The sequence below is a fragment of the Photobacterium chitinilyticum genome, from assembly GCF_004104355.1.
In the GTDB taxonomy this organism is placed as follows: domain Bacteria; phylum Pseudomonadota; class Gammaproteobacteria; order Enterobacterales; family Vibrionaceae; genus Photobacterium; species Photobacterium chitinilyticum.
In genome coordinates, this window is the sequence record NZ_RJLM01000002.1 from 634,387 (window position 1) to 692,057 (window position 57,671).

At 45.2% G+C, this 57,671-nt stretch carries 43 protein-coding genes, 1 tRNA gene and 1 pseudogene (1 of these 45 running past the window's edge); 27 read left to right on the top strand and 18 right to left on the bottom strand.

The window, feature by feature from the left end; all coding sequences use genetic code 11:
• Positions 1–53: 53 nt before the first annotated feature.
• The 5 genes from EDI28_RS08860 to betI form a co-directional block, all read right to left on the bottom strand.
• Positions 54–1,871, bottom strand: coding sequence for a choline/carnitine O-acyltransferase (locus tag EDI28_RS08860; protein WP_233353322.1), 1,818 nt, complete (start codon positions 1,869–1,871; stop codon positions 54–56).
• A 424-nt stretch (positions 1,872–2,295) separates the two neighbouring features.
• Positions 2,296–3,498, bottom strand: a complete 1,203-nt coding sequence (gene choV / locus EDI28_RS08865; RefSeq protein ID WP_128783476.1) for a choline ABC transporter ATP-binding protein — start codon at positions 3,496–3,498, stop codon at positions 2,296–2,298.
• Positions 3,499–3,500: 2 nt separating this feature from the next.
• On the bottom strand, positions 3,501–4,349 hold the full coding sequence (gene choW, locus EDI28_RS08870; protein WP_128783477.1) for a choline ABC transporter permease subunit: 849 nt from the start codon (positions 4,347–4,349) through the stop codon (positions 3,501–3,503).
• Positions 4,350–4,507: 158 nt separating this feature from the next.
• Positions 4,508–5,464 carry a choline ABC transporter substrate-binding protein gene (locus EDI28_RS08875; protein ID WP_128783478.1) on the bottom strand — a complete coding sequence of 319 codons (957 nt, stop codon included), beginning with the start codon at positions 5,462–5,464 and terminating at the stop codon, positions 4,508–4,510.
• Between the two features lie 24 nt (positions 5,465–5,488).
• The gene (gene betI / locus EDI28_RS08880) at positions 5,489–6,088 is read right to left on the bottom strand and encodes a transcriptional regulator BetI (protein ID WP_128783479.1); all 600 of its coding nucleotides are present in this window, start codon (positions 6,086–6,088) and stop codon (positions 5,489–5,491) included.
• 478 nt (positions 6,089–6,566) lie between these two features.
• Between betI and EDI28_RS08885 the strand changes: the two genes are divergently transcribed.
• On the top strand, positions 6,567–7,115 hold the full coding sequence (locus EDI28_RS08885; RefSeq protein ID WP_128783480.1) for a hypothetical protein: 549 nt from the start codon (positions 6,567–6,569) through the stop codon (positions 7,113–7,115).
• A gap of 134 nt (positions 7,116–7,249) precedes the next feature.
• On the opposite strand, the gene EDI28_RS08890 is transcribed toward EDI28_RS08885, so the two are convergent.
• Together EDI28_RS08890 and EDI28_RS08895 are read right to left on the bottom strand one after the other, a co-directional pair.
• Positions 7,250–8,359 (bottom strand): AAA family ATPase, encoded by a 1,110-nt coding sequence (locus EDI28_RS08890; RefSeq protein ID WP_128783481.1) that lies wholly within the window; start codon positions 8,357–8,359, stop codon positions 7,250–7,252.
• A gap of 23 nt (positions 8,360–8,382) precedes the next feature.
• Positions 8,383–9,618, bottom strand: a complete 1,236-nt coding sequence (locus EDI28_RS08895; protein ID WP_128783482.1) for a vWA domain-containing protein — start codon at positions 9,616–9,618, stop codon at positions 8,383–8,385.
• A gap of 136 nt (positions 9,619–9,754) precedes the next feature.
• On the opposite strand from EDI28_RS08895, the gene EDI28_RS08900 reads away from it, so the two are divergent.
• Both EDI28_RS08900 and EDI28_RS08905 read left to right on the top strand, forming a co-directional pair.
• Complete coding sequence (locus tag EDI28_RS08900; protein ID WP_128783483.1) at positions 9,755–12,562, top strand: leucine-rich repeat domain-containing protein; 2,808 nt, start codon at positions 9,755–9,757, stop codon at positions 12,560–12,562.
• Between the two features lie 74 nt (positions 12,563–12,636).
• Positions 12,637–15,489 carry a BRCT domain-containing protein gene (locus tag EDI28_RS08905; protein WP_128783484.1) on the top strand — a complete coding sequence of 951 codons (2,853 nt, stop codon included), beginning with the start codon at positions 12,637–12,639 and terminating at the stop codon, positions 15,487–15,489.
• Positions 15,490–15,521: 32 nt separating this feature from the next.
• Here EDI28_RS08905 and EDI28_RS08910 read toward each other — a convergent pair whose 3' ends face one another.
• On the bottom strand, positions 15,522–15,944 hold the full coding sequence (locus tag EDI28_RS08910; RefSeq protein WP_128783485.1) for a GNAT family N-acetyltransferase: 423 nt from the start codon (positions 15,942–15,944) through the stop codon (positions 15,522–15,524).
• Positions 15,945–16,439: 495 nt separating this feature from the next.
• On the opposite strand from EDI28_RS08910, the gene EDI28_RS08915 reads away from it, so the two are divergent.
• Both EDI28_RS08915 and EDI28_RS08920 read left to right on the top strand, forming a co-directional pair.
• Positions 16,440–17,528 (top strand): DUF871 domain-containing protein, encoded by a 1,089-nt coding sequence (locus EDI28_RS08915; protein WP_128783486.1) that lies wholly within the window; start codon positions 16,440–16,442, stop codon positions 17,526–17,528.
• A 380-nt stretch (positions 17,529–17,908) separates the two neighbouring features.
• Positions 17,909–19,981 (top strand): methyl-accepting chemotaxis protein, encoded by a 2,073-nt coding sequence (locus tag EDI28_RS08920; RefSeq protein ID WP_128783487.1) that lies wholly within the window; start codon positions 17,909–17,911, stop codon positions 19,979–19,981.
• A 57-nt stretch (positions 19,982–20,038) separates the two neighbouring features.
• On the opposite strand, the pseudogene EDI28_RS27310 reads toward EDI28_RS08920, so the two are convergent.
• Positions 20,039–20,202, bottom strand: a pseudogene (locus tag EDI28_RS27310) (IS3 family transposase).
• 39 nt (positions 20,203–20,241) lie between these two features.
• Positions 20,242–20,778 (bottom strand): hypothetical protein, encoded by a 537-nt coding sequence (locus tag EDI28_RS08930; RefSeq protein ID WP_128783489.1) that lies wholly within the window; start codon positions 20,776–20,778, stop codon positions 20,242–20,244.
• A gap of 227 nt (positions 20,779–21,005) precedes the next feature.
• Between EDI28_RS08930 and EDI28_RS08935 the strand changes: the two genes are divergently transcribed.
• Together EDI28_RS08935 and EDI28_RS08940 are read left to right on the top strand one after the other, a co-directional pair.
• The gene (locus EDI28_RS08935) at positions 21,006–21,431 is read left to right on the top strand and encodes a MarR family winged helix-turn-helix transcriptional regulator (protein WP_128783490.1); all 426 of its coding nucleotides are present in this window, start codon (positions 21,006–21,008) and stop codon (positions 21,429–21,431) included.
• Positions 21,432–21,439: 8 nt separating this feature from the next.
• The gene (locus EDI28_RS08940; protein ID WP_128783491.1) at positions 21,440–21,988 is read left to right on the top strand and encodes a hypothetical protein; all 549 of its coding nucleotides are present in this window, start codon (positions 21,440–21,442) and stop codon (positions 21,986–21,988) included.
• Positions 21,989–22,313: 325 nt separating this feature from the next.
• Here the strand turns inward: EDI28_RS08940 and EDI28_RS08945 are convergent, their stop codons facing one another.
• Positions 22,314–23,201 carry a LysR family transcriptional regulator gene (locus EDI28_RS08945; protein WP_128783492.1) on the bottom strand — a complete coding sequence of 296 codons (888 nt, stop codon included), beginning with the start codon at positions 23,199–23,201 and terminating at the stop codon, positions 22,314–22,316.
• Positions 23,202–23,380: 179 nt separating this feature from the next.
• Here EDI28_RS08945 and EDI28_RS08950 point away from each other — a divergent pair, with 179 nt between their 5' ends.
• Positions 23,381–24,637 (top strand): adenylosuccinate synthase, encoded by a 1,257-nt coding sequence (locus tag EDI28_RS08950; RefSeq protein WP_128783493.1) that lies wholly within the window; start codon positions 23,381–23,383, stop codon positions 24,635–24,637.
• Between the two features lie 84 nt (positions 24,638–24,721).
• Here EDI28_RS08950 and EDI28_RS27535 read toward each other — a convergent pair whose 3' ends face one another.
• On the bottom strand, positions 24,722–24,844 hold the full coding sequence (locus EDI28_RS27535) for a carboxypeptidase family protein (protein WP_164918513.1): 123 nt from the start codon (positions 24,842–24,844) through the stop codon (positions 24,722–24,724).
• Positions 24,845–25,108: 264 nt separating this feature from the next.
• Between EDI28_RS27535 and EDI28_RS08955 the strand changes: the two genes are divergently transcribed.
• Together EDI28_RS08955 and EDI28_RS08960 are read left to right on the top strand one after the other, a co-directional pair.
• Positions 25,109–25,199, top strand: a tRNA-Ser gene (locus EDI28_RS08955).
• Between the two features lie 430 nt (positions 25,200–25,629).
• Positions 25,630–26,103: a hypothetical protein gene (locus tag EDI28_RS08960; protein ID WP_128783494.1), complete on the top strand. Its 474-nt coding sequence runs from the start codon at positions 25,630–25,632 to the stop codon at positions 26,101–26,103.
• A gap of 162 nt (positions 26,104–26,265) precedes the next feature.
• Here the strand turns inward: EDI28_RS08960 and EDI28_RS08965 are convergent, their stop codons facing one another.
• Positions 26,266–26,727, bottom strand: coding sequence for a TetR/AcrR family transcriptional regulator (locus EDI28_RS08965; RefSeq protein WP_128783495.1), 462 nt, complete (start codon positions 26,725–26,727; stop codon positions 26,266–26,268).
• A 585-nt stretch (positions 26,728–27,312) separates the two neighbouring features.
• On the opposite strand from EDI28_RS08965, the gene pulA reads away from it, so the two are divergent.
• Positions 27,313–33,483 carry a pullulanase-type alpha-1,6-glucosidase gene (gene pulA / locus EDI28_RS08970; RefSeq protein ID WP_128783496.1) on the top strand — a complete coding sequence of 2,057 codons (6,171 nt, stop codon included), beginning with the start codon at positions 27,313–27,315 and terminating at the stop codon, positions 33,481–33,483.
• Positions 33,484–33,696: 213 nt separating this feature from the next.
• On the top strand, positions 33,697–34,539 hold the full coding sequence (locus EDI28_RS08975) for a dienelactone hydrolase family protein (RefSeq protein WP_128783497.1): 843 nt from the start codon (positions 33,697–33,699) through the stop codon (positions 34,537–34,539).
• Positions 34,540–34,631: 92 nt separating this feature from the next.
• Here EDI28_RS08975 and EDI28_RS08980 read toward each other — a convergent pair whose 3' ends face one another.
• Both EDI28_RS08980 and EDI28_RS08985 read right to left on the bottom strand, forming a co-directional pair.
• On the bottom strand, positions 34,632–36,467 hold the full coding sequence (locus EDI28_RS08980) for a methyl-accepting chemotaxis protein (RefSeq protein WP_164918514.1): 1,836 nt from the start codon (positions 36,465–36,467) through the stop codon (positions 34,632–34,634).
• 533 nt (positions 36,468–37,000) lie between these two features.
• On the bottom strand, positions 37,001–38,113 hold the full coding sequence (locus EDI28_RS08985; protein WP_128783499.1) for an NADH:flavin oxidoreductase: 1,113 nt from the start codon (positions 38,111–38,113) through the stop codon (positions 37,001–37,003).
• 370 nt (positions 38,114–38,483) lie between these two features.
• On the opposite strand from EDI28_RS08985, the gene EDI28_RS08990 reads away from it, so the two are divergent.
• Entirely contained in the window at positions 38,484–39,146 is a 663-nt protein-coding gene (locus EDI28_RS08990) for a CatA-like O-acetyltransferase (RefSeq protein WP_128783500.1), read from the top strand.
• Positions 39,147–39,213: 67 nt separating this feature from the next.
• Here EDI28_RS08990 and creD read toward each other — a convergent pair whose 3' ends face one another.
• The 3 genes from creD to EDI28_RS09005 all read right to left on the bottom strand — a co-directional run bounded on the left by creD (position 39,214) and on the right by EDI28_RS09005 (position 42,766).
• Positions 39,214–40,539 carry a cell envelope integrity protein CreD gene (creD, locus tag EDI28_RS08995; protein WP_128783501.1) on the bottom strand — a complete coding sequence of 442 codons (1,326 nt, stop codon included), beginning with the start codon at positions 40,537–40,539 and terminating at the stop codon, positions 39,214–39,216.
• A 77-nt stretch (positions 40,540–40,616) separates the two neighbouring features.
• Positions 40,617–42,059 (bottom strand): two-component system sensor histidine kinase CreC, encoded by a 1,443-nt coding sequence (creC, locus tag EDI28_RS09000; RefSeq protein WP_128783502.1) that lies wholly within the window; start codon positions 42,057–42,059, stop codon positions 40,617–40,619.
• Complete coding sequence (locus EDI28_RS09005) at positions 42,056–42,766, bottom strand: response regulator (protein ID WP_128783503.1); 711 nt, start codon at positions 42,764–42,766, stop codon at positions 42,056–42,058. The genes creC and EDI28_RS09005 overlap by 4 nt, the downstream gene beginning before the upstream one ends.
• A 319-nt stretch (positions 42,767–43,085) precedes the next feature.
• Between EDI28_RS09005 and EDI28_RS09010 the strand changes: the two genes are divergently transcribed.
• The 14 genes from EDI28_RS09010 to EDI28_RS09080 form a co-directional block, all read left to right on the top strand.
• Positions 43,086–44,339, top strand: coding sequence for an SGNH/GDSL hydrolase family protein (locus EDI28_RS09010; RefSeq protein WP_128783504.1), 1,254 nt, complete (start codon positions 43,086–43,088; stop codon positions 44,337–44,339).
• 239 nt (positions 44,340–44,578) lie between these two features.
• Entirely contained in the window at positions 44,579–45,022 is a 444-nt protein-coding gene (locus tag EDI28_RS09015; protein WP_128783505.1) for a type III secretion system chaperone, read from the top strand.
• Positions 45,023–45,031: 9 nt separating this feature from the next.
• Entirely contained in the window at positions 45,032–46,465 is a 1,434-nt protein-coding gene (locus tag EDI28_RS09020) for a hypothetical protein (protein WP_128783506.1), read from the top strand.
• Positions 46,466–46,671: 206 nt separating this feature from the next.
• Positions 46,672–47,133 (top strand): hypothetical protein, encoded by a 462-nt coding sequence (locus tag EDI28_RS09025; RefSeq protein ID WP_128783507.1) that lies wholly within the window; start codon positions 46,672–46,674, stop codon positions 47,131–47,133.
• A gap of 119 nt (positions 47,134–47,252) precedes the next feature.
• Complete coding sequence (gene sctC, locus EDI28_RS09030; RefSeq protein WP_164918515.1) at positions 47,253–48,779, top strand: type III secretion system outer membrane ring subunit SctC; 1,527 nt, start codon at positions 47,253–47,255, stop codon at positions 48,777–48,779.
• A gap of 5 nt (positions 48,780–48,784) precedes the next feature.
• A complete protein-coding gene (sctD, locus tag EDI28_RS09035) occupies positions 48,785–49,978 on the top strand; it encodes a type III secretion system inner membrane ring subunit SctD (RefSeq protein ID WP_128783509.1) in 1,194 nt (397 codons plus the stop codon).
• Complete coding sequence (locus EDI28_RS27880; protein WP_438942785.1) at positions 49,979–50,782, top strand: hypothetical protein; 804 nt, start codon at positions 49,979–49,981, stop codon at positions 50,780–50,782. It abuts the gene before it with no gap.
• A complete protein-coding gene (gene sctI, locus EDI28_RS09050) occupies positions 50,775–51,110 on the top strand; it encodes a type III secretion system inner rod subunit SctI (protein ID WP_128783511.1) in 336 nt (111 codons plus the stop codon). Before EDI28_RS27880 ends, sctI begins: the two co-directional genes overlap by 8 nt.
• 2 nt (positions 51,111–51,112) lie before the next feature.
• Entirely contained in the window at positions 51,113–51,889 is a 777-nt protein-coding gene (gene sctJ, locus EDI28_RS09055; protein WP_128783512.1) for a type III secretion system inner membrane ring lipoprotein SctJ, read from the top strand.
• The gene (locus EDI28_RS09060; protein ID WP_128783513.1) at positions 51,870–52,748 is read left to right on the top strand and encodes a hypothetical protein; all 879 of its coding nucleotides are present in this window, start codon (positions 51,870–51,872) and stop codon (positions 52,746–52,748) included. Before sctJ ends, EDI28_RS09060 begins: the two co-directional genes overlap by 20 nt.
• The gene (locus tag EDI28_RS09065) at positions 52,715–53,296 is read left to right on the top strand and encodes an HrpE/YscL family type III secretion apparatus protein (RefSeq protein ID WP_128783514.1); all 582 of its coding nucleotides are present in this window, start codon (positions 52,715–52,717) and stop codon (positions 53,294–53,296) included. Before EDI28_RS09060 ends, EDI28_RS09065 begins: the two co-directional genes overlap by 34 nt.
• 25 nt (positions 53,297–53,321) lie before the next feature.
• Positions 53,322–53,753, top strand: coding sequence for a type III secretion system chaperone (locus tag EDI28_RS09070; RefSeq protein ID WP_128783515.1), 432 nt, complete (start codon positions 53,322–53,324; stop codon positions 53,751–53,753).
• 12 nt (positions 53,754–53,765) lie between these two features.
• Positions 53,766–56,549 carry a hypothetical protein gene (locus tag EDI28_RS09075; RefSeq protein WP_128783516.1) on the top strand — a complete coding sequence of 928 codons (2,784 nt, stop codon included), beginning with the start codon at positions 53,766–53,768 and terminating at the stop codon, positions 56,547–56,549.
• A 362-nt stretch (positions 56,550–56,911) separates the two neighbouring features.
• Positions 56,912–57,671, top strand: partial view of an AAA family ATPase gene (locus EDI28_RS09080; protein ID WP_128783517.1) — the 5' portion only. 1,814 nt of this gene lie beyond the right edge of the window; the window shows 760 of its 2,574 coding nt (coding positions 1–760); it begins with the start codon at positions 56,912–56,914; its stop codon lies beyond the right edge, outside the window.

Below are 57,671 nucleotides of genomic sequence, written 5' to 3' on the forward strand. Positions count from 1 at the left end.
CAGCTTGGTTTAATGGGTGTTCAGTTTTGATGCGATACTATTTTAGGGGACAGCTATCGGCTTCGCATCAAATCCGCCATTTCTAGCAGCGATTGTTTGATATAGGCTCGCATCTGCTCAAGCTTGTCCTGCATGTCGGTTCGGCTTGTCATATTGAAGCAGATGGAATCATCTCGCTTAAAGTACCTGATTCCGTAGCCATCATCGACAATCGGCCCGTAACCTGCCAGTTCTACACCGTATTCTGACGTGGTACTGGTACAAACCACACTGTGAGTCAGGGCTTGGTATCCTTTATCGGTAAATATTTCTGGAAGGGTATCAATGCCGATGTCACGGCCAACCGCTTTATAGTGGTATTTAAGTGCGAGTAAATGGGTGTAAACCCCATGGCCAAACCTACATTCGTTTGCCCTTTCGACATGTACTCGTGTTGCCTTAATGAGTGAATCGATCTTGGTCTGATTGCTACAATCGGGATCGCGCATGTTACGAATAAACGCCATCGACTCAGGCGAAACTGTATACAAGACATCGAGCCGCCCGTCGAGAAACGTTCTGGTCATCACTGCTTCATAGGCACTGTAGCACTTTCCATAAAGCTTATGTTCAGCCAATTGTAACGCCACCTGAACGAACGCATCGGGACTCACGCCAAACTGCTTGATCTGATTTTTGCCAAACTGAGTAAAATTCAAAACCTTGGTTTGAGTATTGGCTTTGTGTTGACAAAATGCATCCGCTGCTGCGCGGATCGTCTGCGCCAATGCATCATCTAAATCAAACTCAATCTCTTTAACTTCAGGAGTCAGTAGTTTCTTGGCCTTGGCAGAAGAGCACTTTTCATCCCAAGAGCCCTTTTCATCAAAGCAAACCTTTTTATCAAAAGAGACCTTGTCAATCGTGTCATAGAGATATCCAATCAGGCGCAACATAACAGAGCCATCTACCCCGGTATGCTCGAAATTGACGCCGGTCTTGCCATTTTTGAAGACGATAAATTGCAGCGACTTGTCGAAAAAACGATCCTGTCCATCGCCATGAAGTAACTGTTTTGATACCTCGGTTATCTCTTCCGGGGTGTTTTCATCAAGGCACAAGGCAAAGGCAGCGTCTTCGATTGCTGTCATCGCTTCTCTATTATTAGCTGATACCTGAAGCAAATCTGCCCTGCTTTCTGCCCAGTCATCTCGCTGCATAGTGGTGAGTACACCGATGTTTTGCCCTTTTCCCGAGATAGAAAGAATGCAATCAAGATCGGATTCAATTGCTGATGGCGATCTGATACTTCCTTTTTCATCAAGAATATTGATTTTGTATATACGCTGATTATGAATTGCCACAATATGCTTTCTGGACGATGTAACGTTGAGCTCATCCGTCCCCAGTTGCGCTATTCTTGTTGAGGAAAAAAGGTTGCAGTATTGATTCATGCAAAGCGGCATATCTTTTTGCATGTCAACCGAGAGCTCTTTTCTATCAAGCAAAGAGATAAAATTATAAACGCTGACAATAAGCGCGGCGGCGATATTTGCCTGTGAACAGGCCTTTTCGTCAAGCTTACTTTTCAGGTAATAAAATACGTTGCTGTTAATCACCAGAGAGTCTCGGGATTCCAGATAAAGCGCTCGCCAGACGGGTGCCGACCAGTTAGAGTGGGTGTGTTGATTCGCCCATTCAGTCAGCTCATTTTGTAAGACTTCTCCCGTCCCTCCTGGCTGTAAAAAGTGCTCAACTACTTTTTTAGTTTTGGTTAGCTCTTCTTTCGTTAATAACGGCCCAGCCCAATCAACAAGTTTATGACATGTATTATTTAAGCTTGGCACCGGCATTAGCGGTAACTCTTTTTGACAACTAAATGTGTTTCCCATTGTTTTTTAATTCCTTGGGGATCTGTCTATTTTTAGAATGAGTCTTGTTGAGCGCTATTATTACCACGGCTGGTATTTGGTAACGCGCAGGGTAAACCTCAGCTCTATGTATTGAAGGCTGTTAATGGTCTATACCCAAGCAACCTCAAGATGCTCGTTTCAGCGAGAATTACTTGGCTTGTAGGCTAGGCACCGATTTGAAAATCTAGTGGCTCTAAATTGATAATCGGTAACAAGGCATATAAGCCAAGTAAGCTCGCCCTTTGGGAGTGAGTCAGCGTGCCCATTTCTGTGTCAAATAACGTTGAAAGGGATGACCATTCCTACCGTTATTTTCCTTGAACTGAACACGCTGGTCTCACTCTGAATCCTGCATCTTGAGGTAGTTTGGGTATACACTGCGCTTACGAGTGAAGAAGCCGGATTATGTGCTGACTTCGGTTTCTAGTGAAAAATGTTTCCCTAACAGGGCATGGTAGAAATCATTGTCCGCCAGTACGCCGACCAGCGGCCCATCCTCGGCCAGCAGAACAGGTTGTCCGGTACGATAGCGGATCTCCAATCCTTCCCGCATTGAGATGTCCGGACTGGTTATCACCAGGCTGTCTTGTTTTAAGCTCTCAAGATCGTCTCCTACCTGCCACGAATGCAATGGTAGTGGCTTTCCTTGACGGGTCACCGAAGTAACATGCCCTTGATGATCGGTTTCGGCATAGGTCTGATCATGGAGGCTTAGCACCAGTTTATTATCCTGCAGTTGCAATGCTGCTGCATCTGTCATCAAGGAACGACCACATAACACATTCAACGGGTTGGTGTGAGCCACAAACTCCTCGACGTACGCTGTATTCGGGTTGAGTACGATATCCTCCGGTTTACCGTGCTGGATCAAACGGCCCGACTCCATAATGGCAATTTTATTACCCAGTTTCAGTGCTTCATCCAAATCGTGGCTCACGAAGACGATGGTTTTATTCAGCTGACGCTGAAGCTCAAGCAGCTCATCCTGAAGCTGACTTCTAATCAGGGGATCAAGTGCAGAAAACGGCTCATCCATCAGTAAAATATCGCTATCCATGGTAAACGCCCGTGCCAGCCCCACTCGCTGCTGCATGCCGCCCGACAGTTCGTGAGGAAAGTTAGTTTTCCATTCGGCCAAGCCAACCATTTCCAATTTTTCTTCTGCCCGACGGCGACGCTCATCTTTCGATACACCTTGCATCTCAAGGCCAAAAGCGACGTTATCCAGAACGGTTAACCAAGGCATTAATGCGAATTTTTGAAAGACCATCGAAATGCGGTTTGTGCGCAGGTGGCGCAGTGTACGACAGTCACAATTTGCCAGGTTAATGGTGTTGTCACCGTCACGGACGTTTAGTTCGCCCCGGGAAACAGGATTAAGACCATTGATCGCCCGCAACAGGCTAGACTTACCCGAGCCAGATAATCCCATGAGAACGCAGATATCGCCTTCTTTGATCTCTAGGCTGACATTATGCACACCAACGACATCGCCTGTGATATCAATTATTTCCTGACGACTCTTTCCTTCATCCAGTAATGCCAGCGATTTAGCGATCTTGTCACCGAAAATGACATCCAGATTCTTAATATTGATTGCAACCATGATTAATGACCTCCGTTACGATATGCCGGAGTTTTACACAGCCGATCTAAAATAATCGCGACTAAAACAATTGCCAGCCCTGCTTCGAACCCCTGAGCAATATTCACGGTATTAAGTGCACGGATAACTGGCTTGCCAAGGCCGTCAGCTCCAACGAGAGCAGCAATCACCACCATAGAAAGTGACAACATAATGCATTGAGTAATGCCCGCCATGATGTTTGGCATTGCCGCCGGAAGTTCAACTTTAAACAGTAATTTCATTCGATTGGCACCGAATGCTTTTCCTGCTTCCACTAATTCTTCTGGAACACCGATAATTCCCAGATAAGTTAAACGAATTGGAGCAGCAATGGCAAAAATAATGGTGGATATCAGGCCGGGAACAACCCCTAAACCAAATAAAACCAGCGTTGGAATTAAATAGACAAAGGTTGGAATAGTTTGCATCAAATCCAGTATTGGTCGCAAAATGGCGTAACACCAGGGACGGTGAGCTGCCATGACACCAATCGGAACACCAACCAGAACGGAAAAGAGTGTCGCGGTTAACACTAAAACAAAAGTTTCCAGCATCTCATGCCAGTATCCCAGATTCAGGATCAACAAAAATGCAGCGACGACAAATACCATTAAAGATAAATTGCGGTGAAGAAACCAGGTAAATAGCGCGACAAGGGCGATCAGCCCCATGGGAGGGAACCACTTAACGCCATCTACGAAGAACATAATTAATGATTCAAGACCATAGGATAAAGAATCGAAAAATCCTGCCGCATTGTAAGTGAGCCAATCCACGAAGTCAGCCATCCAACTGCCGACAGGAATTTTATGCTCAATGATAAAGTTCACTTTTACTCCTTGTTTATTTATAAAGATTCATTGTGATCACTGTAATATCAGTCTGAATTACAACTAACATAGTCTAATAACAAATTTCATAACGTAGTTATGAGTTATTTAAATTAGCAAAAATGATCCAACAATTATGTAGATTGGTATAACGATAGTTATATTTGTAAATAATGCCTCAACGATATTTTTGCATTACTGCCATTACGAGCCGAAACTTGCTTTAACCATTTATTCAATACTTCGGGGTTTTCTTTTAACCAATTATTCGCCGCGTCGGAAGGTTTTGCGTTTTCATTTAAAATGGCATTCATCAGCTCATTTTCCATTGGCAGGCTAAATGAGAGGTTCTTTAATAGCTGACCGATATTAGGGCAGGTTTCTAAATAGTTTTTACGTACGTTGGTATAAACACTGGCACCACCGTAGTTAGGACCAAAGTAATCGTCGCCACCATCTAGATACGCGATGTCGAAATTATTATTCATCGGGTGAGGAGCCCAGCCGAGAAACACGACCCACTGCTGACGGTCAATAGCGCGCTTAACCTGAGACACCATACCGGCCTCACTAGACTCAACCAGACGGAACTTTTCCAGATCAAATGCATTGTCATCGATCATCGACTGAATAAGTCGGTTGCCGTCATTCCCCGCTTCTATGCCATAGATCCGTCCGCGGAATTTACTTTTAAACTTAACGAGATCAGCAAAGCTACGCACACCCGCATCAAATACGTACTGAGGAACCGCAAGTGTATATTTCGCTCCTTGCAAGTTTGCACGAACCGTTTCAACCGTGCCTGCTTCATGATAATTGGCAATGTCACCTTCCATGGTAGGCATCCAGTTACCGAGAAAAACATCGATATCTTTGTTAGCCATGGAAGAATAAGTCACAGGTACAGAAAGCAGCTGCGTTGATGTTTCGTAACCAAGCCCTTTAAGTACTTCGCTGGTGATGGCGGTTGTCGCGGTAATATCTGTCCAACCTACGTCAGAGAAGCGAACCACTTCACACTGAGAATCTGACGCAAAGGCTGGCATCGTATTCAGGCTCACTATTAGCCCTGCTGCGCCAATGAGAGGCGATTTATATTTCAATAATGTTTTCATAATGATGCTCTGATAATTGATAGGTTACTGCCGTGGAAGGTAGGGTGACAGCTGCTTGTCCAGATAATCGGAAATGATGAGCTTGGCTTTCTCCGCGCAGATACCTTCCGGGTGTAGAGCACCGCGAAGCCAGATGCCATCGATTAGCGCGGCAATACCCTGCGCCACAAACGCAGCTTGCTCTGCTGGCAGTACCTGCTTAAGTTCATAGCGTAGGTGAGACAACAGACGCTGCTCGTTAATCTGCTGCAGGCGGTGCAGCTGCGAGTCGTGCATTGCATGGGCCCAGAAAGCTAACCAGGTTTTAACGACCTTGCTTTCCATCTGATAATCGTCAAAGTTCCCCGCGACGATGGCCTGGATACGCCCGGCAATATCTCGCTTATCCACTTGCTGTAATCGTGTTTTCACCGAGACAGATAGCTGCCGGAGAACGGCACGCATGGTTTCTTCCATAAGCCCGTGCTTGCCGCCAAAATAGTGGTTAATAATCCCAGGTGACACACCCGCTTTTCGGCTGATTAACGCAACGCTCGCATTTGACAAGCCAACATCATTTACAACAGCCATCGTTGCATCAATCAGCTGCGGACGTCGAATTTCCGGCATCCCTAACTTCGGCATTTAACACTCTCTTTTTTTTATTGAACGTTCAATTAAGAAAAACCTTACACGAAAGACTAGAAACGTTAAAGATAAATCATTAGTGTTGTAATAATGCGCTAGTCGTTGACTTGTGCTTAAGTTGTTGTATTTATGGTGAATAAGTTGCTTTTTGGCAGAAGTTAAAAATATTTTTTGTTTAGCGCTCGAAGTATTTTTGAAGGGCGGTATGCGCGAGTACACATAACCGCGAAGAGAAGCCCTTGTTGGTCAGGTTCTATCTACTCTTGAATCTAGTTGTATCATCAAGCTAGTACGAAGATCACAAAATGGTTCTGTCAGTATGTTAAGAGTATTAAGTTAGTAGTGTTTTACGTTATCATCATCGCGCAATTAACTTTTAGGCAATTAATTTCACTAGTAAAGATGATGAATTTAGGATTCCATATTGCTATTGAGGTGATTCAATAAAGCACGTTACATTAGAAGAGATATTGTTTTGCTAGAACTAGTTACAGAAGTATTAGGTTGGACGTCAGTGGCGTTCTACATTTCCATTACTGTGTTTAACAGTATGAAGTTCACCCGTTTTGCTGCGTTCGGCTCTGCTGCGAACGACATCATCTGGTCAATTCTCATGGGCTGGTGGCCAAAACTGATCCTCAACCTGTCTGTAGCTGCCATCAATACTTATCGTTACGTGAATGATTTCACCAAGTCAGCGAAAGTGGTGATTAATACATTGGCAGTGATTATGGCTGCGGCCATTCTTTACATTGTCTATGTTGCCGTAACGGCCTTTATTGCCGAGCCGACATTACCTGTAGCATTGCAATTTATGGACTTGGGCTTGATTGTCGCAGCACTGTATATGACGTCGTTACGAAAGTACCGTGTATTGATGTTGGTGTCTGGCTTTGTGGGTATGGCTGCCTATTACGGTAATCCTCAAATGATGATCATCAAAGCATTGGTGATCGGCATTATGTCTTACAAACTGATTGCACCAAGCCAGCAAGAAAAAGATGAGCTTGTTGTTCAACACTAATCATTGTCAAAATAGATTAAAAGCCGCATTTGATATTAATTCTGACCAGTTAAGTCAATGAGCAGTTGAATGATCCTGTGGTTGGTTAAAAATACCCTCAAGCATTCTGTTTGAGGGTATTTTTTATGTTGGCTCTAAGCTGCCTGGCTCAGGAATAACTTAGCCAGTTCGGCGTCTGCCAAGACGCCTTTTAGACTGGTATTGCTTGAATTCATCAAATCTTGCATCAAGCCTAGGCGCAGATCGTTCGGTAATACATCCATCTTGAGAAAAGCTTGGATATTGCCCATTTGAGTCTTGTTGACTTTCAGTTTGGACACCTCGAGGTAGTGGTGCAGCCTGGTGCAGAGTGTCGCCAGGATATCAATACGCGGGTTGCTGCTGCCGACAGTTTTGACGATCTGCGGGCCAATCTCTTTGTCGAATTTTTTGCTGTCTACAATGGCCTGTGGCGATACCAGCTTGCTGAGGTTTTGCTCAACGAATGCGATAAATGCTGCGCAGGTTGTTTCGTCGAGGCATGACTGGGCCAGCATATTTACTAATGGAAGCTGCTCTTTCAGATCGTCGATTGGTGCAATGCTCTGGAAAAACTGCACCAGCGATCGGGGAGTGGTTCGCTCGCCGTCGACCAGTTCTGGATAGGTAAGTACAAAGTCGATACCGCGTGGGTCTACGCCGCTCTTTTCTGCCCACATTGCCCAGGCCTTGGCATTGAACTCCATGGTTACATGCATCATACGGGTCAGCATCGCATCATCCATCGGCGTGACTGAATAGTCACCGCCATCCGGGTTGGCGGTCAGCACTATCTGCCAGCCTTCTGGCAGTGCCCAGCTGATCAGCTCATGGTTTTGCAGCAGCTGCATGATGCCTCGCAGGATCCGCTCATCAGCACGGTTAACGTCATCGATCAGCAGAATTCCCGGACCCGGTTCGGTCGGGACCCAATGAGGTGCGGCAAAGCGGGTAACTGTTTCGCCGTTTTCCAGTGTCTCGGTGATTGGCATACCCAGTAAGTCACCCATTTCCTCAAACTGAGCCGGAGCAATCGCGCGCCATTGCATGCCTTGTTCTTTGGCTATTTGCTCAACGAGCTGGGTTTTACCGATCCCGTGGCGACCCCAGATGCAGACCGGAACGCTGCGCTTGCCGTCGGCAGGCAGAAGGTGTTTGACAAACTGGCGAACTTCCGGTGCCTGACAGCTCAGGCCGTAATAAGTGTAATTGTGTTTGTGGCTCATAAGAACTCGCTTAAGGGTCAAATTCAGGATACAGACATCGGGATCACGCGGCCGCTGCGGCGTAATTCGTCAAACTTATCTCCAGGCTCAAATTTAGAACTCGGCTCAGATTCAGCGCTGTGCAGCAACCACAGCAGCTGCATTCGGGGGGAAATTTCCGGAGCTGGTGCGCCTCCGTCAGTGAAGTAAATAATGGCGTCGAATCTGTGCTGATTGGCGTAGGCGATAGGCGCGTTAAAATCAGTGCCTCCGCGACCACAAACATTACTAGGAGCAATGCCCTTATACTGGTACGTCTGCTTAATATCGGTATCACATTCCAGCACTGTGATTTCGGCACCTGCCCGCCAGATATGGTCAATCTCCTCAAAGAAGATATTGAGTTGTTTGTCATCAACGCTGGCAGAGGTATCCACGGCGACTAACAGGCGCTGGTGTGGCTGAATTTTTGTCCCCGGTGTCGTCCCGTAACGCTTGGACGGGCGGCGCAGGGTATTTTTTACCGACGTACGACGGCTGCTGTTGGCAAATAGGCGTAACAGTCGGCGCCAGTTCACAGTGGCTTTGCGTTTGTCCAGAAGCCGAGTCAATACATGCAGGACCGCAGCAGGCAGGGTGCCTCGTGATTTCGCATCCAGCTCAATTCGCTGCGCTGCCTGGCTGAGTTTATTCTCCAACTGCTGCTCCAACAGGGAACGTTCTGCTTTCGCCGCATTGGCGAAGACTTGCCAGCCTTCGTGGCCCGGATTAAATGTTGGCGAAGTATTGTCGTTATTATTATTTCCACTACTGCGGCCGCTATCGCTAACAGAAGACAGCCACTGAGGAGGAAGTTCTTCGGTGGATTGAATTATTGCCTGATAGTAATAGGCCACCTCGCGGTTGGGCTCGAGCGGAGGCTGTTTGAGCTCTTGGCGCCATTCATTGAGGCCTGAGATCGTCATTGCCTGATTGGTCAGTTGCTTGGGTTCAAGGTATTGATTGACGACGAGATCGGCGGCCAGATCAAAACGAACTTTATCGGCGTAGCTGCCACGAGCAAAGATATGTCCGAACACTAAGTGCAGTGCTTCATGCTTTAGTGCGCCTAATTGTTGATGTTCGTTCAATTTTTGCCAGGTTTCATTTTGGCAAATCAGCTGAAGGTCGCTTTTACCCTGTGGCTTTGACAGAAGTGGTGGTGCATTTTCAGCACTGTTTGTCACTGTCGATTTTTGAAAGCTTCCTAGGTAATGGCCATAGAAAGGCTCACGCAACATAAGCTTTACCAGTATGCGTGACAATGTGTGCGTACTAATAGTCCGTACCGCTTAACTGTATGATTTTAATTCAATTATCCATATAATGCGGATGTGGTCAATTGGTCCCGACTAATGATTTGTAAGGAGTAGGATATTGAGTCACTTTGAGCTAGATGATTTTAATGCTGAGGAATGCCTTGAGAAGGTACATGCATCAGTTCTTTCACTTGAGTACGACTGCTGTGATGAACGCCCTTCCTGGGCCGAGTTGGCGAAGGCATTCCCTAATTTAAAAGAATTTAGTTTCTCGTATTTTGGCTCAGATTCAAAAAAACGCCGAATTGAGACTGAATTCTTTCGCCGTTTTCCTGATCTCACTAGACTTAAAGTTGATGAGTTGACTGTTGATTTGACTGGGGTCGAACCTGAACATCTGAATCATTTGACCTCAGTGAATTTTGATAAGTGTATTAATGGCCAGTATCTTTCTGTTTTCGGAAATCTGCCTGTTCTCGAAACGCTGGAAGTTAAGGTTAGCGGCGGCGATGTTGTATTTAAGACCGGTACAGAATCCGGTTTGAAGAACTTGAAATTACAGCTGATAAATAATGTCCGTTCGATTGATTGTGATCTAGCGGCATCTTCTCTTGCAAAACTTGAGCTGGGAGAGTCGGGGTATCAGAATGACAATCAAGGGGCCGTGGATATCAAAGCCCTGAGTCTGCCAGCAACTCTTAACGAGCTAAAACTCGCTTTAACTCATGAGCCAAACCTGCCAGACAATTTGCTGGGAGACAATCCCGAATTGGAACTGGTTCATATGACGCTGGGTAATGCGACACTTCCACCCAAGTTACTGGGTGATGTTCAATCTATCGATAAGCTGACGATAGCTCTTCGTGGTGAAACCCCACCCCTTCCGGAAACGTTGTTTGCGAACCTCAAGCGCGTTGATGATCTGAAGCTGGAGCTGGAATATACCCCGTGTAGCGCCGCTCTACTGCCTGCTGGGTTGCCGTTGAAAGTGTTTCATTACCGCAATGCTTCCGGTTTGATGACTGATGCCAATGAACTTCGGTTACCGGAACTGGATGAAGCATGGCTAGATGGTTTTGATGACGAACAGTTAGCCTGGCTTGAGCACAGCCCTAAAATTACTTACCTGAATATCGCTGGTATTAAGGAGATGCCGGATGACTTTCCGTTTCTGCCGGCCTTGGAATATTTCATTTTGCGCAGTTGTCGAGGTCAGTCACTGCCAGCTTCTATTCGTTCAAATCCATTTGTTACGCATTACTCTCACTGGGGTGTTCAACTGGAGAAACTGGGTGATCTTAGTGCTATGACTGGCTTGAAGAATGTCCGTTTGGTACCAGGTGAACATACTCAGAACAAACTGCCTGAGCTTGATGATCTTGCATCCGCGCCTGCATTGAAAGAAGTGGAGCTGCGGGTAAGCATGGAGTCTTTCGAGCCTGCATTGCTGAAACTGCCTATTGCGGCCCAGATTGAATTTTACCCTGAGACGTTGGCGAAAGAGTTCCAAATCCTGCGAACCTCAAGGCTGAGTGAAGATCAGATGCTTGAGCTGCTGACAATATTGGCTAACGTCAACAAGCCGGCCCAGTTGCCGACGATGCCTGCGGCATTCCACCTGACGATGATGGAAGCGAAGTACAATCGTTTCAAAGCCCAGCATAAATCTTGGCTGCGTGAACAGGCGAAAGTCAGCGAGCTGCAACAGCCGTTTGGTGCCGGAAGTTGCCTGTTTATTGCCGGCCGCAGCGGCATTAAAACAACGGAGCTGAAAGTGAAAGCGGCTGAAATCGGCTTCAGAATTAGCAAGAAACTAGATAACAGTGTTACTCACTTACTACTGGGGTCTTGTCCGAAACAGACCGCCGATTATGACTTAACTAGCCTGAAGCTTATTGACGATACCGTTTTACAGCAATGCTTTACCACACAGGCACCTAAATTTCTGCAACAGGATCAGGCTTCTGCTGGTGGTATGACTGACAGCGTGCTGGCTATGTTGGCTTCACCTGATGAAGGCTGCCACAAAGTGGCGGTGGAAATGCTGGCTCAGGGCGGTGTGACGGCAGAGATGCATATTCCCCTATTCCTGATCTTGAAAACGACGGCGGATAATGCTTTTCGAAAAGAGATCAAGCACCTGCTGGCGGGGCAGGGAGATGAGGCCTTTCTGTTGGCGGTGAGTGACCGCATCCTGTTCCACAATGTGCGCGGCCTGGATCAGTATGGTTCGCACAGAGGGCAGTGTGTGATGGTCGATAAGCTTAAAAAACAGCGCAAAAAGTGGGGCGAGGCGCTTTGTACGGCTTTTGCAAAGGCCTATTATGATCGTTTTGGTGACGGGCTTATGTATGTCCTGATGCAAAAAGAACAAACCCCAGAACGTTTGGCGATTTTGTCGGAGCTGGTGGAGGACGATTGCCTCAACTGGCGTCGTGGGGCCGGCTTTGATCTCGTGTTGCAGGATGGTGATGAAAAAGAACGCTTAAAGCTGCACTGGCACCCGAGATACAAAATGAACTATGACGAGTTGCTTGGAGCGGCAAAAACACCGCTGCCTGCGGAGTTACCACTACGGGAATCGATTCGAAAACTGAACTTGGGCAACTGTCTGCTGAGCACCTTGCCGACGGGGATTGACCACTATCAGCACATTAGCGAATTGAGTCTGAGCTTCAACCCGTTGGAGACGTTACCAACTTCTCTGGTTAACTTTACTCAACTGGAGAGCCTGGATCTCTCGTATTGTCACTTCAGAGAATTCCCCAAGGTGCTGCTTAAGCTTTCAAACCTCAAGCGTCTGGATCTGCGCCGTGCTTGTCGGGTTGATTATGATTCTGGCTATGACGATCCAAGCTATCGTAGCTTAACTGTCCCTGATGCTTTTCGTGCTTTGAACCCCGACTGCGAAATCCTGGAAGATTAAGGCTCAAATATTATAGCTTTAGACTGCGCTTAAATGACGAAAATTTAGAATATACAATAAATAAGGAACAATACGTGACGAATGCTTGTCTGGATGATTATGACGTTGAAGAAATGCTGGCAAAGGTGCACTCCGATGTTACCCACCTGGAATATGAGTGCAAGAAAGAAAAGCCGGAATGGAGCGATGTTGCTAAGGCATTTCCCGGTCTGAATTCGATTGAGATCGAATGTTACAGTTATAGGGCAGACAAGAGCCGATTAATCGATGCTGACTTTTTCGTTCATTTTCCTGCTCTGAAGCAACTGATCGTAAGAGGTTGCTCTGTAAAACTAGAGGGAGTGGATCCTGCCAATCTCTCTCAGCTGGAAAAAGTGAATATTTCTTCAGTGCTGGATGCGGAATATCTCAGTGTGTTTGGTGATCTTCCTAAGCTGACTCACTTGAAAGTGTCCGTACAAGGCAAGTCTCTGGTATTTGAGGCGATATCGGCATCGGTGCTTGAATCAGTGAATTTTGATCTACCATCGGTGGAATTGTTGGATATCGATCTTAAGGCTGTCAACTCCCTGCGTAAGCTAGATCTTAATGATGAAAGCTATCATTTCGACAAGGATACTCAGCTTTCGGTGAAGCGGTTAAGCTTGCCTGATAGTCTGGATGAGCTGAGACTGTCGCTGCCTTGTGTGGATGGTTTGCCCGATAGCATGTTGGGTGATATTCCACATATGAGCAAGCTGGAGGTGTACATCACGGCAGCGACGTTGCCGGAAAAGATGTTCGGGAATCTGCTTTCTGTCGATGAGCTAACAATTAGGCTCAAAAAGCCGACGCCATCCTTGCCGGCTGGGCTGTTTTCTCAACTGAAGCGTGTTGATCGTTTGTCTCTTCACTTGAGCAACAGCCCATGTAACATCGCTTGTCTGTTACATGATGAGCTGACGGTTACAGAGTTAGCGTTGAGTAATGCCGAAGGGGTAATGAGCGGCTTAGAACAGGTAAAGCAGCCCGCCCTTGAAAAGATCGATTTATTTGGTGTTTCCATTGATGATTTGGGTTTTCTCAATCTTTGCTCCAAGTTACAACGTTTGTCACTAGGCTATATTCAAGGTTTGATGGATTCAGCGGTATTTCCACAGCTACCGAATCTTAAAGAGCTGGCTTTATATCATTGCGATGGTACTGAACTGCACCCTGCAATCCGGACATTGAGTCAGGTTGAGCAGCTCACTATTCAAACGTGTCGATTGCAGACGCTTGGTGATCTCTCTGCAATGAGCTCGCTTGAGAAGGTATTCATCGACGATGTCTCTATGAACCGATATCCGGCGAATCCGCCGGAGTTGAGCGGGTTGCTTACTCTGCCTGCGTTCAAGTCTCTGGAGTTGACGATCAACCCTGAAGAAGAAGGTTATAACCTTGATGCTCTTGCCGGTCTTCCATCAGGGAGTAGCGTTGAAATTAGTCTGTATGAGAGCGGACGTCGCAGTGAGATGCTACAAAAACAGCTGGCGATATTAATTAATGCTGACCTGACGGCAGACCAAAAACGTAATTATTGGCGACAGTTATTTCCGCTTAAATTCCCTCGTGAATTGCCAACAATGGATGGGCGTTTCTACCTGACCTTTATGGAGGGACGCTATACACCGTTTAAAAAACAGGTGTTGGCATGGTTGCGACAGGTAGCCGAGTCATCCGTGGCCAAGCGTCCGCTGGACAGTAATAGCTGTATATTTATTTGCGGTCGCAGTAGCTTCAAATCGACGGAAATTAAAGCCAAGTCGGCTGAGCTTGGTTTTAGCATCAGCAAAAAGCTGGATGATAAGGTTACTCATATTCTGCTTGGTAGCAATCCGAAAGGTACAGCAGCGATTGATCCTGAACAGCACCTGTTGGTTGACGATACCGCCTTGCAGCAGTTTTTTCAGCAGGAAGCGCCACAGTTTCTGCAGCAGGAAAGTGCCGTGGATAGCGGCATGATTGACAGCGTGCTGGAAATGCTGAATTCACCGGATGAAGCATCTCATCGGGTTGCGATTGAGATGCTGGCTCAGGGTGGTGTTACCAGCGCAATGTTGATGCCGCTGTTTTTGATCCTCAAGATGACTTCAGACAACGGCCTTCGTGCCCAGATCAAGGCTCTGTTGGCGGGCCATGGCAGTGAATTATTCCAGATGGCAGTCAATGATCGCATTTTATTTAATACGGTACGGGGCGATAACGGTGAAGGCTGGGTTGTAGGTGAAGGGCCTATGTTCAAAAAGCTTAAGGGCCAGCTTAAAAAATGGGGGCCAGAACTTTGTTTTGATTTTGCCAAGCACTATTTTGACCGTTACGGAGAAGGCCTGTTATTGATCCTTACGCAGAAAGAAGACTCACCTCAGCGTCTTGCCATCATTAGTGAATTGGTTGAAGGGGAGTGCCTGAACTGGAATAAAGGCTGTGGTTTCAATGGTCAGTTAGAAGGTGCCAGCGAAAAGCGGATGACTGATAGTCATCGTTTTCCGGATATCTATATGCAGCACCAGAATATGTTGGGAGAACCTAAAACCCGTCTGCCGAAGACCTTGCCGGTTTCGTCTAAAATTACCGAGCTAAATTTGAGCAACTGTTATCTCGGTGCTTTGCCATTTGGCATTGAGCTGTATACCGATGTGACTAAGTTGAGTCTTCGTTTTAACCACCTTGAGGATCTGCCGGCTAAATTGGTCAAGCTGACCGAGCTTGAAGAGCTGGATTTATCCTATAACCATTTTGATGAGTTCCCTAAGGTACTGTTCAAACTCAAGAAATTGAAACGATTAGATTTCCGTCGTCCGAGCCAGCCAGACTACCGGACAGGCTATGGCAGTGATTATGAATCGGTAGCCGTACCACAGGCATTTCGTGATGCCTTCCCGGATTGTGAAATTCAGGAAGATTAATGCTAAGTAAGAGGGGCTTTGTAGCCCCTTTTTCAAATGACTATTTTATGACAAGTTTTTTCCAGACTCACTTTTAATTCAGTTATGTCAATAATCCATTGTTTGTTGTTAATTTTTCTAAAACCCAATTTTTTTGCAAAATCAGCTAAATTGTCATTGGCACCTTCGATACCGACTTTATTCGTTTGATATTTATTTGACACCTTAACTATAAATTTAAGTAAATCCGTACCGTGCCCTATACGGGTATGCTTAAAACCTATTTTTGCAATTACGATAGTATCTGGTTTCCACAAGTCAGTATTAGGTTTAAATCTAAAATATAAATCAAAGAGCTTCCTGCTGGCATCAACAGTGAACATATTTGAGGTGGCTGGGCAGGTTTTGTAGCTAAATCTCTCCATGAGATAAACATTGAGATCACGGCAAAAAAGTTGAATTTCCTTATTTGACATCACAGGTTCCTTCTTCTGACCAACACCGCACACAAGTTACGCTTTGATAAAGCATTAAATGAGATCATTACTGCTCAATGCAATTAACTGTAAGGGGCAGCTAACGTACATATAAAGGTGGTCGGTGTCAATGATAATCATTATCAATTGAAGTGTGGCAGAGTTTTTTTGCTTGAGCACTACTCCATTTATCTAACTAACAATAAACTGATAATTATGTAATTTCGTGCATCATTGTTTATATAGTTGCGAACTGCCCCGAAGAAATGCGCGTTTACCATTGTCCGGGTTTGATGGTAATTGTGATCTTTGTTGTTTCAGGACAAACTGTTTTCAAAAATTAATCTCTTGAAAATCTTATTTTGTCATGTGTTTATTTTGGTTTGTGGTTGGTAAATACAGGGCTGGTTGAGGGGCGATGAAGCCATACAATAAGTGCAACAGGCATTGTTGATAATTTTGAAAATTAAGCAGTTAAATTAAGGAATAGAATTAATGAGAAAGTTGGGTATATCCGTTTATCCTGAGCTGGCAAGTCTCGAGCGTAATAAAGAATATATCGAAACTGCGGCCAAATATGGCTTTAGCCGTATCTTTACCTGTTTACTGTCTGTTGATGGTAATAAAGAGCAGATCATCTCAGAATTTAAGGACATGGTATTGTGCGCCAAAGAGCATGGTTTTGAAGTTATTGCTGATGTTGCGCCGTGTATTTTTAAGGAACTTGGAATTAGCTACGAAGACCTGAGCTTCTTTAATGAGATGGGGGTTGACGGTATTCGTTTGGATGAAGGGTTCACAGGTAATGAAGAAGCCCTGATGACGTTTAATCCATATGGCTTGAAAATCGAGCTTAATGTCAGTGTTGCAAATGGCTACTTAGACAACATCCTGTCTTTCCATCCAGATACCGATTACCTGATAGGTTGTCACAATTTCTATCCTAAACGCCGCTCTGGCTTGACCCGTGCCCACTTTATTGCCGGATCTAAGATTTATAAAAAGCATGGCTTGCGAGTTGCTGCTTTCGTTGGTTCGAGTGTTGAAGATGCAAAAGGACCTTGGCCGTTGGCCGATGGACTGTGTACCATCGAAGAGCACCGTGACCTGCCTATTGATGTGCAAGCCAAAGATTTGTTCTATACCGGACTGGTTGATGATGTAATTATTGCCAACTGCTTCCCAAGTGAAGAGGAGCTGAAGAAGCTGGGCGAGTTACACAAAGGGCTAGTAACGCTAGATATCGAGCTGGAAGTAGAGCTGAATGACGATGAAGAAATTATTGTTTTTGAAGAGCTGCATTTCTTTCGAGGAGATTGTGGAGAATATACTATTCGCTCCACCATGCCTCGTCTTAAGTTTAAAGATGCAGTGATCCCAGAGAAAAATGCCCGCACAATCTGTAAGGGAGATGTAATCCTCGAGAATGTGAATTCGCCACGTTATAAAGGTGAGCTGCATATTGCTTTGGTGGATTTTGAAAATGATGGCAACAGTAATGTCATTGGCCGTGTAACCGATACCAATTTGTGTTTCCTAGAGCAAATTAAACCTTGGCAGAAGTTTAAGCTGTCAAAAGCGTAACTCTGTTTAGGCTTGAATAACACATGGCGTTGTATCTGATGACGTCATGTGTTTTATAAAATAAGGAGTTTTTTAAATTTACTGCAAATATAATATTACAATTTATTCATAAAATGTCTCATTTATTAAAATAAACCTCATTACTAAAATCACCGTAAATCGATTTACTCTGAGAGTCTCATTAATTAATTATTGTCGTATGCCAAAAAGGGTGACAATTATATGCTACTAATTGTGAGTAAGTTAACAGTAATGTATCAAAAACATGAGTTTCATTGTGTCAGTTATTCATCCTATGTCATAATTTTATATGACAAAAGATAGATGCCAGATTGGCATTAATACCCGCCATAAAAGTAGTAAAATAAAGGCTTATTTAGATGAATTTAACAATAAAAGCGAAACTGACGCTTATTGTATGCACCTCTATGCTTATTATAAGTGCATTTTTTATTTTCAGTTTGATTAACACAGAAGAATCGGTGCTCAGGGCTGAAGAGAATAATGTCAGTGATAAGGTGGAAAAATTATTAAATGACAATTTAAAAGGTCAGGTTGATACAGTTACCCAGTCTCTAGCTAGCTATTATGAAAATTCAAAGCAAGAAAATATTAAGGCAGAGCTTGCGACTGAAATTGATGAGTTTAGAAAGACCATTGATAGTATTTATGCTCACAGTGCTTCTGTTGACGAAGCAAAAGCCAGTGTTTATGCATTTATTAATGGGTATTTGTGGAATAATGGCCGTTATCTTTTTGCCTATGATGCTACATCGATAGTTAACAAGGCCAACGGGATTAATACCAGTATCATCGGAACCAGTTCTTTTGATGCAACGGATAAGAAAGGCATCTATTATGCTAGAAATATCGTTAATGTAGCCAAAAACAATACTGTTGGGTTTACCAGCTATTATTTTTCAAACCCGGCAACCAACACAATTGAAGAAAAGCTGACCGTCTCTTTTTACTTTAAGCCGTTAAACTTGGTAATTGCCACCGGTGAGTATATCAGCACCTTGCGCAAAGACGAGCTTCAGGCTGCCATTAATACAGTAAGCTCAACGGCTTATGGGCAAAATGGTTATTTTTGGATACAAGATCAAGATGGCACTATCCTTGCCCATCCTAAAGCATCTATTGTGGGTACGGCCCTTTCTACGACCACTAAAATAGCCAATGGTATGAAGGGCAAATCTGAAGCGTTTGTTAAAATTGCCTATGAAAATCCGACGACCCAAAAAACTGAAAATAAAATCACCTATGCCAGAAAAGTTTTCCCTGAATGGGGGTGGACGATTGTTACCGGTGCTTATGAGAGTGATATCGTTAGCATTAAGGATGGATTGACCAAAGCCACGGCTGAGATTTTTAATGATAAAGTGTATGAAAGTATCGTGACAGCCACTGTACTTTTGATTGTTTCTCTGTTGGTCGTATGGTGGGCAATTAATACTATAGTTAAAGGCCTGATTGAGCTTAAAGCTCGAATTGATACCTTATCGACTGGTGAAGCGGACCTAACCTCACGTATTGAAATCACCTCTAATGACGAGGTGGGTGATATCGGAAACTCGGTTAACAATTTTATTATTTATTTGCAATCTATGATATTGGAGATCTCGCAAGCATCAACTCATATAACAGATGGGATTAAACAACTAAATCAGCAGTCAGAGCGAAATAACAACGCGTTAATTAGCCATGCTTCTGAGACAGATCAGGTTGTTGCGGCTATTACAGAAATGAGCTCGACGGCTGAGACTGTTGCCCAGAGTGCAACGGAGACGGCTGAAAATACACAGAAAGCCAATGATGAAGCGATGCTGTCAAAAGATACAGTGCTTGAGGCATCTAGCAGTGTGATTTCGTTGGTTGATGAAGTCGGTACAGCATCATCAAGTATTAATACTATGAGTGAGAATACTCAGCAAATTGTCAGTGTCTTAGGTGTGATTGGTGAAATTGCCGAGCAAACTAATCTGCTGGCATTGAATGCTGCTATCGAAGCTGCACGTGCTGGTGAGCAAGGACGAGGCTTTGCGGTTGTTGCCGATGAGGTGCGTTCGTTAGCTGCCCGTACCCAGACGAGTACTGCGGAAATCAATGAGATATTAACGAAATTGCAGCAGGATGCAGCTAACGCTGTTGCCGCAATGGAAGTGACAAAAAGAAGTTGTGAACGAACGGCTGATAATACAGCTCATGTAACAGACAGTTTGGATGCTATGACTAACTCGATTGTAGAAATCAATGATTTAAGCACTCAAATAGCGACAGCTTCCGAGGAACAGAGCTCGGTAACCGAAGAAGTCAGCCGTAATATGAGCAATATTCGCGATATGGTCCATGAGTTGACTCAAAACGGACAAGCGACGGTAGATAGTACGCAAGACTTGGCGGCAGCCAATGCCCAGTTGGGAGCGCTGGTGAGTAAGTTTAAGCTACAGTAAAGATCTGTACTGACGAAAAAGCCGATCATCTGAAGTGACCCCAGTAAGTTGGACATTTTAGTTAAGTGGCTTTAAGGCCTGCTCTCGATATTCTATCGGGGTCAGGCCTTTTAGGTTTATCTTAATTCGTTCCGTTTCGTATTGTAATACTCGATATACTCTTCAATCCTTTCTATCAGTTCATCGGCATTTTTTAAGCTCTGCATTAGTGTTAAGTGAATATGACGATAACCGTAGCGCCCTTTATGTTCATGGTTGGCTTAAAAATCAGTTATACGCTTAGCCCACTTATTTTCAGTCAACCATTTTGGAAACGTTTCGGGTGTGTAAAGAAATACTGAAATCCATAGCATTGCCATCACTGAGCCAGAGGGAATTGCCCAAGCAAAACCGTCAGCAGTGGTTGGTAGGTGAGTCGCTATAGCACCGCCACAAAGAGCAATCGCGAATAGAACACCTAGTTTATAAGTATGTCGGTAAACAACGAGAAGACCAATAGACGCTTCCATCACACCCGTATATTTGAATAGATAAAGTAGGTTGTATTGAGTAAAGTTAGCTTCCATTGGAGCAAGACCAATAACTTTCCCCATGCCACTAAAGAACAGTGTAAAGCCTGCAATGATCGCGAAGATTCTTCCCACCTTTTGTGCATTGGTAGGGAGTACCTGAAAATCCTTTAGGAAACCACACATGTAAAATACACCAAAAGTGACAGTAGCTACTGCGTAGAATGCCATAATTGCAATGGTTGCTGACATCGCTTCGTTGCCCGCGAATAGATGAAATAGATCCATAATATACCTATGTTAATAATGGTTAAGTGGGTGACGGCTCTCTAGTCACACATCGTGATAGCTCATCGAAAACAATATTAGATTTGATCATGTGGTTGACATTGTCAACTACATTCTTAAAATGTACACCATGCTTGTATGATACGCTGATGAGTAAATCGAGAAGTGGGCGTTCTACACTAGTGAAGCACATTTACTTAAACAAATTAATCAGTTGAGGCTTTATTGTGGTTAATGCGAATGCGAGAAATTTATTTGATTTAATGCAACTCTATCGGTCTAAAATGAAAAAGGCGGTAGGGACGAAAGAGTTAAATCTGAATGCCATGCATATTCAGTGTATGCGGCTTATTCAAGAAGCCCATCACTGTACAGCAAATGCTATCGGGCAAGGTTTAGATAGAGATAAATCACAAATCTCTTTGGTGGTTAAAGATATGGCTAAGAAGGGGTGGATTGAATTTTTACCTAATCCACAAGACAAACGAAGTAAGTTGATAGAGCTAACTTCTCTCGGGGAGAGCTTGCTAGCCAAAGTCGCAACAGAAGAAACTTTGGTTGGCGATATAATGAAACAAGGGTTAAGTGCAAAGGAGATCGAACTGTTCGACAAAGTTGTCCTAGCCATGAAACATAACCTAAAGAACTCATAGGATAGAACTTGTCGATGATCCGAAGGCCATTACTCCAATGTGGGAAACTTGAAACAGTAAATAAATTTGATTCCAAATATGCGATTGGAAACGAAGTTTATTTTTTTGATTGTCACAAATTGCAGCCAGATTGGATCAAACACCAATTTGTCCATAAAGGGATCGTTAAAGGTGTTTATCGAAAACACCGAAGCATCAACACTATCTACAAGGTTTATTTTCCTTATGTTCGATGTTGGAAATTCATTCCTGAGAATGAATTAGAAAGAGATTTTCTTGGTATTGGTCAGCAGTGCTCGTGGGGACAACTTGAGAACATATCTGCTGATGGAATGTTAGTAACAGTGACGAAGCTTAATACCTTGAGACCAATTGTCGAGGAGGCTGTATGTTGTCTTCGTCGTGAGGCGAGGGAGTATTTGTATTTTCAACGGCGGCTGTATATCGCTTTAAAAGATAACCGTATTCATCTCAAAATCAGTGTAGATAAAACGGGTATTGAGTTTCGTCTTTTCGGTAAGTCTATTTCCCATGAACAGGCATTATCGTTGGAATAGCTAGCAGGAGTTTATGCACTTAAGTAGGCTTTGTATGAGGATCTACTTGATCCAAATATGTTCAATCTTTCATCTGGTTAAACAGGTGCAGTTCATGACAAAAATAACCTACAGATTTTCAACATTTCAAGATACTCTTCTAATTTGAATTAACCTTGTTGGATTTTTTACTCTAGGACGGTTTCGTCTTTTTTCGACATCACAGAAATGGTCTAGCTATTTTTTCTATAAACAACTAAACCCATTGACGTATTGAATGTGGTATATCCCTTCAACGATACGACCATCAGAAGCAATGATGCCAGAAATACAACAGAGCCATGCACTATTGCACCTGCTGCGATTGGACAATTTCTTCGTTTACCCAGTTTAATAGTTGTTTAATTGCCCGAGATAGTACCTGATTTTGCCTGACAATATAGCCGAGGCTGGTGGTTGGAAAATCAGGTAATGGTGTAATTGTCGTTTGTAGGTTGAGCTTGGGGTGGAGAGAGAACTCTGGCACTATCGCTACCCCGAATCCCGCTTCCGCCCAGTCGATTTGGGCATCGACACTGCCGACCTCCATTATCCGGTACTTTGGTAGGCTGAGTGTGGGTAGTGCAGAATCAAGCAGATCACGGGTACGGGTATCGTGACCGAGTAAAATAAGAGTGGGCTCTTCCTGATTGTCTGTTCGCAAGCCTTGTTGCCAGCCCTGTAACCCATTGCCGAGCGCACACCATTTGACCTGTTGTAGCTCGGTGAAATGCAGTGGCTGGCTTTCTTTTTGCGCCATTACAAATCCCAGATCAGCCTTGGCACTTTTGACCAGCTCGGCGGCTTGTGACGAGGTGGTATTGAGCAACGACAGATCGATACCGGGAAACTCCTGCTTGAAAGACTGGAACGGCGAGATCAGCAAGAGTCGCGAGATAATATCGCTGGCGGCGATGGTCAGAGTTCCCTGACACAAGTCATTGATAGCATTTAGATCGGCCTGACAAACTTGCAGCTCCATCAACGTGTTTTGTGCGCTTTGCAACAGGCGTTCTCCAGCCTGTGTCAGTCTGAAAGGATTACGCTCAATCAGTTTAACCCGTGTGGCTTGTTCTAGCTGCTTAATATGCAGGCTGACATTAGGCTGGGTCATATGTAGCTCGGTTGCCGTCTTGCCGAAATGCTCCAACCGGGCCAGGGTCACAAAGGTGTTGAGCCAGTGAATATCTAACATGGGGATCCTGTGATTAGTAGTGGGGATGAGAAGCTCGAGGTGATATTAGCTCGCAATATTCTACGCTGCTCTCAAAATAATCCCATATGGAATTCTTATCAAGGTGATAACGATTATTAATTTTTCTTATTTCCAATCGAGGCATAGGATAGTGGCATCGCTTTTGAGGAGAGTAAATCATGTCGTCTATTGTTGTTGTTGGTGCTAACTGGGGTGATGAAGGTAAAGGCCGTATCGTTGACTATTTAGCCGATCAGGCTTCAGCGAGCATTCGTTTCCAGGGTGGCAATAATGCAGGTCATACCGTGGTGAATGACTTCGGTACATTCAAGCTGCACCAGCTTCCAAGCGGCGTATTTAATCCTGACTGTATTGCGGTGCTAGGCCCAGGCATGGTGATCAGCCCGGCGCCATTAACCGAAGAATTGGCTGAAGTAAAAGCGGCTGGCGTTAACGTCAACATGCGTATTTCAGACCGCGCGACACTTTGTCTTCCACTCCACGCTATTGAAGACACACTAGAAGAAGAGCGCTTGGGTGATGGGGCTTATGGTTCGACACGTCAGGGCATAGCACCCGCTTATGGCGACCGAGTGATGAAGAAAGGTATCTTGGTCGGTTGGCTCAAGCAGCCTGAAGTACTGCGTGAACGTATCCAGTTTATGCTGGACTGGAAACTGCCACAGCTTAAGGCGTTGTATCCGTCATTTGAATTTGAGCAGACGGCAGAAGAGATGACCGAGTGGTTGCTTGAAGTTTCGGCGCCTTGGCGCGATGCGATCTGTAACGTTACCCTGCCTCTGAAAGAACTGCAGGCAAAAGATCAAAACTTGCTGTTCGAAGCACAATTAGGTGCAGGTCGTGATTTGGTCTACGGCGAATATCCATGGACGACGTCTTCCAACGTGATTTCAACCTATGCAGGTATTGGTAGCGGTTTGCCAGCACTTCGTCCTGAGCGTGTAATTGCGGTTGCCAAGGCATTTAGCTCGTCAGTTGGCACCGGCACCTTAATTACTGCGATGGAAGAGCAAGATGCATTCCGTGAATCTGCCAATGAATATGGCGCAGTTACCGGTCGTCCGCGTGACATGGGATATTTTGATGCTGTAGCGACTCGCAACGGCGTAGAAATTCAGGCGGCAACAGAAATTGCCTTGACCAAGGTAGACTGCCTGAGCGGTATGTCAGATCTGAAAATCTGTGTTGATTACGACGGTGAGCACAGCGAAAATCCAATTTGGCCGCAAACAGCAGCGCTTGCACCTGTTTATGAGCAAATGGAAGGCTGGAGTGAAGACATTACAGGATGTCGTACGTTCGAAAGCCTGCCAATTGCTGCGCAGAAGTATGTACTGCGCATTGAAGAACTCATGGGCGTACCGGTCAAGATGATCTCGGTAGGTCCTGAGCGTGAGCAAATGATTAATCGCTAATACCGGTTGATGTAGTTGTTCACACACCCAGGGAAGCAATCAGGCTGGCCAGCAATGGTCAGCCTGTTTGTCATTTGTAACTTGTTAAATATCGTTGGTTACGGCCAGTATTGCAGTCAGCATATCCTGACCAAAGGCAACGCTGCGCTCTGGTGACCAGCCGTAGAAGCTGTCGGGCTGCAGGTTGTGATCTTTGAACGGCAGCATGATAAATAGGTCGCTAGAAGCTGTTGGTTGATCACCTGCGAACCTTTAGTAAGAATGCTTCCTGGGGGCGGTTGTGCAGGTTAAGTGCGGACAGAAAGGCATGGTTTGTCACTACTCGCGTATATTTACCGAGCTTACTAGTCGTTTTTTATACTAACTCTATAAAAATGAGAATAAAGTCATTAAAAGTGGTTATCTGTTGAGCAGTTAACTCTGTTGATACTTTACAATGGCCCAAGAGCTAAGTATTATCCACCGCACTACGGAGAGATGGCTGAGTGGTTGAAAGCACCGGTCTTGAAAACCGGCATACGTTTGTAGCGTATCTAGGGTTCAAATCCCTATCTCTCCGCCATATTAGAAAGCCCAGCAGAAATGCTGGGTTTTCGTCGTTTAAAGAGTTTGAGTATTGATAGGGATTTGAAAATCCCCCATACCCAGAACGCTCCGCCAAATTCAAGAAAACCGCTGATGATTCAGCGGTTTTTTTATGCCTGAAATCTAGGGTTCAAATCCGCAATACCCTCGAAGCACTCCGCCAAATTCAAGAAAACTGTGATGTTTGGATGCGAGGACTTAGCTATTTTTTGATAAATAAAGTACAGCGACTATTATTTTTCATCTTAATGATGATAGTATTCGCATAAAGCAGTTTCTTTAAGGTTGATTGTTGTGCAAAGAATTCCTCTTTCCTCTTTAGCTGTAATGAGCTTCCATTATTGGCTGAAAATCAAGTGTTATTGCGATTTTTAACTGTTAAGCGTTTATATTAAAAGGTAAAAAATATGAATCTGTGTATACATTTTTTCGTTGAAGGACTTTCAAACGGAGAAATGAAGGGTAATTTTACGGATGAGCGAGCAAGGAAGCACTTGAAGGCGTTGTTATATGGGATCGATGAGGCTAGAGAAAATATTATTATCGATTTCTCGCTAAATCATACAGATACCATTACGCGGTACGATAATTTTAAAGAAGCATGGCAGCAGCTAGATATTAGTCAGCGTGAATTTATTGCTGCATTTAGGCATCTGTTAGGCAAAGCGTATATTAATCCTCATAACAGAGATTTTGTCCGTGAGTTTTTTTGTGACCTAGTCAGAGAGCGTTTTAATATTCATTTAAACGAACTCATACAATCAGACAGTTTGGAGTCATTGCCAAAAGGTCAGCAGATTTTACTCGCCAGTAAGGCCCATCGTGAAATCGTTGAAATGGTCGGTGCCTGTAACGAAGTGCAAAGTTATGAAGCTTGCTAATAGGGATAGATGGCAAAGGTGCGTAAGTTGAGCTCATCGTAAGCTGTTATTAGCCACTAACACAAACATTGTTGTATGTAATTTTTTGTCGCCCCATGGTTGTTTGTTATATAACAGCAATAGCATTCATGGGGTGTCAGTAAATCATGGGGATATTCTATATTACGCAAGATCGTTGCTAGTTGGCTCTTCCTCGCTTAGGTGCACAACGGCATAACCTAGGCTCAGATAGATACAGCGTTCCACTTCCTTTGGCTCACCAGAAATTCTAGCAAATAACCCAGCATACCCCATCTTTGTGGTGGTGATTGCACCTGAGTGCCGGATTGCTTTGACAAACTCCTGATCATTGTGGATTGCATATATCCAAGACGTAAAGAAAGCATCAGGTGACGTAAAGATGAGAGGGCGTTCAATAATCTCAGAAAATAATGGCTTTAGCTCGTTGATTAAATCAGCCTTTAACTTAAAGTGTGCATTGATACCAGAGCGGGCAATACCAACTTTTTTGGCTATTGCACTGAATGTCAGATAGTCAAAGCCTTCATTCATCGCAATATCAAAAGATGCATCGATGATTTTTTGTCTGGTTATAGCTGCAACAGCTTGGCTAACTCTTGGCACTGGTAACTCCCAACAAAGGCCATTGCCTGTAATGTTGTGATTGAGAATGAGTAAGATAAAGCATGATAACAGTATTCTAGAGAATATGAAGAATGACATTGTATTGGCACTGTACGAGGTGAACAGCACACTTGGCTAATTAACGACGCTATAATTATTGATTAGCTGCTTATTTGAACGATTAATATCGATAGCGGCAGATAAAGGCAGTACTTGGTATTTATTTGTACCTTTATTGATTACCTGCACAACTTTGCAATTAACTCTGATTTTTTCAAAATGTTATTTAATTTCATTTTTTACACGCAGAGTTGAACTAAAAGTGACGCTCATCTCGTTTTGCGGGTTTGTTCTGTAAATCAATAAAAGATAATGATGAACAATTAGTGATTCTCATCAACACTTCGGTTTCTACGCCCATCGCCTCATCCCCCTGCAAGCCCTTTGATAGGGTGAGGTAATGTTTTTCCTTGTTCTTATATCCTCCCTATATGTGTAAAGGTGATCAGTGCGCTGTTTCTTTTTCCTGGACGAAAAAGGATGGACTTTCACCGGAGCCATTTTTTCTAATCAATGGGTATAACAATGAAAACGAACCTAACAAAGCTGACCGTTGCGCTAGCATCGCTTGGTGCTTTGGCTGGTTGCGGTGATGATGAATCAACTCACCCGACAACCTACCTAAGTGTCCAGGCGATGGATGGCTACTTGCAAAAGGCGCAAGTTTGGCTGGATGTGAATGGTAACTTCAAGCTTGATGCGAACGAGCCGCAGGCGCTGACCGGCGCTGAAGGTAAAGCAACTTTGGATCTGACCAAGTTCACTGGCGATCCGGCGCACTATCCGCTGATGACAAAGGTGCTTAAAGGGCAAACTATTGATGAGGATAACCCTAGCATAACCGTCACTCGTGATTATGTAATGATGGCGCCGAAGGGATATAAAAAAATCAGTCCGGTAACAACGATGATCGGACTAAAAATTGCCGAAGGTGCCTCGGAGCAGGAAGCATTGGCGGCAGTGCGCAGTGAGCTGGCACAGCCTGATTTGAATCCAGAGCAAGATTATATCGCTTCAAAGAATACTCTTGTTGCCCAGTCAGCACGTTCGATCGCTCAGTTGTTACCAGAGCAGTTAGGTACTAATGATATTGCTGAGCAGAAAGCCGTATTGTCACAAGGTGCATCAGCGCTCGGCAAGGAAATCGAGAGTCAGCGGCAGAACAATCAGGTGCCGAACCTGAAAGATAAAACCTTGGTGAAGGGCAAAGATGGAAAACCAGCTGTTTCCAATGACAGTGACGGCGACGGATTTGCCGATGACATCGATCTCTTCCCGAATGATCCGAAAGAAAGCGCTGATTTTGACAAAGATGCTATCGGCGATCATGCCGATCTCGATGATGATAATGATGGCTATAATGACAGCGTTGAGTTGCGCCTGGAAAGCGACCCGTATGATCCACAATCTATCCCTTCTGACTTTGATGGCGATAAGCTGGCCGATGCGGATGACCCTGATGACGATAACGATAGTTTTAAAGATACTGATGAATTAAAGGTCGGGAGTGATCCGAAAAATGCGCTGTCGACACCATTAGATCTGGACGGTGATGGCTGGTCGAATGCTGACGAGGAGCGTTTAGGCAGCAGCAGTAAAGATAAAGCTGATCAGCCTGCAGATCTCGACGGCGACAAGATTGCGGATGCAGATGATCCTGATATCGATAACGATGGGGCAAGCAATAAGCAAGACTTATTCCCGCGAGATAGGTTTGAAAGCCTTGATACCAATGGCGACGGCCTCGGTGATTTTGCTTCAAGTGACGATGACGGTGATGGTATTCCTGATAGTATCGACCCTGAACCGAAAAACGCAAATAATACAACGAATAAGCCTGCTCCCCAATATACTGAAGCGGTGATCCACTATAAGCGTGCAGACGGAAATTACGACGGGTGGGGTCTGCATATCTGGAACAACGAAAGTTGTGACAGTATCGCCGACAGTGCATTGACTGATGTGTCATGGGGAAAACCTTTCCCAGTCTCTGAGGTAAGCAACGAATACGGTGCGGTTTATAAGCTGCCGCTTAAATCCGGCCATTCGAGTTGTATGAATTTTATTCTCCATAAAGGTGATAGCAAAGCACTTGGTGGCGGTGACTTGCAGTTTGATTTCTCGAAGGGTGACAAGATCTATACCTTTGATGGCAACAGCACGCTGTATTATGAACCCGTTACCGAAGTGCCGGTGAAATTGTCAGGTGCCTCTGCTCACTGGTTGGATTTAACCACCTTTGCCTGGTTAGAAAGTGATAAGGCGAAGAGCTATGAGCTCTGGTCAAGTGACAAGGGCAATGGTGATATCAGTAAGCCTGACAGCTTCAAACGTGCAACGTTGACCAATTCTGGCGTGATCCAAAACGATAAATTCCCACATCTTGCCGGTCGTACGGCGTTCACTCTTGATGCAGATGCCGAAAAAGCCAAAGCGTTGCTGAAGCAGCAGCTTATCGCAGTTGCTCTTGATGAGAACAATAAGGTTGTTGCCGCAACCAAGGTCCAAATACCGGGAGTGATTGATACTATCTACACTGCTGGTGCACAAGATGCCGATGAGGCACGTCTTGGGTCATGGATTGATTCTGGCGAGGCAAATTTTGCCTTGTGGGCACCAACGGCTACCGATGTAGAACTGTATCTTTATGGTGCAGATAAATCATTATTGGCTGAATCGCCAATCACGTTAAGCGAGGATCCGGCGACCGGGATCTGGCGTCACAAAGGTAGTTCCGACCTGAAAAATGTGTTTTATCGCTACCGAGTAAAAGCTTATCACCCTAAAACCGGCAATATCGAATGGATGAGTACTACTGATCCGTACTCCTTGTCGTTGAGCACTTCTAGCCTTTATTCGCAGCTGGTTGATCTCTCTGATCAGGCGACTAAGCCGTCGGGCTGGGATACACAGATGATCCCGACTTTGGCAAACCCGGAAGATAATATTATTTACGAGCTTCATATTCGCGATTTCAGTGCTAGCGATAGCAAGGGAAGTCCTGAATATAACGGTAAGTATTTAGCGTTTAGCGAAGAAGAACGCGACAGTGTTAGTCATCTTAAGAGCCTCAAAGAGGCGGGACTAACGACTGTTCATCTGCTGCCGAGTTATGATTTGGCATCTATTCAGGAAGATGCGACTAAGCGTGTAGATCTTAACGATACGGTCGACAAACTCTGTGGTGTAAACCCCAAGGCCAACCTGTGCAGCGACGGGACTTCGCGCTCGTCGACAATTCTTGACCTGCTTAAGGCTCTTGATCCAAAAACCGATAAAGCTCAGGCCTTACTGGCGGATATTCGTCCGTTAGATAGTTTTAACTGGGGCTATGATCCCTTCCACTATAGCGCTCCGGAAGGTAGTTATGCAGTAGAGAGTGATGGTGTTAGCCGGATCAAAGAATACCGTAGCATGATCCTGAAACTGCATGAACTTGGGTTCCGGGTTGTTCAAGATGTCGTATACAACCACACCTTCTCTTCGGGCCTTTATGATAAGTCGGTGCTGGATAAAACAGTTCCAGGCTATTACCACCGCCTAAATCCGGTATCGGGAGCCGTTGAAAATACGACCTGTTGTGACAACACTGCATCTGAAAACCGGATGTTCGAGAAGCTGGTTGGTGACAGTCTGATGATGTGGGCTCAGGACTATAAGATTGATGGTTTCCGCTTCGATCTGATGGGCCACCTGATGAAATCGAGCATGAAGAAAGTTTATGAACAGGTAAAAACCATTGACCAGGATAACTGGTTCTACGGCGAAGGCTGGAACTTTGGTGAAGTGGCGAATGGCGCACGCGGTGAGAATGCGACCCAATGGCCGATGGCAGGAACGGGGATTGGTACTTACAACGATCGCTTGCGTGACGGTGTGCGTGGCGGCGGTCCGTTTGATAGTGGTGATGCCTTGTTGAAAACGCCGGGCTTTGCCAATGCTGGTGATCGATTCGATGCCGACTTGAAGTCGAAAATGGATCTGATCCGTTACGGTATGGCCGGTAACCTTCAGGCATATCCTCTGGAGACATCGACGGGTGTAACGGTGAGCGGTCGCGACTTTAAGTACGGCGATCAAGGTGCGGCTTATACCTTGGATCCGCAGGAATCAATTAACTACGTTTCTAAGCACGATAACCAAACACTATGGGATTTTAACCAGTATAAAGCTGCACCAGATGTTTCGGTTGAGGATCGGGCCCGGATGCAGATTATAGGCCTGGCTCCTGTCATGCTTGGGCAGGGTGTACCGTTCTTGCATATGGGCTCGGAGTTGTTACGTTCTAAATCAATGGAGCGTGATAGTTACGACTCAGGTGACTGGTACAACAAGGTTGATTTTAGCAAGCAAACCAATAACTGGAATGTCGGCCTGCCTCGGTCGGACAAAGACAAGGATAATTGGGATGCAATCAAGACAATCATCAATAACCCAAATGCCAAGGCTCGTCCGCAAGATATTGAATGGACTGATGCTCGCTTTAAGGAACTGCTGAAGATCCGCTCGACTACGCCACTACTGAAACTGATCAGTGCTGATGAAGTCGTAAAACGGGTTCGCTTCCATAATACGGGCTCTGCGTCTGTGCCGGGAGTGATTGTTATGAGTGTTGATGACGGCGTTAAAGCCGGCGCTGATCTTGATACTAACTATCAGGCATTGGTCGTGGTGATCAATGCAAACATCAAAGCTCAATCGGTAACGCTCTCTGGTACTAGCGGATTTGAACTTCATCCAGTGATGGCGAGCTCTAGCGATAGCAAGATCACTCAGTCGAGCTTTAGCAATGGTACCTTTAATGTGCCTGGACTGACTGCAGCGGTTTTTGTTAAACCTCAGAGCGGTGAGCAGGGCGAAGGGCTAGGTGGCGAAAGCAAACCAGTGGTAATAGCACCGTACGGTGGTGAAAAAGTACTGGTTCGCGGTAGCTTCAATAGCTGGGGCGAAGATGCCGCTATGCAATATATCGGTGACGGAAAATATGCGTTGGAGCGTTACTTCGAACCGGGTGTCTATGATTTCAAGATCGCTTCAAGTGATTGGAGTACGGTGAACTTGGGCTTCGACAAAGTGTCAGCCGGTGATGGCTCGGTCAGTTTTGAGAAGGAAGGAGAAAACATCCGTATTACGGTAACGAAGCAGGGGCTATGGCAGTTTGTACTTGATGCCAGTGACAAGGAGAAGCCTTCGTTAGTGGTGAAAAATACCGGAAAAGACTTTGCTTGTTACGGCGGTGACAACAAAGCCTGTGAGCTGCGGATGTATCAGGTCATGGTTGAATCGTTCGTTGATGGCGACAGCAAGGCTGATTATGGTGAAGGTTACGGTACGTCCCATCACCGTGGTGACCTGCAAGGGGTCATTAACAGCCTTGATTACATCAAGAGCCTAAATGTAAATGCTCTGTGGTTGACGCCGGTGTTTGATTCCTGTGCTGGTGACGCGGGGGATCTCAAACTTGATGCGACTGGTTATTTTGCCTGTGACTACTTCAATGTCGATCCGAACTTCGGTACTAATGAGCAACTGAAAACGTTGATCAGCAAAGCCCATGAAAAGGACATGTATGTATTCCTTGACGGGGTCTTTGGTCACACCAACAAGGTAACGGTTAAACCATCGCCAACAGGCAAGCTACCGACACTTAAAGCTGGTGATGACAATTATGCGGGACAGCTGGTGGTCTACCCAGACAGTAACAGCATGGAGTTCTTCAAGGAGGTCGCGACTCACTGGATCAAAGAGTATGACGTCGATGGCTGGCGTTTGGATCAGGCCTATCAGTTACCACTTGACCAGTGGCGTGAAATCCGTACAGCGGTAGAAGCGGCATCGGCAGAGAATAAGACGGCTGGTAAAGTTTGGGGTACGCTGGGCTACATGGTTGGTGAAGTCTGGAAAGGGGCGGGTGAGATTGCGTCCACTACCTACGGCACTAATAAAGAGCCGGCTCTTTCTTCGGCGTTTAACTTCCCGTTGCGATACGGGTTGGTGAAAGCGCTGGCTGTCGAAGAGTCAGGTAATTCAGGTAATGCTACTGAGATCAATGCTTCTTGGAACAAGATCGAAAACTATCCTTATCATGCAATGCCTAACCTGATGCTGGGCAATCATGACTTGGTGCGCTTTGGTGATTTGATCCAGCGTGGTAACAAGGGTGAGTACTTCAAGCGTCATAAGGCTGCGTTTAGCTTCATGACTGCTTGGTCTGGCCCGATTACTTTCTACTACGGCGATGAGATTGGTGATGAAGTTGCCAACTTTGCGACCAAGTTGAAATCGGAAGATAACTGTTCGACGCAAGGATTGTGTGATGATCATGTCGCACGCTCGAGTGCCAAGATTGATGGTGTAACTGACGTTACGCTAACGGCTGATCAAGCAGATCTGAAGAGCTGGCTCAGCAAGGCGATGGCAGTACGTGCAGCCAACCCTGCGCTGTATAAAGGTAAGCGTCGCAATCTGTTGAGCTCCGAGACTGTGTATGCAGATCTGAAGCAGTACAACGATCAGCAGGTAGTGTATGTATTGAATGCCTCTACCGACTCGCAGAATTTCGAGTTGGATATGAGCAAAGTGAAGGCAACCAGCAAGTTGGTCGACTTGCTTAATGATGAAGAAATAGTGACTGGTAGTGAGAAAACCACCATCACCATTCCAGCGTTAACAGGCCGTCTATTGAAGGTTAACTAGTATGTGGAGGTGGCCGAATGCGATGTAATAACAGTCGGTCACTGAAGCGACAATTGTTGTAACTATATAAAGCGTAGTTATATAAAAGAAAAGGTCTGCCTCGGCAGACCTTTTGGTTTGGCGCACATAATGTGCAATGGCTATGTCTTATATTAATCTATTGATTAGATTAACTATTCTTTAATATTCAAGCCTCTGATTTAGGATTGTCTGATGATGAAACGTGTAATTACACTGATATTCTTTTGTTTGTTCCCGGTGATGGTGCATGCTCAATATAAAGGAGAAACGGTCCGGATCCCGATGGTAGACGAAGGGCTTCTTTGGGATACGGATATTACTCTGGAGGCGACACTATACAAACCCGAGGGGGATGGCCCTTTCCCCGTAGTGATTTTTAACCATGGATCAACAGGTCCTGGAATTATTCCCGAAGATGTGACTATCAACCCTTGGGGCTTTGGTAGCTATTTACTTAGAAAAAATATCGCATTGCTCATTCCTATGCGAAGAGGGCGAGGAGCATCTGATGGAAGCTATGATGAACAATATACGTGCAATCCGGAAGGAATCACTGAGGGTATTGAGTATGCACTGGAATCACTTGATGCCACATTTAGTTATCTAGATTCTCAGTCGTGGGTTAATAAAGAGAAAATTGTTCTTTCTGGTCATTCTAGAGGAGGAATGCTCTCACTTGTCTATGCTTCTGAACATCCTAAATCCGCGGTTGGCGTACTTAATTTTTCGGGGGGCTGGGTTTCGGATACTTGCCAAGTTAAAAGTGAGTCAGCCAATCTATCAATGTTTAAAAATGCCGGGCGAAAAATACAAGTGCCAAGCCTTTTCATTTACGGACGTAACGACCCTTTTTATGCCGACGAGAGCATTGAAGAGTTTGCTGAAACTTATAAGGCATCTGGAGGCGATCTCACATTCAAATTTTATAAGTTAGGGCAGCAAGTCAGCGGTCACAGCGTATTTTGGTCGTACTGGTATCTATGGACTGGTGTTGTTGATGACTTTCTGTTTCAGCAGGGGATGACAGCAAACTAATAGGACAGAATTATTTAGAGGGGCAACAATGTTAGGCCTAACGCTCGGCTTGTTTAAAGCCGAGCGTTAATTAGGTTAGCCTATTCTATTTATCAAAGTTTGAATTGCCCTAATAGTGCCTTTAACTCTTGGGTCATATTGGCCAATTCGATGTTAGCGATAGCCAACTGCTCCATACCTGCAGCCGACTCTTCACACACATTGCTGATGTCTTCCATATGGAGATTAATTTCATCACTGGTATGGCTCTGCTGCTCTATTGCCACGGCAACGTGACGGTTCATTTCACTGACGCATTCAACAGTTTTTGTAATGTCATGCAACGAGTTGTTAGCCAACTTAGTCTGTGATACCGCGCTTGTTGCGAGACCTTCGCTATTTTCCATCACCTTGGTGGCGGCTTCAGCGTCTGTTTGCAGTCCTGCGGTAATAGTGAGTATTTCTTTAGTTGCTTCCTGTGTTCTCAATGCTAACGATCGAACTTCATCAGCAACAACGGCAAACCCTCTGCCAGATTCTCCGGCACGTGCGGCCTCAATAGCAGCATTCAGTGCCAGTAGGTTGGTTTGGTCAGCGATTCCTTGGATAACGCCAAGTACTTCGCTGATATTCTGGCTATGTATTATCAATGTTTTAATTACATCAGTCGCACTTTCTACTTCATTGGCTAATAGAGTCACTCCATGGATACTTTGCTCTGCCATCTCACAGCCTTGCTCAGCTTCTTGATGGGCGTGCTCTGCTGCATTATCGGCTTGGATTGTACTTTGTTTAACCTCTTGTACTGCAGCATTCATTTCCTCCATGACAACAGCAATCTCGTTAACATCTTGCTGTTGTTTGAATGCTCCTGTTTTAGCCTGCTCCATAACAGCCGACATCTCCTCTGTGGTTGAGGCCAATTGCAGAACTGAGCTTGCGACAACATTAACCGTGCTATGGATCTTCCCTACGAAGGTGTTAAAAGCCAAACCTAATTCAGCAATCTCGTCATTACCTTTGGTATCCAGAGTCACGCAAAGATCACCATCACCATTTGATATTTCGTTCATGGTTTTGGTCACTTGGGATAAGCGGCCAGAAATTCGATTAGCGAAATAAACCACTAAGGTAGAAATTACGATTGTAATTCCAATACCAAGGATGAGAAGGAAGGATTTCGCTTCATCTTGAGCCTGGGATATCTGGCTTTTTAGTTGGCTAGCTTCCTCTGCCAGAATAGTTTCTGATTTTTTTATCGAACTTCTTAACTTGCCAATTAACCCTTGATTATCCGTTAAGCCTTCTTGACGTGATAAGGATACAAAATGATTAAACGATTCTTGATATTGCTCTAACACAGAGGTCAGTTTAGTTCTTACTGTTGAATATTCAGGTAGTGAAAGTTGATCCTGCATGTGTTTTAAGCGTTCAGTAAAGGCGTCTGCATATATGTTTTGGCGATGCAGCATAAAGTCCTTTTCCTGGCGACGCAGAAGCAGCAACTGAACTCGCAATTGAGCGTCATCAAGGCGGTTTATTTGCGTTTCTAACTCATGTGCTGCAGTTAGTAGTGAATGATAAAAACCACTGCTTTTATTTAGACCAATTTTCTGTTGGATTGATACAACTTCGTTAAAAATACTATTGTAATCGTTAGTAATGGATTTTAATGTTGGTAGGTTATCAAATGAAATGTCGGCGTTGGCTAATGTTATATTTAATGCCTGTAAATCTGTGTGGAACTGATTGAATTTTGAATCAAATTTTTCTTTGTATTCTATATCTTTATGGGCTAAAAAGTCTTTTTCATCCTTACGCATTGCCAACATATCAGCCTCGACCATATAAACAAGTTGCGAAGCATTTAGTACAGCTTGAATTTTCCCGATAAAATAATGTGAACTTGTCATCATGGCAATCATGGCGAGTATTAGAATGATCACCATGCAGTGTAGCGTTCTCTTTATTGACATTGTTGTTATTTATTCCTATCACTTGTAACAAAGTAGCATTTCTATACCAATCTGGGTAAGTTGTTGGTCAGATAGTCACAAAGGAAAATCACTTAGAACAAGGCACGAATTACAATTAACAAGTTGCTTTAATTGCAAAATTCATAACGCAGTTATAAACGATTTTAATCAGTATGAATGATCAAATACTTACGTTGATTGGCATTACATTCACATTTACTAACTAATGAATAGTCGTGACCTGTCTTCCATTTATCATACAAATTTATTTACAACGTAGTATAGGGCAAGTTAATAGCAATACAAAGACTTATAGAGTAAAAAATCAGCTACTCCTCTTTGATACCAAGTTTGAAGTACAACATTTAGAAATACCTGACATCACCGCATTACTTCAGACATGGAAATTGCGATGAACAGGATGCGAGTGAGCAATAGTTTTAAGGTGGAATAAGTCAGCAATGGCTTGCTGACTTTATATTGGATAGGGAGATATTGCTCGCTACCTATAAGCTTGCGAGCTGAGATTTTCTTTTCTTATTTACAACACAGAAATTGCCACGTTTTGTGCGACATTTTGAGCACCTCTCACAATCAACTGGCGCTCTGTCGCCTTCTTTCCAGCGCCTAATTAAATGCGGTTCAGACAACAAAGGTCTTGAGAGGGCAAAGTATTGAATGTTGGTTTTATTCGCAATGTCTTCTATTGCATCAATGTCTGTCAATCCGCCGACGGTAATAACAGGAACATTGACCTCTTCACTAATAACGTGCCCATATTCATGGAAATAACCTTCTTGCTGAATGGTATAACCATCAAAACACTCGCCAATCATAGTATTGGCCTTACCATGGATATTGCCTGAGATGATGATTGCATCCACGCCAATTGCTTCTAGCTTTTTACAGACAATGCGTGTTTCATCAAAGGTCAAGCCACCCTCGAAAAACTCAGATGCCGTCAATTTGACTAATATCGGATACTCGTTACCGACCAGCTTTCGGATTTCAGCATAGATCTCTAATAACAATCTCATTCGATTATCTAGGCTGCCGCCATATTGATCTTCTCTTCGATTGTAATAAGGGCTTAAGAACTGATTGATTAGATAGGTATGTGCCGCGTGTATTTCGACCCCATCAAAGCCTGATTCTTGGGCTCTTCGGCTTGCTTGAGCAAATGCCTGAACGATGTAGTCTATTTCATCCTTGGTCATCGCTTTGCCCAATGTTTGTGTGCCTTTCTCGCACACTTCACTCGGCGCATAGATCACCCTTTCACCGACATTGTGAGTGGTTTTTGTACCACCGTAGGCAAGCTGCATGACGATTTTAGAGTCGTTGCGGTGAACCAACTCGGTGAGCTTTTTGTATTCACCGACAAAGGAATCATTGTACATTCCCATCATGCCGGCATTTGGCTTCTCTTCCTCTACAATATTGGCATAGCCCGTTACAATCAGACCGACTTCCCCTTTCGCGAGCTCTTCGTAGATGGCGTATAGCTTATCCGTCATATGGCCCTCTTCTGTCGCCATATTTTCCCACGTAGCACTTCGAATAAAGCGGTTTTTTAATGTCATGTTGCCAATACGGGTTTCTGCAAACAAGGTACTCAAGTCAAATCCTCTTAAATCGTTTGAACAGCCGTACTGACGCATGGCTGTTCTTTTTTTGTCCACTTTTGCTATGTGCAATCAGCAACGGCAAATATTATCGGTAATATAGATGACAATCCTTAATCTGGATTAAAGTCATGCCATATACATCATGTGAAAACTAGCTCTAAAAGCACGATTTCTGTTGCCCAATAGGGGTTAAGAAAGCTCATGGTTGTTGTTGATTATTATTTCTATTTTTTGTGCCAGAACGAATTTCTTTGAGAGGTGCTTGATATATTTAAAGTTTATGGATTTTCGTTTCCCATTTTTTCAATAAAACAATATCATCGTCACAATCATCATATGTATAGATTAAAAGTGAAATTCAATGGCATATAAAGTACTGGATACAAGCCAATGGTTACGCGCAGAGCATTTCAAGTTCTACCAAGGCTTTACCCATCCCTGGTATAACATCTGTTCAAACATCGATGTTACTGAGCTATACGATTATTGTAAGCAGCACGGACATCGTTTTTTCCATGCTTACCTTTACCTAACTCAACAAGCCCTTAACCAATGTGAGCCTATGGCATATCGTATTGTTGAGGAGGAAGTGCGCATCTATTCACCAATGTGTGTCAGCGTTGCCTTGCTTGCCAATGATGATACGGTAAGATTTTGCGAGCTCCCCTATGTGTCTATTTTCAAAGAATTTACCCAGAGCGCGACTGAAACCGAAGAAAGAATAAAAAACTCGTCGTTTATTGTGGAACAGTTTATTGGCAAAGAAATACGTCAAGATACTATTCATATGACAGTACTGCCTTGGATTGATTTCACCAGCATGACACACGCAAGAGACACCAAACGTCCGGACAGTATTCCTAAAATGGCGTTAGGAAAATTAACTCAAAATGGTGATCGCAGGAGAATGCCTTTTTCGATAGAAGTGCACCATGGGGTAATGGATGGTCTTCACGTCGGTCAATTTATCAATACCTTACAGGTATTATTCAATCAGCCATCGTTGTTAGATTTGAACAATTGAATGGGTAAGATTGAGGTTGAAGTGGAGGCTATCAGAGCCGCGAGTGCGGCTCTTTGATACCGTCTTGTCAGAGCGACTCATTGTCCTCGCTCTGCACAGGGTTACGCTCGTACCAATCCACATCTCTGGTAAGCACCATCACCAGGCCGAGTACCACAAAACAGAGTAGAGTTCCCATAAGCAGCGCATAGCTCTCTGCCTGTAACAGGCCAAATAGCAGACAGTAGAGGATTATTAAACAGCCGCCGAAGATGGTTCCATGTTTTGAGTTGCTGAGCATTCCGCCAACATAGATGCTAAGTAGTCCCGTAGAGGCTAGCGCTGAAACAAGATAAGCCCAGTTGAAACCAGTATGCTCACTCAGTGAAATCAGCAGAAGGTAAAACAAAGCCAGTGCTAATCCGACAAAGCCGTACTGGACTGGGTGAATGGGTCTTGCCTGAAATAGCTCCAGTAAAAAGAAGCTAGCAAATATCAAAGTGATCACAAGAAGAGAGTAATTCACGGCGCGGTGCGATTTGAGATAGTGATCGACCGGATCAACCAGACTGACTCCCATCTGTCGCCCATCTAATTGGTGGCACTGTGATTCGGACATGCACAGCTCAAATAGCTGACTGATGTTACTGGAGAAGTTGTTAGTCGCCCAATTTGCCTTAAATCCTGATTGGGTAATATCTGATGCGATAGGAAGATAATCACCTATAAAGCTTGGGTGTGGCCATGATGATAAAAGTTCAACTTTGGTGGATTTACCAATTGGAGTTACCTGAAGTTGGCCCATTCCCTGCAAAATAAAATTCAAGTCAAAGTTAAGAGGGTTGGTGACATCCAGTTGGCTGAGATCCAGTGTTTTGTGGAATCCCTGTGCCAGCTGTTTTAATCCAGTTCCTGGTTCAACAGCAATAGGTTGTTCATTTAACTTCAGGTCATCAATGCTGATTAATCCACGGCTATCGCTGACGGCAACAACCAAATTAATATCAACAATGGGGTGGGCTGCGAGATCTTCCAGCAATGAAAGGTCAAACTTACCCGTTAGCCGGGTATCTGCCTGATATAAACGTGCAGTATAAATTCCACGATATTTTTCAAAACTTTTAAGATCTGAGGTCAGGCTAAACTGTTCGGGTAAAATGAATGCCTGACGGTTTACCTCGTAGTCCCGATCGTCTCCCGAGACCGTCTCCTTGTATACGACGCTGAGAAAGGGGCCCATGATTCGTTGCTCGCCACTGCTGCTGCGGGCAATGTTATTGCGTACCTCGTCCTGCCGATAAGAGCGTTCTGAGATAAGGCCATCGATCATAGACATAGGAATCTGCAAAAGCAGAAAAAGAAAGAGTACAAAGCCAAACTTTATACCCAGTCCGTTATTTAGGAATTTTTTCATCACTACTCTCTTTTGGTTTGGGTTTTCATCATTTTAAAAAACCAACTTGGAGAGTGGATGGAGGCTATATGGAGTTTTTATGGAGTTCGCAAATAAAGAGTGACCTTAACACCATTTTCGACGTTATCTATTTTCAACTGCCCATCATGCAGCTGCATTATTTGTTCAACAAAGTTCAGTCCCAAACCGGTACTTTTTACTCCGTTTTCTCTCGGTAATGAGTAGAAACGTTCCGTTAGTCGCTCTAATGCGTAGTCTGGAATATGCGGTCCCTGATCAAATACTGAGATGGCAATCTGGCTATCTTCTGTATGAGCTTTCCAGCTTATTACACCGTTTTCAGATACAAAATCGAGCGCGTTATCCATCAGGTTAAAAAGGGCCTGCTGCAGAAGGAAGCGATTGCCAAGGATGTTAATACCTTCAACGGCATTTAATTCGCACTTCACATGCTTCATGCTCAACCTTGCAGCGGAAGATTCCACGATTGTTTCCAGTATCTCTTCTACAGAAAGTAACTCAACATGCTCAAGCTGTGGCATTTTCTCTAACCGAGCCAGTTCAAGGAGTTTATCGATCAGTCGCTGCATTCGTTCGCTTTCACGTTCTATGTTGCCGACAAAACGCTGTCTCTGCTCTTCCGGCAACGGCATCTGAAGAATTTCACTTGCCCCTTTTATTGCGGATATGGGACTTTTTAATTCATGGGTGAGAGTTTGTACATATTCTTCAACGTACTTTTTACCATCCAGTTGATTACGCATTTTCTCCAGTGCATCACTTAACGTGCCGTACTCATAAAATATACGGAAGGTCGGCTTAGCAACCTTTTCACCTCGCCCCATTTTTTCGGCATAGTCTTCTAGCTTGTTTAGGGCTGAATGGATCCGCCAGGCGATCAGAGCTCCTGCAATTAGGACTAACACTGTCATCAACATCATCCAGAACAGTACGTTGCGCTTGGACAAGTCGATAAAGGGCTGAACAGAACGATTGGCCTTGGCGACGGTGACGCTGCCAATGATTTCCCCTTCATGGTAAATAGGAGCCGCGACATGCATCACCGTAGAAAGTGGGTCATTTGGGTCAAGCGCGGTACTTCTCGCACCATATCGGCCACGTAAAGTGAGGTAGACATCGTTCCATTGGGAGTAGTCCTTACCTATATCCTGTTGCCAGGAATCTGCGACTACCATGCCATTTTTATCTGTAACGTAGATACGATGGTTAATGACTTTCTTACCATATTCCCAGAAACGGGATTCAGGCTCGCGGATACCATACGCCGTAAGTAGTTTAGCGAAGCGGCTTTGGCTTAAATCACCTTTTGTCATTTCTTCTTCTGCCAAAACAGCCAACAAATTGGCCATATCGACTAGTGTTTCTTCCGTCGTCTGTCGAACGGTAGGTTTCAGCTCCTGAATAACGGTTTTACTGACAAAATAGGCAGTCATGCCTACCAATATGAAGTAGAGAAAGAACAAACGTATCCCTAACGGAATTTTGGGCCAGCGACTCACTCGGAATCCTGCGCATTGTAGTAGTAGCCGAAACCACGTTTAGTTTTGATCCGTTCAGACATATTGACCTTTTTCAGTTTATTGCGAATCGCTTTTATATGAGAGTCAATATTCCGTTCATAACTGGCTTCCGGAGCCATATCTGCAGCAATCATTAATTGCTCACGGCTGAGGACATTCGCCGAAACCTGAATGAGTTTATCGAGAATTTTAAATTCCACCGCCGTGAATCCAAGCATCTGCCCATGAAAACCGTAGTCAAAGTTTTCAGGATACAAATCATCTTCAGAATGCTGGATTGGCCCCTTCTGTTGATTTGCTGGCGCTGATTCTGGAATCGGTCGAGATCTGATACGTAGTTTGATTCTGGCAAGCATTTCTCTTGGGCTGAATGGTTTAGTGACGTAATCATCCGCACCAATTTCCAGTCCGACGACTCGATCGATTTCATCGTTTCTGGCCGTCAGAAAAATAATGGGGATACCTGAAAACTCGCGAATTGTCTTACATAACTCGAAGCCATTGCCATCCGGCAAGCCTACATCTAATACCAGCAATGCAGGATCATTCGCTTTGAGATAATTGAGCCCCTCTCCAGCCGTTGCAAACCAGCTTACCTGATAGCCATCCATTTCCAGTACATGGATCAGGTTGTCAGCAATGGCTGGTTCATCTTCAATAATTAGAATATTCAAAACGTTACTCATTTATCTTCCGTTTGTAACGATTATACCTAAGTGGTTTCGAGATGCTCGCTCACTTTTCGAACTTCTACTTATGGGTCTGTTGTTATGAGTGATTTCTCTGGACGAACGTATTATTCGGCTGAGATCTATATACCGAATAGATATTTGTTGTGAGTATCATTCAAAAAATAGAATTATTCACGTGAATGATACCTGTTGCAGTGCTCTAATTTAGAGTAAAAGCACAACCTGCTTAATATATTATGCATTGTTTTGTATATATACCTCCGACCTTTCTTGGCGGGGAAATTCCATCACAACAAACTATAAGTAGATAATAATGAAAAAACACATTTTGCTACTCTCTATGCTACTGCCATTTGCATCTCAAGCGTCAGCTGATGTAAATATTACTCCTGAGGCAATTACGGCTGCACAAGTCAGCAGTGTTCAGGCTTCGGAAACCTACACATATGTTCGGTGTTGGTATCGCCCAGCAACTACCCATGATGATTCGGCGACTGAATGGGAATGGGCATTAAATAAAGATGGGGACTACTATACGATTCCTGGCTATTGGTATTCTTCTTCTTTCACTGCGTTGAAAAACATGTTCTATACCAGTGAGTCTCAGGACAATATCAAGCAACGCTGTGATGAAACCTTGGGTGTCACTCACGACACTGCAGATATCACATACTTTGCGTCCGATAGAAGTATTTCATATAACCATTCTATCTGGACTAACGATAATGTATTCCAACCATCTGCGATTAATAAAATGGTCGTGTTTGGTGACAGCCTGTCGGATACGGGCAATATGTTTAATGGTTCTCAGTGGATCTTTCCTAACAGCAACTCTTGGTTCCTCGGCCACTTCTCTAACGGGTTTGTCTGGACAGAATATCTAGCGAAAAACAAGAACATCCCGCTGTATAACTGGGCTGTAGGTGGTGCGGCAGGTACCAATCAGTACGTTGCCCTTACCGGGGTCTATGATCAGGTAACCTCTTATCTGACTTATATGAAGATGGCCAAAAACTATCGTCCGGAAAATACCTTGTTCACCCTAGAGTTTGGCTTGAACGACTTTATGAACTATGACCGTGAAGTGCCAGAGGTTAAAGCTGACTTTAGCGCTGCGATGATCCGCCTTACTGATGCTGGTGCGAAAAACATCCTATTATTTACTCTACCTGATGCAACCAAAGCGCCTCAGTTTAAGTATTCGACCCAGGAAGAAGTGCTGAAGGTTAGACAGAAGATCGTCGAGTTTAATAAATATATCCGCGAACAGGCTGAGTACTATAAAAACAAAGGTATTAACGCAGAATTGTATGATGCTTATTCCTTGTTTGAACAAATAACAAGTAACCCTAAGCAGCATGGCTTCCAAAATGCGTCAGATCCTTGTATGGATATCAACCGTAGCTCAGCTTTAGACTATCTATACAGCCATAGCCTAACAAACGAGTGTGCGTATTATGGTTCTGATTCTTTCGTATTCTGGGGTGTGACTCATCCGACAACAGCAACACATAAATATATTGCTGACAATATTATTGAAACGGTATTCAAGAACTTTACGTTTTAACTAAACCTCGCTTAATCGAAGAATAAACCTCAGCTCTCGTGCTGAGGTTTTTTTTATAAGTCCGAGCCCTCAAAAAAACCTCAAAAAGCTTAGTAGCAAAGTAAACCAACACCTTAAGTTGGCTTGGTATCACTGCTTGAAGAAAACTTATCAAGAATTCAGCAATATTTCCTGTTTTTATCCTTATTTGATTAGGTCGATTAATTACTCTAACGCCTTATTTTTATGGGAGGTGTTAGATGGAATTAAAACAATTAATGGCAGACTTTTGCCAGGACTACGGTATTGATCTGATTGAGCCTAACGAAGAGGGCATTGTTACTCTCGCGATTAATCAAGATAGTGTTCGTCTGCATTTGCAGGAGCACAAAGGCTATTTGGTTCTGTTTACTCAGATTGGCATATTGCCCGAGGACATCACGGTGAGTCAGCTCAAGCAAATCCTTGGGGCTAACTATTTTTGGTTGGGTACCAAAGGTTTTACGATCTCACTTTCGTCAGAAAACGACATGCTGATAGCTAGCCGCCAGGACGCGATGGAAGTTGTCCACTATGAAGGATTTGCGGCAATGATCGAAGCGGCTGTCGAAGTGGTCGAGCATTGGCGAAAGGTGATGGCCGACGGATTTAAATCAGTAGAAAGCCAAGCCCCGCAACCTGATGCCACAACCATGATGGTGTAGGAGACGACAATGAGCCCTGCACAAGTTGGAAATACCTCGTCACATGTCCCGCTGCAAGATTTCATGCAGTATGCCAAGAACTCAGATACCCGCTTGCTGGCCAAAGATGGCACGGTGGTTAAGGCCGATTCAAAAATTGACAGCATAACCAGCCTCGTATCAAGCAGTAAGGCTGAAGCCCTAAAGGATGAAAATATCACCACGGGCCGCGAGTTTAAGGCGGCGCTGCAACGGGAGCATTCTAAAGATGGTCTGGACGCTTTTAGTCCGCTGGAATACAACCTTCGCAAAGGTGATCCTATTACCCGTCGCAATGTCCAGGAAGTGAAGCAGGTGCTGCAGCAGCTGAAGATTGACCCGGACGCGTATAAATGCCTTTCAGAGTGCTTTAATACAGCGGGCAGGGATCCGCGAATGATTGCGTTGCTGGAGGATTATAAGCCGGGTTGTTTTGATGGCAAAGTGAAGCAGTTTGCCAAGGAGCACGTTGGCAAGCCTGCGACAGATGTCTGGAACGACACCAAAAAAGGAGATATCAGCGGGCCGGTTAAGACCGCAGCCAAGTACGTGCCGGTGATTGGTAATTTTGTCGGTATTGTCGATAAGTGTGTAACGGCCTCCAAAGAGTGCGACAAAGAGTTGTTTGCCGGGCGTATTGGGAAGCTGGCCGAAAAGCCAGAGACCCGTAATACCTTCGCCCACAACCTGACCGATGTTCTTTATGAAGGCCATGAGAAACAGGCGCGCAAGGCGATGTTCTCGACCGCAGTTGATTTTATCTTTATGCCGCTGGGGGCGTTTAATCTCGGCCCTGTCGGCAAGGTTGGCATTAAGCCTATCGTTAATGGTGCCGTTGATTCTGCCGTAACCAATACGGTCGGTAATTTTGCCGCCAAGCAAGCCTATTCGATTGGGGTGAAAGGTATAAAAGCCGCGGCAAACCATGTGATACCGGAAGCCGCAGCCAATGAAGACAGTGCCAAGCGGATGGAGATTGGTATTTTACCTCGGCTGGAAGCGAGCCATAACGGCAAGGATAAATCGTTCGAGCTTACCGATACCAGTACCGTTCGAGCTCTGCTTCGGTATCTTGGTCCGGCTGAAAATACCCATATGAGCAAAGACGATTTTGGTTTTGAGCCGAGTGACGAAGACAAGGAGCTGGAGCTGAATCGCATGGTATTGAAAACCATGCTGGGATCAGAGCCGTCCGAAGAGCTGGATTTTGATTCGAAATCCGGTCGTAAATCAGACAAAGCCTTGCTGTCATTGATGAACGATCAAGACGGTGTGCTAGGTCGAGTTATTGATGGCGTGAACACCGGCAAGGATCCGCATTTTGTTCGTGATGAACTGAACCAGCAATTTCAGGATGTGAAGAAAGATGGTGTTCCAAGTTATCTTCGCATGCTCTACCTATCAGAGGGGTGGATGCGTCCCTAACGGATCAAACGGAAGCTGTTCGTGACACAACAAATTCGTACTGTTAGGCGTTTCTTAACTTTGTAGCCCAAAGCGACCACAGGCATGGCCATTGGTCGCTTTTTTTATTCTCAAAACATGATTCCAACTTATTTGAGGTTTTTTTGAGGATTTATGACGTAGGCAGTGTTGCAATGATTTCTTGAATAATTGGGATGGGTTTATCAATGGCGACACTGGTATCGCAACTTGAAGCGTTTGTTGAAACATATGATATCGCAGCGCAGCACCTTGAGGGTATGGAGGTTCTATTAATCCAAAATACCTTGGTGCAGGTTGATGTCGGAGAAGGTGTTGCATCGGTAGCGTTTATGCTGTTGCCGGATGAAAGACAGCAGCCTGATAAGCTTTATCAACAGTTATGCGCAGTATTAAAAAAAATGGCTTGGGTGGCGCAGCATACTCAGGTCGAGTTGATGGTTGAACCGGATCACGCCAAGCTGACTTTGCTGCAACGCCTAACTAGCAACGGTGTGCAGACTTCTGATTTGGGGGAGGCATTCGATCTGGGCGGGAGATTAGAGCAGTTGTTGTGGGTTGTAGATGTTATGCGTGAACTGACTGTTTCGGAGCAACAGATGATGCCGCCAGTTACCTCAGTGGCAGCCAGCAGCATGGTGTTCGTTTGATGTTTGGGTGGGGATTGAAATGCTTGTCTGAGTCCAGGTCTAAATGGCAGCCTGAATGGTTGCAATTAACCTCAAAGAGGCCGAGCGTTTATTTCATCATTCTTTTTCTGTTGCTCTCCGTGGGGCTCTTATCTTCAACATCGGTTTGGTCACAGCCTTTACCACGCAGCGGTTATCAGCATATCGGACAGGACGAGCCGCTGGCTGATGTGCTGAAAGGGTTTTCAGCCAACTACAGATTATCAGCAGTTGTCAGCGAATGTATTAATGAAAAGTTTAATGGGCAGGTCGAGGCTCCCACTGCTGAGCTGTTTCTAAACCAGCTACAGGCGGCATTTGGGTTTATCTGGTTTCGCTACGGCAACACGCTTTATTTCAACTGCGGTAGTGAAATGCAGACTAAGGTGTTGACCTTGAAGCGTATGTCACCGGCTGCGCTGAAGCAGGCCATGGGGCAGGTTGGTTTGGATCTGGATCGTTTTGGTTGGCGTTCATTACAAGACAAGGGACTGTTGCTGGTGTCGGGGCCACCACGGTTTGTTGACATCGTAGAGCAGGTGGCTACCGGCTTGGACGAGCAGGCCAAGGTCAAGCAGGCGGAAGAACTGCAAACGTATGTCGTCCCTTTGTATTTTGCCTGGGCGGGTGATCGCCAGGTCGGGGATGGCAAGACAGTGCTGGGAGTTGCGACGACATTGCGAAAACTAATGGGGTACAACTCGCAGGACTCTATCGGTCGGATTGAGGCGGATGAGAGCCGAAATGCGCTCTTGCTGCGAGACACCCAGTCAAATATTGATCGTTATATTCGAATGATCCATGCAATGGACAGGGCTCTTAAGCAGGTTGAAATTGGTGTCACGATTATCGATATCAAAGAAGACGCTCTGGAAGAGTTCGGTATTGACTGGGGAGTCAATGGCTCGTCTGGCGGCCTGAGCTACCAAAATGGTGTCATTAACGGTGTACTGGGGGATGGACTGAATCTCTCCACCATAATCGGGGCCAATATTTCCGGTGTATTGTTCCGTCTCAAGGCTTTAGAGAGCCAGAGTAAAGCTCGGATGCTCTCGCGGCCTTCCCTGCTGACTCAAGAAAATACGGAAGCCGTGCTGGATAACAGCGAGACATTTTACGCCCGAGTGACATCAAAGGAAGACGCACAGTTGGTGCCATTGACCGCCGGGACAAGGCTCACTGTTACCCCTAGGGTTATCCCGGATAAGGCGGGTGACGTGGTCAAACTTGATATCCAGATCACGGATGGCAAAACCACGGATGAGCGCGTCGACAACCTGCCGACGATTAAGGGCAGCTTCATCAAGACGGAAGCGATGGTGAGAAAAGGCCAGAGCTTGCTGATCGGAGGGTATTTTGTGGATTCGGAGACAACAGGGACGGACAAAGTACCTGTTCTGGGCGATATACCGATGATAGGGGCGCTTTTTAGCCAAGAAAAAACAACTACCAGCCGAATGGTTCGCCTTTTCCTGATCCGACCAAAAGTGCTGGAGCCCGGTTTGAATAATTTGGCCGAGGCCCGGAAGCAATATCCTGAATTAAGACAAATAATGCCGGGAGTTGCCGAGGTCGAAGCGTTGGAGCAGGCCTTTGTCTCTGGTTCTTCACATCACTTATATAGGTAACGGGCATGACAAGGTGGAAATTAAAGGTGCTGTCCGGCAGCCATGCCGGGGCCGAGATGGCGACCGAGCAAAATAATATTGTTTTGGGTTCAGATAGTGCACGTGCCGATTGCGTTCTGTCTGATTGTGGTTTTGCTGCCGTTGTTTGTCAGCTGACCCTGACTGATACCGATCAGGTGATAAAAATCTTGGTTGATCAAGTCTGGTTTCTGAACGGTAAACGCCAGTCAGCCAGTATTGCCCGCATTAAGCCTTATCAGGTTATTCAGGTCGGGGGAGTGGCATTTGCCTTCGGGCCATCGGATGTTGTGTGGCCGGTGCTAACCGTACCTGTCGTAAGGCGGCGTCGTATCCCGTGGGCCGGAGTTGCCCTGTCAGGATTATTGGCGGTAGGCAGTCTGTCGGCATCGTTGGCGGTATCGACTAAGTATGCCAAAGCACGGCGTACAACGGCAGCTCAGCTATTGGAACAGCTGGACTATTCCTCCGTTAGCCTGCAGCCGCTCAATGATCGGCTGGTGCTGTCAGGCTATGTCGAAGATAGGGAAAGTTTGCAAGTGCTGAAAAACACTCTTGTCGAGTCTCGGCAACCGATTGAGTGGCGAGTTTATCGCATTGATAGCGTACAAAATGCCGTGATGACCTGGTTTGCCCAGCATGGTTTGGCTGGCTTGGATGTAACGGTTGATACCCAGGGTGTAGCCCACGTTAAGGGAGTACTGAAGGACGGCCTTGATCTCGCCAAAATCAGTAACAGCTTGCAAGACGATGTTCAGGGGCTTACTCGGACTGATTGGCAAACCGCTCGTATATCAGGCTTGATCGGCTGGCTTCAGCAAGCAATCCGACGTCAGGGTTTACCGGGGCTGATGGTAGCTGAATCCGATCAGCATATCTATTTGACGGGGAAGCTGGCAGAGAAGGAGAGACCGAAACTTACCGCGCTACTCAAGCGAGCGGCGTTGCAGTTTGGGCCTCAGGTTCCCGTGAAATATCAGGCTTTTTTATTGCCAGATAGCCCATTGCCATCTATTCGGGCGGTGAGTCTTAGCAGAACACCGTATGTCGTGATGTCCGACGGTCAAAAATATCTGACCAGCGCTGTTATCGGGGATGGTTATACGATTCGGAAAATTACCGATGAAGGGATCGCGATTGCCAAACAAGGCAAGCATTGGTGGTTACCGACAGGAGGTTAAATGTTTTCAGATATCACTTTACTAGAGCAGCACTTTTGTCAATTTGAACGGGCATTGGCATATGTAGAAACTCGGCTGCTCAAGCCAATGCTACCAGCACAGTTTGCTCAGATGATGCGTTGGCAGCAGGCATTAGAGTTGGCCGTCAGCCATATCCTCGATCAAGGAATAGCTAATAATATCAACGATAAAGGAAAGCTAAATTATGAATTTCGATACCATCAATCAGGGGCTCGGCAAGATAATGGAAGCGAAGGATACCGAGCTGACACGTTTTTCGACCGAGATGGATCCGGGAAAACCGGAAGATCTGATGAAGTTTCAGAAGATGGTCAGCGAGTGGTCGATGGTGATGGGGCTTCAAAGTGCCACGATAAAATCAGTGCGCGATGCTCTTCAGGGCATTATTCAAAAGATGTAATACAGGGTTTGGCAAATCTTGCGTTGTTTTTGGGCGGTCAGGCTCGACTCAGAGATGCCGAGATCTTACTGGCTCCGATACTGGAAAATCATTGCGACGACAGTGAGCTATCTTCGGCAGACAGTGAACAAAGACAATATCAACGCAAGGTTGCCACCATTATTCAGGCTATGTGTCTGTGTGAAGTCAAGGATATGCATCAGGCTCAGGTCGTGTTGGCCAAGGAAGGTGGCCCCGAAAATCAGGTGCTTATTGCGATGATCCAGCTGTTGGAAGGCGAGCGTTATCTGGCTGGCGAGACACTGGAAAAGGCTGTATTGCCAATGGCAGATCTGTTAATTCCCGTCAGCGAGCAATTGATCAGGGAGCTGAATCATGGTTGATCCTATTTCCCCGCTGCAATCATCGTTTGTATTACCGCAACAAAGTGTTTCCAGTGTGAACCTGGAACAACTGTTTACCCAACAGCTTGAGCAAAGTACTCAACCGATGGGCGATGCCATGGTTGAGGGAATTCAGACAATTCGAAATGATTTGGATGTTCAGGCCGAACAGATCCAGAGCCGCCTGAACGACAACCCGGAAATGTCCCTGCATGATTTGATTCAGGTCCAGATGGACTTGTCGCGTCTGGTTCTGGTTGAGGAAACGCTGGCCCGATCCGTCAGTAAATCGAGCCAGAATATTGATACCCTGTTAAAGAGCCAATAGTTATGTTTGCTGTTTCTCCCCTTGGCCCGCGATGGCACCGATGGTTGCTGGTCGCACTGGTTGTTTGCCTTCTGCAGGGTTGCAAAGACAACCTATATTCCAATCTTTCCGAACAAGATGCCAACCAGATGTTGGCGCTGCTGCTTAATCATGGGGTCGATGCCGAAAAGCAGGGATCGAGTAGCGACACAATTAGCCTGAAGGTCGAAAAGGCGCAGTTTGCCTACGCGGTTGAGCTGCTTAAGCAGAATGGTTATCCGCGCCAACAGTTTTCCACGGTGGAAGACTTGTTCCCGCAAGATGGTCTGGTGGCAACGCCAACTCAGGAAAAGGCACGTTTTGTTTATGCGCTGTCGCAGGCTTTGGCTGAAACCCTAAATCAGATCGATGGGGTTATTAGTGCAAGAGTACATTTGGTGGTGCCGGAAACCGTCAGGGGAGCAGTGTTGAAGCCCTCATCGGCTGCCGTGTTTATCAAACATGCGCAGAATACCGATGTCGGCCTGTTGATCCCGCAGATCAAGAGCCTGATCCAGAATAGTATCGAAGGGCTCAAGTACGACGACGTTCAGGTCGTGATGGTTGCCTCACAGGTCTCGGCACAGCTTTTGGCGCCTGTGGTTACAGAAAATCCACAGTCATCGCCAATGATTCTTTACGGTGTGATCGGATTGCTTGGCACCATGATGCTGGTACTTATTGGTGTCATGGTGTGGCAGAGAAGGCAACAAAAGCAGCGAGATTTGGAGGTGCTAGAGCGTGTTACTCAAAACCAGTGACACAGAGCAGCAGCTGGTATTAACGCATTGTTTGCGTTTGCATCAAGTGATCCATCCAACCCAGATAGCTGCAGTACTCGCTAAGCTCGGATTAGCCGATACTGGATTGCCTGCTTCAGAATTGCCTGGCTCCGGGTTGGTTAGTCCGGACTTAAATGGCAGGTCGTGGTGGACAGAAAATCTATCAGCGCCTCAGCAAGCCTGGTTGAACCAAGGATTGCTCGAACACTGTGGTTTAATGCCGTTGCTTTCCGAACTGGGCCAATTACAGTACTGGGCGTTATTGCCGTGGCAGATACTTGAAGAGGTGCTGACACTCTGGTGTGCTTGGTTTCATCTGGACTCGATTACCCGGATTATTTGCCGGAGTGACCTACAAGCAATCAGAGATAATCTAGGGGATGATTACGATTGGCTTATGGCGCATGGCCGGCTTCATCCTGCCAATCCCCATTCTACCGAATTTTCGACCCGCTCCCGTTCCTCGTTTTCATGGCTTTCCAAGCTGACCAAACGTTCTCGTTTCAAGTCTGTTAGTACTTTATCTTCAAGCATAGCTTCACATTCAACATCTGGTTCGTATCCAATCACAGCATTGAATTGGGAGCAGGAAAAAGAGCGTACACGAGTTTTGATTGTGGGAAAGCTAGCTCAGGATTGGCCCGAAAGCTGGCGGTTGCTGTTTCAATTGAAGTTTCCGGTTTGTTCGGAAAACGAATCTACACCGTCATCCCCATCTGCATTTTCATCACTGTCGATAAACACGGCAACTTTGAGTGTTCTTTCTCCAAGTTTAATGGTCTGTCTGCAAAGGAAATCCCCCGAATGGTACGAGTGGTTACAACAGATCCTGCCCTGATGCCGACAGGTGCGGGCAGCAAAATCATAACGGCATCAGAACTTGCTCAGCACCAACAGGCCGAAGAAATATTGGCGTCTGCGCATACGCAGGCTGAGGCGATGATTGTCTCCGCGCAGTCAAAGGCCGAAGAGATGCTCGAACTGGCAAAAAAGCAGGCCGAGGCCAGGCAGACCATAGTCGTTCTTGGTATCGAGCAGCAGCTGCGAGAGCGCTGGAAAGAGACTTTATCGACATTGGAATCCGAGTTGGCCGGCATAATCAAAGAGGGTTTGATAACAATGACCAGCCAGTACCCAGAAGCCAATCAAGTCAGGTCATTGGTCAAGCTCGCTTTGAGGGAAGAGCAAGACCGCCAGAACGTGATAGTTCGAGTACCGACTGAGCATCTCAGTGTGATTGCTCATGATTTTCCCGATATTCAGTGCGAGGGGGCTGACCATTTAGACAATGCGTGTGAAGTTGAAATTGGTGATCAGATGTTTGTTGCGTCTATGACACACGTCATCGAGCAGCTTGAGACGCGTCTTTCAACGGCCTCGCAATAGATGATAACAACAAGAAGAGGTAATTATGAACAAAGAAGCATGGCAAAAAGCGTTGGCCGAAGTGACGGGAAATCCTTTGGGGTTTGATGAGAATGATGTTGCATCAATTAGTCATCCTTCACTTTCGCTTATGGTCAATTTCTATTATCGCCCTGATGGGGTTGTGCTCTATAGCCAGGTAGGGCTTGTGAGCCACGATCAACAGCTGAGCGAATTACTGGCTGCCAATTGTATGTGGCAGCAGACAAACGGAGCGACTTTATCCTTGTTCGAAGGCAACCAAGTATTGCTTGCCTCTCTGTTCACGGCCGAACAAGCATTGCAATGGGCAAGCCAATACAACGAGTTCTTACAGGCCGCAGCGTTTTGGGCTGAAAAGCTGATTGCCCCCGATGAAACTGCGTCCGCGTTAGTTGAACTGACACCGTCTATAATCGCCAGCGCGAGTTTCGTTTGATAAGGAGTTCTTATGGTTAATTTCAATACATCAACAGTCGGGCAGGCACGTGCGCTTGATCAGACGCAAAATGTCCAGCAGCAACCTGCGTCGTCATCAACCTCACGAACTTTAGCACCTCCCGCGACACCATCCCCCTTATCTACCCAAAACATCCCTCAGCCTGCCGACCGGGCTAGTCGATTGTTTTCTGAATCACAACTTGCGCAGTTCCACCAACTTCCAGAATCCTCGCGTCATTTACTGCTCGAAACGCCTTTTCTCAAACAACAGCAAGAACCGCTAGGCAAACAAGCTTTTCATCAGGTGATGGCAGCAGCCGGCCAGCTAGAAACATACAAAGGCTCCGACGAGCGACTTCAGCTAACTGCGAATGCTCTGTTGGGGAAAACTTATACCGCGGGTGATCAGTCGGTAGTGGCTAAAGCTCTGGATCACCTTAGCACCCGCGCTCTGCCGACAGAGGCAAAAGCAAACCTCGTCAAGGCACAACAGGCGGTAAAGAATCTGGCAACCCAGACGGGTGCAAAAAGTCACAGTCAAGCATATGAGGCGTTGAGAGAACTTGCGGCATCGATGCCGAAAACTGATCCGCAGAGGCTTTCCGTTCGCCAGCTTGCCGAACAGGTGAGAAGCGGCGGGATGGAACAGCTGAGAAATGAGTTTAAGCAGAGTCTGCAACACCAGTTCCACCACCTGACAAAAGGAGGCGCAGAGCGTGCTGTTTCCTTAAAATTTGATATCGGTCCGGCGTTAGGGTTGTTTAACCTCAAGGCGGCGTCAGCGACCGTCGGGTTTGGCTATGACGTCAAGGTCACCGGTAGCGACGATACTCGGATCCGGGCATCGCACAAGGGAAGCTTGAGTGTCAATCTGGAAGCCGGTGGTGGTGATACCCCTATCAAAGTCGCGCTGACCGGCAGTTTGGGGCTGGGCAAGACACAGGCATTTGCCAACTTGGACAGTTTTATTGATTACCATGCCAATGACATGCTGGTTATGTTGGCTGGGGAAGGAGCCGGTAAGCTAAAGCATAACTTCAAGGGCATGATTCAGGCGCGCAGGGCAGATGCCCAGATGCGCAATGTGGTCAGCCACAACCAGCAATTGACCAAACAGCTAATCCAGCAGAATGTATTGGGACAGGGCGATAAGATCCAGGTTAAGCCTCGTCAGTCGGCGACGCCGATTACAGCGGTGGGTATGAGTATAGATGGCAGCTCCTCATTAGAGGCCGGTATTCACGCGTTGGCCAAAATAAAAGGATCGTTACAGGGCTCTGTTGTTCATACCACGTTTACCAAACATGCCAACTTGCTTGATACCTTGATGGCCGAGCCCGATCGCATTGAGAGTCGGCCCGGTAAGTTCTTCTCGGTATCGGTTCCCCTGAAAGATACGGCAGTGATGACGTTGTCTGATTTTCTCGGTGATCGTCAGACTAAACAAGGAGCAGATGGAAGACAGTGGATTCAGGATACAGGACATGAGCTGAAGAGACTGTCGACAAAACTAGGCGAGGAGCCATTCGGTCAGGATTTTGACGGTGAGATGTATCAGGACAAACTAGCGGCTAAGCGCAGTGAGCTGAAGGATGTCATTGTTGCCCTTAAGCTGGAATATGATTCATATCTGAATGTGGTGAACAGCTATGATGCAGCCCGAAATGGAGGAGGAAATAGTGCGATAAAACGCGATCTTGGCCATATCAAGCATGCTTTTGAAGGAAGCCGGGGAGCTGAAGGGCGCGGTGAGTATTTAAGAGCGGTAATGTGTACTCATGCCAAGTTGAATCAGGCTTATATGGCAAGTTTCAGAGAGGGGGAAGTACCGCATCTTAATCCTCAGGAAGCACCGTTTAGCCAGTTTTTGAAAAGTGTGGAAGATGATTTTAGGACACCTCAGTTAAACCTCGAACAGCAAAAACATATTGATAAGTCTCTTACGCTGACATCGGGTGCCATGAGTACCAATACCCAGATAATGGGAACCGTTTCCGCGTCAGTTCAGGTGCCTGTTTTGGGAGAAAAAACCGTTGATCTCGGGGTGAAATACAACAAGATCGACGGTGATATCAATCCTGATAACGACGGCGAATATATCAATGTGTCATTAAAGCTTGATATCCCTACGGTTAAGGATAAAAGCTCTGCGATTAAGGGGTTACTCAAAGAAGGGGTTGGTCGTTTTTTGAGTGAAAATAAACTGGAGCTGAGTGAAATTGACGGTCTGGATGACTTGGCATTAAGTGGTTCACTCAGTGCTAGTACTCAGTTTGAAGGCAACTTTGTCAAAGGGGAAGACAGCAAATATCACCTGCAGTATATCCGTGCGACAGAGTCGACGTCGATCGGCGGAAATGCATCGGCCACGGCCGGAGCGGTTAAGGTGGGCGCTGGTATCACTCACAGCAGCAACAATCACCTCGCCGAGTGGATCAGTGACAACACACTGACTTATCTGCAAACAAAGTTCAATGGTTGGCAAAACGGCCAGCAGCCTGCACTGTGGGATCAATATGCATCTCACCATGAAACAGGCATCGGTAAAGCCTTCGATAAACTGACAGAGAGTGACTCGAATATTGCCAAAGAGCTGGATAAGCGAGCGGGTGATATACCAAACGGACAGCACCTGAAGGAAGCGCTGTTAGAGAAAGCCGGACAATGGAAGGCTGAACATAGTAAGGAAAATTTCCAGCAGGCGATGGGCGCCCTGAATGACTATTTCGAATCGCAGTACCTGACCTATAAAAGCGAAAGTGCTGAACGGCTGACGCCTAGATATAACGATTAGTTTTAGTGATTTGGTTATTGAATTAGCCTGGAATCAACCTGTCAGTTTCGACTAGAGCTGACAGGTTGTTGTGACAGGTTGTGCAAACTTGTTTTTGCCCCATTACTACTTAGAGTTAAGGTTCATTCATATCCTGTTAATGAGATTTTCCCTACCAAAAGTTATTCGAATAATTGGTTAAACTGCTACTTCTCACTTTCTAAAATTTCATACGCTTAAACTGTGTCCCCCGTTCTATCACGAGGGCAAATCGCCTGATTCCATATTATTCTCTGACCCAAGCTATTGAAATGTAACACACATCAACTATTTATAACCGCGGAGGTGTATAGTTACGCTCATATGCATTAAGGGGTATAGTGATGTCTGAGACAAAAAACGAATATTTGAATTTTCTAGAATCGAGTCTATGCAGCTTTTCCACAAAAGAGAAAGAAATCGCGAATCTAATATTTACCAATTTCGATACAGTTTCAAGTAAAGGTGTCGCTGCTGGCTCCAGAGGGAAATACATATCAAGTTTGATATTAAATACGCCAATGGTGCCTTTTACATCACTTCGTAAAGAAACCTCGAAAAATAGGAAAAAAATAACTCGTCTTAATAAGCTTTCCATTAAAGGATTTCGTGGTTTTACTGAGTGTAAATATTTTGACTTAAGTAAACAATATAGTTTTATTTATGGCCCAAATGGTACCGGCAAGTCTAGTATCTGTGAAGCGTTAGAATACAAGTTAACTGGAAAGATACATGAAGCAAAATCAAAGCGATTTGACGACAGTGTATATACGAGAAATATAAAGGAACTCAATACAAACGTTAGTCTTTTAGTTGAATACTCTGATGGTTCTGTATCCGAATCAATAGCATCGCCTGAAAACGAATTCATGTTTATTGAAAGAAACAGAATCGAAGGTTTTGCACGTGTATCTTCATATACCAATAGTGAAAAGCAGTCTCGACTATCTCTACTATTCGGACTTGACGAATTTAACAAATTTTGCACAGGCTTTAGTACATCTATTAAGAACTCTTTAGTCATTAATCCGGTAAAAAACCAAGAGCTGGTTATTGAAAGGAAAAAGGTCGATTCCTCAAAAGCAATAATAAAGAACAGTAAAG

What these genes read in the sequence shown, in the direction of transcription:
- EDI28_RS09065 (WP_128783514.1), top strand. Translation starts at nt 52,715, where the DNA reads ATGGTACGAGTGGTTACAACAGATCCTGCCCTGATGCCGACAGGTGCG.
- EDI28_RS09070 (WP_128783515.1), top strand. Translation starts at nt 53,322, where the DNA reads ATGAACAAAGAAGCATGGCAAAAAGCGTTGGCCGAAGTGACGGGAAAT.
- EDI28_RS08890 (WP_128783481.1), bottom strand. Translation starts at nt 8,359, where the DNA reads ATGAGCCACAAACACAATTACACTTATTACGGCCTGAGCTGTCAGGCA.
- EDI28_RS08930 (WP_128783489.1), bottom strand. Translation starts at nt 20,778, where the DNA reads ATGGATCTATTTCATCTATTCGCGGGCAACGAAGCGATGTCAGCAACC.
- betI (WP_128783479.1), bottom strand. Translation starts at nt 6,088, where the DNA reads ATGCCGAAGTTAGGGATGCCGGAAATTCGACGTCCGCAGCTGATTGAT.
- EDI28_RS08875 (WP_128783478.1), bottom strand. Translation starts at nt 5,464, where the DNA reads ATGAAAACATTATTGAAATATAAATCGCCTCTCATTGGCGCAGCAGGG.
- EDI28_RS08975 (WP_128783497.1), top strand. Translation starts at nt 33,697, where the DNA reads ATGATGAAACGTGTAATTACACTGATATTCTTTTGTTTGTTCCCGGTG.
- EDI28_RS08960 (WP_128783494.1), top strand. Translation starts at nt 25,630, where the DNA reads ATGAATCTGTGTATACATTTTTTCGTTGAAGGACTTTCAAACGGAGAA.
- EDI28_RS09025 (WP_128783507.1), top strand. Translation starts at nt 46,672, where the DNA reads ATGGCGACACTGGTATCGCAACTTGAAGCGTTTGTTGAAACATATGAT.
- EDI28_RS08980 (WP_164918514.1), bottom strand. Translation starts at nt 36,467, where the DNA reads ATGGTGATCATTCTAATACTCGCCATGATTGCCATGATGACAAGTTCA.
- EDI28_RS08945 (WP_128783492.1), bottom strand. Translation starts at nt 23,201, where the DNA reads ATGTTAGATATTCACTGGCTCAACACCTTTGTGACCCTGGCCCGGTTG.
- creD (WP_128783501.1), bottom strand. Translation starts at nt 40,539, where the DNA reads ATGAAAAAATTCCTAAATAACGGACTGGGTATAAAGTTTGGCTTTGTA.
- EDI28_RS09015 (WP_128783505.1), top strand. Translation starts at nt 44,579, where the DNA reads ATGGAATTAAAACAATTAATGGCAGACTTTTGCCAGGACTACGGTATT.
- EDI28_RS27535 (WP_164918513.1), bottom strand. Translation starts at nt 24,844, where the DNA reads ATGCTGCCGTTCAAAGATCACAACCTGCAGCCCGACAGCTTCTACGGC.
- EDI28_RS08915 (WP_128783486.1), top strand. Translation starts at nt 16,440, where the DNA reads ATGAGAAAGTTGGGTATATCCGTTTATCCTGAGCTGGCAAGTCTCGAG.
- EDI28_RS09005 (WP_128783503.1), bottom strand. Translation starts at nt 42,766, where the DNA reads ATGAGTAACGTTTTGAATATTCTAATTATTGAAGATGAACCAGCCATT.
- EDI28_RS08910 (WP_128783485.1), bottom strand. Translation starts at nt 15,944, where the DNA reads ATGTCAAATAAGGAAATTCAACTTTTTTGCCGTGATCTCAATGTTTAT.
- EDI28_RS27880 (WP_438942785.1), top strand. Translation starts at nt 49,979, where the DNA reads ATGTTTTCAGATATCACTTTACTAGAGCAGCACTTTTGTCAATTTGAA.
- EDI28_RS08860 (WP_233353322.1), bottom strand. Translation starts at nt 1,871, where the DNA reads ATGGGAAACACATTTAGTTGTCAAAAAGAGTTACCGCTAATGCCGGTG.
- sctI (WP_128783511.1), top strand. Translation starts at nt 50,775, where the DNA reads ATGGTTGATCCTATTTCCCCGCTGCAATCATCGTTTGTATTACCGCAA.
- EDI28_RS09020 (WP_128783506.1), top strand. Translation starts at nt 45,032, where the DNA reads ATGAGCCCTGCACAAGTTGGAAATACCTCGTCACATGTCCCGCTGCAA.
- EDI28_RS08990 (WP_128783500.1), top strand. Translation starts at nt 38,484, where the DNA reads ATGGCATATAAAGTACTGGATACAAGCCAATGGTTACGCGCAGAGCAT.
- EDI28_RS08895 (WP_128783482.1), bottom strand. Translation starts at nt 9,618, where the DNA reads ATGTTGCGTGAGCCTTTCTATGGCCATTACCTAGGAAGCTTTCAAAAA.
- EDI28_RS08950 (WP_128783493.1), top strand. Translation starts at nt 23,381, where the DNA reads ATGTCGTCTATTGTTGTTGTTGGTGCTAACTGGGGTGATGAAGGTAAA.
- EDI28_RS08920 (WP_128783487.1), top strand. Translation starts at nt 17,909, where the DNA reads ATGAATTTAACAATAAAAGCGAAACTGACGCTTATTGTATGCACCTCT.
- EDI28_RS09010 (WP_128783504.1), top strand. Translation starts at nt 43,086, where the DNA reads ATGAAAAAACACATTTTGCTACTCTCTATGCTACTGCCATTTGCATCT.
- EDI28_RS09075 (WP_128783516.1), top strand. Translation starts at nt 53,766, where the DNA reads ATGGTTAATTTCAATACATCAACAGTCGGGCAGGCACGTGCGCTTGAT.
- choV (WP_128783476.1), bottom strand. Translation starts at nt 3,498, where the DNA reads ATGGTTGCAATCAATATTAAGAATCTGGATGTCATTTTCGGTGACAAG.
- sctJ (WP_128783512.1), top strand. Translation starts at nt 51,113, where the DNA reads ATGTTTGCTGTTTCTCCCCTTGGCCCGCGATGGCACCGATGGTTGCTG.
- pulA (WP_128783496.1), top strand. Translation starts at nt 27,313, where the DNA reads ATGAAAACGAACCTAACAAAGCTGACCGTTGCGCTAGCATCGCTTGGT.
- sctD (WP_128783509.1), top strand. Translation starts at nt 48,785, where the DNA reads ATGACAAGGTGGAAATTAAAGGTGCTGTCCGGCAGCCATGCCGGGGCC.